This is a genomic window from Aeromonas sp. 602200 (genome assembly GCF_049173895.1).
Lineage (GTDB): Bacteria > Pseudomonadota > Gammaproteobacteria > Enterobacterales > Aeromonadaceae > Aeromonas > Aeromonas veronii_A.
This window is the reverse complement of the sequence record NZ_JAAKSL010000015.1, coordinates 1-57,671: the sequence shown is the minus strand read 5'-3', so window position 1 is coordinate 57,671 and position 57,671 is coordinate 1. Positions and strand designations below refer to the sequence as shown.

Sequence of the window (57,671 nt, the reverse complement as noted above, 5' to 3'; positions counted from 1 at the left end):
CAACTTGGGCACGTAGAAGTAGGGGCCCGAGCCTTTGGCCAGCAGCGCCTGATAGTTGTGCAGGAAGTAGAGAGCAAAATCGAACAGGCCACCGGGGATCGGCTCGCCATCGAAGGTGACATGTTTTTCCGGCAGGTGCAGACCGCGTACCCGGCAGATGAGCACCGCCGGATTGTGGGTCAGGGTGTAGGCCTTTCCTTCCGGACTGGTGTAAGAGATGGTGCCGTTGACCGCATCTCGCAGGTTGATTTGGCCCTCGATCACCTTATTCCAGGCGGGAGCCAGTGAATCCTCGAAATCCGCCATGAACACCTTGACGTTGGCGTTGAGGGCGTTGATCACCATCTTGCGCTCGACCGGGCCGGTGATCTCCACACGGCGGTCTTGCAGGTCGGCGGGAATGCCGCGAATGGTCCAGTCACCTTCACGGATGTGGGCGGTTTCCGGCAGGAAGTCCGGCAGCTCGCCGCCATCGATACGGGCCTGGCGTGCCACACGTTGTTTCAGCAATTCCCCTCTTTGGGGAGCAAAACGTTCCACCAGTTCGGAGACCAGAGCCACCGCGTCCGGCGTCAGAATTTGCGCGTATTCGGGCAGCATCTCGCCCTGGATGCGAAGGCGGGCGCTGCAGTGGGTCTGAGCCGGTGCCGACATAAGGTTCACTCCTTTGAGAATTACATTTTGAACTTACTAACTACGACTAAAGTCGAATCCCTGTTCCTGAAACGTTCCCGCAACAACGGGATAACACGATTGATAAGGTGCGAAATATTGTTGAGTACGTCAACAGTTTTTTTTAAACACTTGTTTTTTGGATATGGTTAAGTTGATGTTTTTTATTACTTTATTTGGTTGGTATAAAAGCTCTACGCAGATGGTTATGCTCCTGCTTTTTCCCATCGGACAACGGCTAATTTGGGCCGTTACCCTGCTCCTCATTTTGTAACTTATTACGTAATAAAATTACAAATGCAAAAACAAATCCCGACCTAACTCCAGGCTTTGCCAAAACAGCCGTATAAAGCGCGTTTGAATGTGGCAATGAATGTTTTGCTAATGCTAGACCTGATTGGTGAACGTGCGTTTTAAACTTGGTGTGGTGATGCAGGCTCTCTTGGCACCAGCGGTTGCAGCGATGGAAAGTGAAGCGCAATAACGTAGGTTTGTATCAGTTGTCGGGGGGAATGCCGGAGAGGGAAGGGGGAGATACATCAGTCAATAATACTGCCATCCTTGATAGAATTAGCAGTTTGTCGTTTTTTGCAGATTTCTCGCCAAGGGTGTGAAACTGAGTGTGTTGAACAGGCGATGCCCCAGTGATTGAGTGGCCATCTGGCCGGGCTCAATAGTCATCATCCGGTTCGGCCAGATCGATCACATCCAGCTGGATGACCTGTTCATTTTCGCTTTCGGTGTGGCAAGGGGTGTCGTGAGGAACGGAAGAAAGCGTAATGGCGGGTGCGAAATCGGTGTTCTGGTTCATGCCTGGTCCTGTGTTGCACGCAAGCCGGACAGTGATCCCTTCACTCGTGTTTCCACCTCCCTGTGTTGTCTACCGGCGGAAAGTTGCGCATCTTAATGAGTTCGGCAAAAAGATTCAAGTGGTTCTGAGTGTTTTTTGTTCTTGGTAGGCTGGCGTTGTCAGGAGGATAAATCGGAGGCAAAAAAATAGCCCAGTCGTTTGACTGGGCTATTCTCGGGGAAAATGGTCGGTGTGAGAGGATTCGAACCTCCGACCCTCTACACCCCATGCAGATGCGCTACCTGGCTGCGCTACACACCGACGGAGTCAGACTCGGCTGACGGGGAGGAAGTCTAATAGCATGGCCAAACGGGTGCAACTCCTTTTTTATCATAGAGATGCCGATTGCTTCTTTATTGCTCAGTCGGGATGCGGCTTGGGTCTGACGTGCAGATTTGGCATAATCGCCGCCCTGTCACCGCGAGCTCTCATGCCTGCTATCTATGGAATTATCTGACAGATGTGGATAGCTGGAATGCAAACTTGAACAATATAAAGAGGGGATGGACGTGAAACCATCAGAGGTCCCAGAGACATCGAGTCAAACCGAGCAGGACGAACAGTGGATGCGCCATGCCATGGCATTGGCCGCCCGGGCCGAAGGGATTGGCGAGATCCCGGTCGGTGCCGTTCTGGTGCTGGATGGTCAGGTGGTGGGCGAGGGGTGGAACCGCTCCATCAGCGAACACGATGCCTGTGCCCATGCCGAGGTGATGGCAATTCGGGCGGCGGGCCAGCAGCTGGCGAACTACCGCCTGCTCGACACCACACTTTATGTGACGCTGGAACCCTGCTGCATGTGTGCCGGTGCGCTGATCCATAGCCGGGTCAAGCGGGTGGTTTACGGCGCACGTGATCTCAAGACCGGTGCTGCGGGGTCTGTGTTCGAGATCTTGCAGGACCCGCGCCACAACCACAGTGTCGAGTTGACCGGCGGTGTGCTGGCCGATGCCTGCTCGGCCCAGTTGTCGGCCTTCTTCAAGCGTCGCCGCGCCGAGAAAAAGGCGGCCAAACTGGCGCTGCAACAATCAAACGATGCCCTTTCCTGAATCATTTGGGGGCAGCACAGGCTGCCCTTGCTGATTATTCTCACAAATATCTCTTTATAAACAATATATTGTGTTCACTTTCCCTCGAAAGGACCCCCGCCCATTTTTCCACTAGCAACCTCGGTTAAAGCGCTCTCGATGTAACAAAACTGTCATGCAACCGCCATATAATGCCGCCAAGCCTAGCTTACATTGAGGTCTTGCATGTCATCGGAATCGTTAAACCTGGTCATGGCGGGCAGTAGAAAACGCCGGATCAAGGATAAATTGGCCAAATATGGCGTCACCACAGGCGGAGCCCTGGTACTGGTGGCGCTGCTGCTTATCTTCTTTTATCTGCTCTATGTGGTGAAACCCATCTTCAATGGCGCCTCCATGGAGCCAACTGCCTCATTTACTCTGCCTGCAGCAGGGAAGACCGCCTGGTTCGGCGTGGAAGAGCAGAACGAGATCGGCTATCGCTTCAGCGATAAAGGACTGGTCAACTTCTTCGCGGTGCAGGGAGATGACAAGATCAAGGTCGGGCAATCCCTTGGTCATGCTGAGGTCACCGGTGATGTCACTGCGGTGGCGCCACCGTCCCCTGGTCAGAAGCTGATCGCCTACGGCTTTGCCGATGGCAAGGCGCAGGTCGTCCAGCCTGCGTTCAAGGTCTCCTATCCCAACGATGTGCGGGTGATCGAACCCAGTCTGCAATATCCCTTTGGCGAGGAGCCGGTAGTGGTCGATCCGCAGGGCAAAGCGCTCAGTGCCATGGTGTTTGAGGCCACCAAGGACAAGATGGCGACCGCCGCCGTGACCGAAGATGGTCGTGGCGTACTGATGGTGATGAGCGGTGAGGAGAACTTCCTCTCCGGCGAGATTGAGTGGAGCAGTGAGAACTACACCATTCCGTCCCTGCCGCGCCATGTGGATCAGATGCTTTTGACCCCCAATCTGCGGATCCTCTTTGTGCGGGAAGGCAATCGTCTCTCTGTCTATGACATTCATGACCTGAGCAATATATCCGTGCGCAACGTGCTGGAGATCAATGCGCCAGATGCCAACGTGACCCGGGTCGAGCTGCTCTCCGGTGCCTCCTCCCTGCTGGTGGGCAACGACAACGGCATCATCTCCCAGTGGTTTGAAGTGGCAAAAGATGGCAAACGCCAGTTCACTCAGATCCGTGACTTCAAGGGCGATGGCGCGGTGGATCTTCTGACCCCCGAGCACTATCGCAAAGCCTTCATCAGTGCCGACAAGGACGGCATCATCAGCTTCTTCCACGCCACTGGCGAGACCAAGCTGCTGACCGAGACGGTGGAAGGGGGTGAACTCTCTGCTCTGGCCATCTCCCCCCGTCACAACCTGTTGCTGATGCAGCAAGGGGAGACCTTCAAGCTTTTCTCGGTGGAGAACGATCACCCCGAGGTGACCTGGTCGGCCCTGTGGCAAAAGGTATGGTATGAAGGGTATCCGGAGCCCCAGTATGTGTGGCAATCCACCTCCGCCAGCAACGACTTTGAAGCCAAGCTGAGCCTGGTGCCACTGGTATTCGGTACGCTGAAAGCCTCTTTCTACGCCATGGTGTTTGCTGTGCCGCTCGGCGTGGCCGGTGCCATCTATACCGCCTACTTCATGTCGGCGGGGCTGCGCAAATACGTCAAGCCGACGGTGGAGATCATGGCGGCGCTGCCGACCGTTATCCTGGGCTTCCTGGCGGGTCTGTGGCTGGCGCCCATCATAGAGGGGGCGCTGCCCGGGGTGATCCTGCTGTTGATCCTGCTGCCGATGGGGATGCTGCTGACTGCGCTTATCTGGAACTATCTGCCGGAGCGAGGCAAGTCCTGGCTGCCGGAGGGGTGGCACGCCATCCTGCTTATTCCAGTGCTGCTGCTGATTGGCTGGGGGGCCTTCGCCCTGAGCCCGCTCATCGAGAATGCCTTTATGCACGGTGATTCGCGCATCTGGCTGACCCACGAAATGGGTATCAAGTTTGACCAGCGCAATTCGCTGGTGGTCGGTATCGCCATGGGCTTTGCGGTCATCCCCACCATCTTCTCCATCGCCGAAGATGCGGTCTTCTCGGTGCCCAAGCATCTGACCCAGGGCTCGCTGGCGTTGGGGGCTACCCCGTGGCAGACCCTGAGCCGGGTGGTGATCCTCACTGCCAGCCCGGGCATCTTCTCGGCGGTGATGATGGGCCTTGGCCGTGCCGTGGGCGAAACCATGATCGTACTGATGGCTACCGGCAACACCCCCATCATGGACTTCTCCATGTTCCAGGGGCTGCGTACTCTGGCCGCCAACATTGCGGTGGAGATGCCGGAGTCGGAAGTGGGCAGCTCCCACTATCGGGTACTGTTCCTCGCGGCCTTCGTCCTGTTTGTGTTCACCTTTATGTTCAACACCCTGGCCGAGTTTGTCCGTCAGCGGTTGCGTGAAAAATACAGCTCGATGTAAGGGGCGGCTCTGTAATGGACAAGGAATCGACAATGGGTAAGTGGTTTAAATCAGGGGCCCCCTGGATCTGGATGACCGGCGGAGCCGTCAGCCTGAGTCTGGTGGCGGTACTGGGTCTGCTGCTGCTGATCGGATGGCGTGGTCTGGTCTACTTCTGGCCGCACCCCATCTATGAGTGGCAGCTGGAGGACGCCAGCGGCAACAAGAGCGTGCTGATCGGCGAGATCAACGATCGCGAGCTGGTGCCGGTGGAGCGACTGCGCGCCGCAGGTCTGCCGCTGGAGGGGGAAGAGCGCGAGCTGCTGACCCGCTATCTGGTCAAGACCGGCAACCGTGAGTTCGTCGACCTCGATTTTCGCTGGGTACTGGAGACGGACATCAAGTCCCAGAGCCAGCCAGCCGAGCTGGCCATGGTTGAGCGTGCCACCAACGGTAACTTCTACGGTTATATCGTCGGGGTAAAAGAGGATGGCCGCGAGCTGACTTCGGATCTGCATCCTGCCCTGCAGCGGGTGCTGGCGAGAGCCAATGCCCTCTCCGAACAGGCCAACGATCTGCAAAAAGGGGACATCGGCAGCATCAACTATCAGCTGGAGCGGCTGCGCCTGAAAGAGCGCAAGGCCGAGCTGGAAGAGAAGCTGACCGATCAGCTGAAAGCTCAGCTGGAGCGTGAACGTCAGGCCCTTAACGATCGTTATCAGGTGCTGGAAAAAGAGCTCTTCTCACTGCGCAGTCAGGCTGACCGGGACAGCATCACCGTCAAGGATATGCGTGGCGAGCTGGTGACCATGCCCATGTCCAGGGTACTGGATGTGGTATGGCCCAACGACATGAGCCTGCTGGCCAAGGTGGGTCACTGGTTCCACCAGATCGGCAAGTTTGTATCCGACGATCCCCGTGAGGCGAACACCGAGGGCGGCGTCTTCCCGGCCATCTTCGGCACCGTCTTCATGGTGTTCCTGATGGCGATCATCGTGACCCCGCTCGGCGTGGTGGCGGCGGTCTACCTGCACGAGTACGCAGGCAAGAACAGCCTGACCAAGATCATCCGCATCGCGGTGATCAATCTGGCGGGCGTGCCCTCCATCGTCTACGGCGTGTTTGGTCTGGGCTTCTTCGTCTACACGCTCGGTGGCTCGCTGGATCAGCTGTTCTACCCGGAAGCGCTGCCGAGCCCGACCTTTGGTTCACCTGGCGTGATCTGGTCGGCGCTGACCCTGGCCATCCTGACCCTGCCGGTGGTGATCGTCTCCACCGAAGAGGGGCTGGCGCGGATCCCGAGCACCATCCGTCAGGGCTCGTTGGCACTGGGCGCCACCCAGGCCGAGACCCTGTGGCGCATCGTGCTGCCGATGGCGAGCCCGGCCATCATGACCGGCCTTATTCTGGCGATTGCCCGTGCAGCCGGTGAAGTGGCGCCACTGATGCTGGTGGGGGTGGTGAAACTGGCTCCGACCCTGCCGATGGATGGCAACTTCCCGTATCTGCATGTGGAGCGCAAGTTCATGCACCTGGGCTTCCACATCTATGACGTCGGCTTCCAGAGCCCCAACGTCGAGGCGGCCCGCCCGCTGGTCTATGCCACCTCCTTCCTGCTGGTGACGGTGATCGTGGGTCTCAACCTGACCGCTATCGGTATTCGTAACCACTTGCGCGAGAAATTCCGGTCGCTGGAACATTGATAGGCCAGCCACCACAGAGACGGGCAGGGGACAGAGTTCCCTGCCAGCCAAGCGTTCCGGCCGCGGGCGATGAGATTGCCCGCCGCCACCGACAGATTTTGAGGTAACAGATGATCAACGTAACGACTACGTCTACCCAGCACACCGCGCTGGACCTGCTTAACCTGAGCCCGGAGCAGACCGCGCTGGAGGTGAAGGATCTCAACCTGTACTACGGCAGCAAGCAGGCGTTGTTCAACGTCAACATGAAGATCCCCAAAGGGCAGGTGACCGCCTTCATCGGCCCGTCAGGCTGTGGCAAATCGACCCTGCTGCGCTGCATCAACCGGATGAACGATCTGGTGGAGATCTGCCGCATCGACGGGGAGATCCTGCTGCACGGCCACAACATCTATGACAAGAGCGTGGATGTATCCGCCCTGCGCCGTCAGGTGGGCATGGTGTTCCAGCGCCCGAACCCGTTCCCCAAGTCTATTTACGAGAACGTGGTCTATGGTCTGCGCCTGCAGGGGATCAACGATCGCCGCACCCTGGATGAGGCCGCCGAGCGCTCCCTGCGCGGTGCGGCCCTGTGGGACGAGGTGAAGGATCGTCTGCACGACAACGCCTTCGGTCTCTCCGGGGGTCAGCAGCAGCGTCTGGTGATCGCCCGCGCCATCGCCATCGAGCCGGAAGTGTTGCTGCTCGATGAACCGACCTCGGCGCTCGACCCCATCTCCACCCTCACCATCGAGGAGTTGATCAACGAGCTCAAGAGCCAGTTCACCGTGGTGATTGTGACCCACAACATGCAACAGGCCGCGCGGGTGTCGGATCAGACCGCCTTCATGTATATGGGCGAGCTTATCGAGTACTCGGATACCAACACCATCTTCACTACACCGGCCAAGAAGAAGACCGAGGATTACATCACAGGTCGCTATGGCTAAGGCGTGGTTGAACAAGGGTTATGGATATGAACATGATGAGCATCAATAAACAGATTACCGGTCAGTTCAACGGCTAAGGCATACTCGGAGCATCAAGGATTATTTGTATGGACAATATGAACCTCAATAAACACATCTCCGGTCAATTCAATGCCGAGCTAGAGAGCGTGCGCAATCAGGTGCTGGTGATGGGCGGTCTGGTAGAGCAGCAGCTCACCGACGCCATTGCGGCGATCCACGATCAGGATCTCGATGCGGCGCGCAAGATCGTGGCCAACGACCACAAGGTCAACGCGATGGAAGTGGCGATCGATGAGGAGTGCACCCGCATCATCGCCAAGCGTCAGCCGACAGCCTCCGACCTGCGACTGGTGATGGCCATCATCAAGACCATCACCGATCTGGAGCGCATTGGCGACGTGGCCGACAAGATCGCCCGCATGCTGACCGACAACGCCAACAAGCCGCAGCCGCCGCTGGTGTCGCTGGAGAACATGGGCCGTCGTACCATCAAGATGCTGCACGATGTGCTCGACGCTTTCGCCCGCATGGATCTGGATGCGGCGCTGGCGGTCTACAAGGAAGATGACAAGGTAGACCGCGAGTACGAGTCCATCATCCGCGAGCTGATGACCTATATGATGGAAGATCCCCGCACCATCCCCCAGGTGCTCAACGTCCTGTGGGCGGCGCGTGCCATCGAGCGGGTCGGCGATCGCTGCCAGCACATCTGCGAGTACATCGTCTACTACGTGAAAGGCAAGGATGTACGCCACACCAAGGCGGACGATCTGGGCACCCTGCTGGGCAAGGGCTAACCGGAAGTGAATAAAAAGGCGCGTGAAGCGCCTTTTTTGTTGCATAACTGGTCGGAGTAAGATAAAGCCCCCAACTGGCTGTTTTCTGATAGAATACTCCCCCTGTGTGAGTCCCGGATGGGCTCACGGTCCGGTCTCCCGGGCCCAGTTTGCCGTCTTGTGCTAAGGCGGGTGTAGCAATAGGTTAATCATGAGTTTTGCCGATAGTTTGTTCTTTTTAATGCTGCTGGTTGGCGGCAGTGTGTTCTTCTCCCTCTCCGAGATCTCTCTCGCCGCGTCTCGCAAAATCAAATTGCAGGTGATGGCGGATGAAGGTAATCGCCAGGCCGAAAAGGTGCTGGCCCTGCAGGCCCAGCCGGGCAACTTTTTCACCGTGGTGCAGATTGGCCTCAATACCGTCGCCATTCTGGGCGGTATCCTGGGTGAGTCTGCCCTCAACCCCGCCATCAAGGGGATTGTCTCCCAGTTCTACCAGGGACCCTGGCTTGGCGAGATCAGCTCTGGTGCGTCCTTCGTGTTCGTCACCGGTATGTTTATCCTGATCGCCGATCTGATGCCCAAGCGTCTGGCCATGATCATGCCCGAGCAGATTGCCGTGGTGGTGGTGCGCCCCATGCTCTTCTTCGTCACCCTGCTGATGCCGCTGGTATGGATTTTCAATGGTCTGGCCAATACCCTGTTTCGCCTGATGCGCATTTCTACAGAGCGCAACGACGAGATCACCTCCGATGATATCTATGCGGTAATGGATGCCGGTGCCGAGGCTGGAGTTATCCAGCGCGAGGAGCATCAACTCATCGAGAACGTGTTCGAACTGCAGTCACTCTGCGTCACCTCCGCCATGACGGCTCGCGAGAGCCTCATCTACTTCACCCTGCAAGAGGATGAAGAGGACATCAAGGCGAAGATCGCCGAACACCCCCACAACAAGTTTCTGGTCTGTGACCACAACCTCGACAGCATCAAGGGCTTTGTCGATGCCAAGGAGCTGCTGATCCGCGTCATCAGCGGCCAGAGCATCGATCTCAACAGCGGCTCGCTGGTACAAAACGTCATCATCATTCCCGATACCCTGAACCTCTATGAGGCGATGGAGTACTTCAAAAATCATCGTGGCGACTTTGCCGTGGTGATGAACGAGTACGCGCTGGTGGTGGGGATCGTCACCATGAACGACCTGATGAGCACCGTCATGGGCGAGTGGGCGACCCACGTGGTGGAAGAGCAGATCGTCCAGCGGGACGAGAACTCCTGGCTGGTGGACGGGGTGACCCCGATCTCAGACGTGATGCGCGCCTTCGATATAGAAGAGTTTCCGGACGATCAGAACTACGAGACCATCGCCGGCTTTATCATGTATATGCTGCGCAAGATCCCCAAGCGCACTGACTCGGTCAAATATGCCGGTTACAAGTTCGAAGTGGTGGATATCGACAGTTACAAGATCGATCAGCTGCTGGTTACCCGGGTCGAGCCGGTGGTGGCCGAGAAGCCAGCTCAGGAATCGTAAAAGGAGCGACATAAAAGTCATGAAGATGCAGTCTCATTCCCGTGCGCTGGCCTGTGTCGCGCTCGCCCTGGCACTGGGTGCCTGTAGCCAGAGCGCGCCGCGCAAAGCCACAGTGGCAGCCAAGCCGGTTGCCCCCAAGCCCGCGGTGGTCGTGCCGCAGCCGGATCCCGATGCGGTGGTGCAAAGCGGCATGGCCGAGCCGAGCCCGGTCTTTGATGAGCAGTACCATGGCCCGGATCAGGGGTCGCTGGAGTCGGTGACCGCCCTGTTTGCCCGTGGCTACATCGAGTCGGCTATGCGCGAGACCATGCTGGCGGCGGTGCACAACGACTATCCGCTGCTCGGCATGCGGGATGTGCGGTTGACCGATCCGGTCTCCAAATTCCTCACCTCCGAGCATGCGGCCACCACGGCCCATGACTACCTATATGCAGGCGTACAGCGTCGCCTCGGTCGTCCGCTCAGCCCTGCCCAGTGGGAGCAGATCTGGCGCGGTTTGCCGCAGCAGGGTCGGGTCTCCGACTGGGTCAAACAGATTAAGCGAGTGCTGGCCGGGCGTTAAGTCGCCAGCGGATCAAGATAGTGATGAGGCCACCTTAGGGTGGCCTCTTGCATTTCTGCGTTTGCCTCGCCGTTTGCACGCTGATTTCTGCTGATACTGATTGCCGCCCGTGGCACTTTGTTTTATCTTGTTTTGGCCGTCTAAACATCCATATGTTTTTATGGCTACATAATAAAAGGGCTTCCCAGGATGAAGCAGGACGATCTGCAGCGATTCATGCGAAACCACAGATCAACAAAACAAACAGATAAATACGCAAATAAACAACGCATATAACAAAGAGACACGACAGATGGAAACCAGGGAATTGTGGGTGCTGGATGGAGGCATGGGGCGCGAGTTGGCACGGCGGGGGGCACCGTTTCGTCAACCCGAGTGGTCGGCACTGGCCTTGATGGAAGCGCCAGAGACGGTGCGTGACGTGCATCAGGCCTATGTGGCGAGCGGTGCCAGGGTCATTACTACCAATAGCTATGCGCTGGTGCCGTTTCATATCGGCGATGAGCGTTTCTTTGCCGAAGGGGAGGGGCTGGCAGCGCTGGCTGGGCAACTGGCCCGCGAGGTGGCTGACGAGCAGAAGGGCGCCGTGCAGGTAGCGGGTTCTCTGCCGCCGCTCTTTGGCTCCTACCGTGCCGACCTGTTCAAGGCGGACCGAGTGAGCGAGCTGGCCACGCCGCTTATCCGGGCGCTATCCCCTCATGTGGATATCTGGCTGGCCGAGACCATGAGCCTGATTGCCGAGCCACTGACCCTGAAAGCGCTGCTGCCTGATGACGGCAAGCCGTTCTGGGTCTCCTTCACGCTGGAAGATGAGACGCCGGGCAACGAGCCGCGACTGCGCTCCGGCGAACGGGTGGCCGATGCGGTGACCATGCTGGTGGCGGCTGGAGTCGATGCCATCTTGTTCAACTGCTGTCAGCCCGAGGTGATCGAGGGGGCGCTCAAGGTGGCAAGTGCTGCGTTGCAGGCAGAGGGTCGCAGCGACATCCGCCTCGGAGCCTATGCCAACGCTTTCCCGCCGCAGCCCAAAGAGGCCACCGCCAACGACGGACTGGACGAGATCCGCGCCGATCTGGGGCCGCTGGATTATCTCGGCTGGGCCGAGCGCTGGCGCGGGGCCGGGGCGAACTTGATCGGCGGTTGCTGCGGTATCGGCCCCGAGCATATTCAGGCGCTGAGCAGCCGGTTGCGCTAAGGAGCACCCATGAAAGAGAACAAGATTGGGCTCTGGTCCCTCACCGCGCTGGTATTCAGCTCCATGGTGGGGGCGGGGATTTTCAGCCTGCCCCAGAACATGGCCGAGGTGGCGGGGGCACGCGCCGTGCTGATCGGCTGGGGCGTGACGGGTGTGGGCATCCTGGCGCTCGCCATGAGTTTTCTCTATCTGTCGCGGTTAAGGCCGGATCTCGACGGCGGCATCTACAGTTACGCCCGCGCCGGTTTTGGCGAGCTGGTGGGATTCTTCTCCGCTTGGGGATACTGGCTCTGTGCCACCATCGGCGTGGTGGGTTATTTGGTGATCGCCTTTGCGGCGCTGGGCAGCTTCGTCGATACGTCGGAGCAGATCTGGCTTGGTGACGGCAATACCCTGGCGGCGTTTGTCGGCGAGTCCTGCATCCTCTGGGCTGTGCACCTGCTGGTGGCCCGCGGCGTGCAGCAGGCGGCGTTGTTCAATCTGGTGGCTACCCTGGCCAAGAGCCTGCCGCTGCTGCTGTTTATTCTGTTTGCCTGCTACTGGTTCGATCCGGTCACCTTCGTGGCGGATCAGCAGGGCAGCACCCTGGCGGTGCCGGTCTCCGAGCAGGTGCGCAACACCATGCTCATCACCCTCTGGGTCTTCACCGGTATCGAGGGGGCAGCGGTGCTGTCGGCCCGCGCTCGAAACCGGCAGGATGTGGGCACTGCCACCGTGCTTGGGGTGGTGCTGGCGCTGCTGCTCTATGTGCTTATCTCGGTGCTGGCGCTGGGGATATTGAGTCGGCCCGAGCTGGCGGCGCTACCCAACCCCTCCATGGCAGGGCTGATGGCCCAGATGACCGGCTCCTGGGGCAAGCTGCTCATCAGCGTTGGCTTGATTGTCTCGGTGCTTGCCTCCTACGTGAGCTGGACCCTCTTCTCGGCCGAGGTACCGTTCAGCGCAGCCCGACACGGCGCATTTCCCGCCATCTTCCGGCGCCAGAACCGCAATGGGACGCCTATCGCCTCGCTCTGGCTCACCAGCTTGACGGTGCAGACTTGCCTGCTGCTGGTGTGGCTGCTCGGCAAGGGCTACACCAGCCTGCTGCTTATCTCCACCTCGATGATTTTGGTGCCCTACCTGCTGATTGGCCTGTTTCTGCTCAAGCTTTTGTTCAGCAGGAAGGGGGAGAGCGGGCAGGGCCGGAGGTTGATGCAGGCGGTGGCGCTGGTGTCGAGTGGTTATGGCTTCTGGCTGCTCTATGCCGCCGGGGTGGAGTATCTGCTGCTGTCGTTGTTGCTCTACGGGCCGGGCTTGCTGCTGTTTCTCTACAGCCGCCGTCAGCTGGGCGCAGATCTTTGCCTGAGTGGTCGCGAGCGGCTGTTGGCCGGAGTGACCTTGCTGAGCCTGATCCCCGCCGTCTGGTCGTTCGCCCATCTCTGATATCGAAGATATGACTGACCATAAAAGAGAGCGCCGCCGTGGCGCTCTCTTGTTATCAGGGACTGGTTATCAGGGGCTTGCTATCCGGGAGTTGCTATTCGGGGCGAAGGCTCAGCGGCTGGCAGGCCCAGCCGGTTTGCCAAACAGCACCGCGAGTTTTTGTCGCCAGGGTAGGCCACGGGCGTCGCGCAGCATGTCGCGCCATTCGTGGAAGGTGAGGGTGAGGGGGTTGAAGCTGTGGATCGGTTTGGTGATGCCAAAGCGGCACGGTTCGGCCGGAACTTCCTCGACAAAGGTGCCAAACAGCCGATCCCAGATGATCAGCACCCCGGCGAAGTTGCGGTCTATGTACTTGGCGTTGCTGGCGTGGTGCACCCTGTGGTGGGAGGGGGTGTTGAAGAGCCACTCAAGCCAGCCGAGTTTGCCTACCACCTGGGTGTGGACGAAGAACTGGAAGCCCAGGCTCAGCAGCACGGTGGCGACCACTGCCTCGGGCGGGAAGCCGATGACAATCATCGGGATCCAGAACAGCCACATGCCGGAGATCGGATACATCAGGCTCTGGCGAAAGGCGGTGGAGAGGTTGAGTCGCTCCGAGCTGTGGTGCACCACGTGGGAGGCCCACAGCCAGCGAACATGGTGGCTGGTGAAGTGGAACAGCCAATAACAGAGATCCTGCAACAGGAACAGCAGCAATACGCTCCAGAAGGTGAGCTCGATATCGAACAGTCGCCAGCCCCAGAGGGTGTCATACAGATAAGCAATGGCGATGGCCGCCAGGGCATCGCCCCCTTGGTGCATCAGGGCCAGGGCGGCGTTGGCGAACAGATCCCGCCACTGGTAGGTGGCAGTGGGAAAGGCCGCGCCATGTTTGCGCAGGTAGAGCATCTCCCAGCCGATAAAGGCCAGAAAAATCGGGGAGAGGTAGAGCAGAAGCAGTTGCACATCCATATGTGGCCATCCATTCAGAGCAATTGCTCTCCAGCATAAAGGATGGTTTTAATATTTCATTAACATTTTTCAGCCAACGAAGAGATGGCATGAAATATGGCGCGGCAGCAGAGGAAGGTGCGCTGGATGGCTATGCTTGATGCAGGCTTTTTCAGGAGGTGCTGGCTTATGCGCGTCTGGTGTTGCTTGTTGTTGGGGTTGTGCATGATGGCGCACGCCAAGACCCGGGTCGAGATCCTGGCGGATGCCGCCTATCCCCCCTACTCCTGGCAGGAAGGGGAGGAGGTCAGGGGGATCTATGCCGACATCATCCGTGAGGTAACCTCTGCCATGCCTGACTATGAGGTGGTGCTAAAGCCCATGCCGTGGCGGCGAGGTCTGAGCATGGTGGAGCAGGGGACCGCCTTCGCCATTTTTCCACCCTACTACATGCCCGATACCCGCCCTTATATGTGGCCCTACTCCCAGCCTATGCTGGATGAAGAGCTGGTGGTGATGTGCGGCGCCAGTGTGGCGGCCAATACCCCGCAGGCCAGATTTCCGCTCGACTATCACGGTTTACGCTTTGGCATGAACGCCGGTTTTGCCGTCGGCGGCGATGCCTTTTGGCAGGCGGTAAAAGAGAAGCAGATCGACGTGGAGGAGGTGAAAAGCAATCGGGAGAATTTGCTCAAGATTGTCCGCGGCCGGGTCGATTGCACCATCAATGATCGCCTCTCCCTGCTCTATGAGTTGCTCAACATGATAAAGGCCGATCAGCTGGCGGTGGCCGATATGTCCCTGCTCAAACAGGGTCCGGTGCTCAGCAAGGAGCAGGGGTTCCTCGGCTATAGCCGCAAGGGGGAGTATCCCTACAAACAGGCCTTTATCGAACAGTTTGACAAGGAGCTCTATCAGCTCAAGAAACGTGACGGGGTGAAAGTGATCGTGGAGCGCTATCTGGGAAAGTCCCCGCGCTGAGCCGATGAGAGGGGCACTCGGGTTCAGCTGGGTTAAGCCTGCTCAGCGTGACACACAAGAAGAGGGACCTTGCGGCCCCTCTTCGTTTATCCAGCAGAGCGTGTTGGCTACAGCACCTGACTCAGGAACTGGCGCAGACGAGGGGAGGGGGGATTGTCGAAGAAATCGGCCGGTTTTTCATCCACCAGCAGTTCGCCACTCTCCATAAAGAGCACCCGATCCGCTACCTCGCGGGCAAAGCCCATCTCGTGGGTCACCACCACCATGGTCATCCCTTCGCGGGCCAGCCCCTTCATCACATCCAGCACTTCCCCCACCATTTCGGGGTCGAGCGCACTGGTGGGCTCGTCAAACAGCATGATGCGTGGCTGCATGGCGAGTGCCCGGGCGATGGCCACCCGCTGTTGCTGACCGCCGGAGAGTTGGGAGGGATAGCTGGCCGCTTTCACCGACAGCCCCACTTTCAGCAGCAGCGCCTTGGCTCTGTCTTCGGCCTCACGGCGCGACAGGCCACGCACCTTCTGCGGAGCGAGGCAGATATTATCCAGCACCGTCAGGTGGGGAAAGAGGTTGAAGGACTGGAACACCATGCCCACCTCTTCCCGCAGCTTGTTGACATCGCCCGGCTCGGTCAGGCTGATGCCATCGACCACGATATTGCCGTCGTTGATGGTCTCCAGCTGGTTGAGGGTGCGCAGGAAGGTCGATTTGCCCGAGCCACTGGGGCCGACGATCACCACCACTTCCCCTTCGGCGACCTGGGTGCTGACATTTTTCAGGGCATGCACTTCGCTGCCGTAAAACTTCTCGACACCGGTCGCTTTGATGATGGGATCAGTTGCTGCGTGCATATTTCACCTCGAGACGGCGTACCAGGAAAGAGAGGGTGCCGGTGAGCACCAGATAGAGTAGGGCCACGGTAAACCACACCTCGAACGGACTGAAGGTGGAGCTCACCACCTCGCGCCCCGCCTTGGTCAGGTCGGTGATGGAGATGACCGAGACCAGCGAGGAGTCCTTGATCAGGTTGATGAACTGGCCTGCCAGCGGTGGCAGCACCCGCTTGAACGCCTGCGGCAGGATGACGTAGCGCATGGTCTGGGCCGAGGTCATACCCAGGCTGCGGCCTGCCTCCATCTGCCCCTTGTGGATGGAACTGATACCGGCGCGGACGATCTCCGCCACATAGGCACCGGTAAAGACCGCCAGCGCGGCGACCCCGGCGGTGAAGCGGTCGAGGTTCAGCACGGTGCCGATAAAGAAGTAGACGATAAAGATCTGCACCAGCAGCGGCGTGCCGCGGATCAGCTCAACGTAGGTGACCGCCAGATTGCGCAGGGCGGGATTGGGGGAGAGGCGCGCCAGCCCGGCCAAGGTGCCAAGCAAAATGGCGAAGATGCCCGCCACCAGCGAGAGCTGGACGGTGACCCAGACGCCCCAGGCGATGGGGCCGGCGGTCCAGCTCAGTTGGGTGTCGAGGGTATCGCCACGAAAAACGGTATCCCCTTCGGCGACTTGTACGCCGGTGCTGGCAATGGCTTGCCGCACATTGGGGTCGAGATCGTCTTGCAGGAACAGCTTGCCCTTCTCGGCCTCGCTGGTACCTGCAATCACGGTGCCGTCAAATTCGGCCAGATTCTTCTGCTCCGCTTGATAGGCGATGTATTGGGGAATGCGTTCCCAGCGCCAGGTGTAATCCACTGACTGGACAGCCTTGTAGATGCCGAATACGGCAACCAGCAGCATCAGGAGGAAAACCCCATGCCAGAGCAGCTGATTGGGCTGTTTTTCCATCTGTCTTGTCGGTTTGGGTGTGTGCACAGTCACAACCTCTTCTCGTTATTGTGTGGGGTGTTGCGAGAGGGAGCGGCAAGGCGCCCCCTTTTGAGGTTATTTGAGCTGACTCAGCCAGGCGTTGGATTCGAACCACTTCTTGTAGAGGCGGTCGTAGCTGCCGTCGCCCTTGATCTGGCGCAGGTAGTTGTTGAACCAGTTGAGGGTGTCCTGATCCCCTTTGCGGATGGCCCAGGCCAGCGGCTCGAAGGTGAATGGCTTGTCGAGGTGCACCACGGCGCCCTGATTCTGGGAGGCGAAAATAGCGTTGTAGGGCAGGTCATAGACGAACGCATCGACCTTGCCGTTGATCACTTCCAGCTTGGCGTCATCCTGAGTTTCAAACTGCAGCAGGGTGGCTTTGGGGATCAGGCGCTTGACTGCCTGCTCGCCGGTGGTGCCGAGCTTGACCGCGATCTTGTATTTCGGGTCGTTGAGGTCGGTGAAGGATTTGATTTCGCCCGCCTTCTCTTTGCGCAGGACGATGGTCTGGCCGACCACGATGTAAGGATCGGCAAAGTTGACCCGCAGGTTGCGCTGGGGAGTGACGGTCATGCCGCCCATGATGACGTCGAACTTGTTGGTCAGCAGCGCCGGAATGATGCCATCCCAGGCGGTGTTGACGAACTCGACCTTCACGCCCATCTCTTTGGCGACCATCTTGGCGAGATCCACGTCAAAGCCGATGTACTGGCCCTGCTTGTTGGTCATCTCGAAGGGTTGATAGCCGGCGTCGAAGCCGACTCGCAGCACGCCGCGTTCGAGCACGGCATCCAGGGTGGACGTGGGGGCAGGTGTCGGGGCCGCCGTGGCGATCCCGCAAAACAGCAGGGTAGAAAGAATCAGTTTTTTGATCATAAGTGACGTCTCTGTCGGTGGTGTGTTCGGCCTTGAACCTGATCCCGTGCGACTCCGTGGCACAAGAGACTGCTGCATCCGGCAACAGGCAAGACAGGATGAATGTCTTGAGCGGGACAAAAGCCCCATATGAGATGCTATGAATAGTGGTTGAGTGAAAAATGTACCAAAAACAAATTGTGTCAGAAGACTCAACAGGTTAGAGACATTTATTGCTCATGGCTTCATTCATAAAATCACACGAAAACAACATATCTATCTAATGGGGTGGGTTCAAGCCCAAATTATGCCCAAGACATTTTGTTACAAAGCCAAGGCGCCGCTTGCGGCTCTTATTGCACCGACAAGCTCCATAAGAGACTTTTTTCAGGGCGGAGACAAATACGTATTGATGGGATATCACGCTCATTGCGCTGTTTGTCAGCAAACGAACGGGCTTTATTATGAAAACCATCAAGTCCCACTGGGTCTTGGCAAACGCTTCTCATATACTCAGTTACCCTCTCTGCATGGCTTTGGTATGGACGCCTCACTACTGCTTAAGCTGGATATTTTTACCTTGATGATCATGGCCTTGTGTGGCTATTGTCTCGGTTTCCTCACTCTTACCATCATTCGTGTTACCCACAACGATATTCCCGGTGTCGGGGTCTGGTGGTGGTCCAGTCTGTTTGCCATGCTGGGTCAGGCGGGATTTGCCAGTTTACTGCTGACCCCCACCCCCTATGGCTCCTGGGTTGGCAATGTCTTTCTGATTTTTCATGTGTCGCTGCTGCTGGTTGCCCAGCGCTGTTTCTTCCGTCAATCGCCAGGCTGGCCTGCCTGCTGGGGATTCATCCTGCTGTTTGCCGCCATCATGACCTGGTCGGTCGCCATCGATGGCCGGATTGCTGTGCGGGTGATGATCTGCAGCGCCACCTTCCTCATGCTCAGTACGCTCATCATCTGGCAGCTCTGGCGGCACGGTCGACCCGATTATCAGGTGGCAGTCTGGGTACTGATTGGCCTCAATCTGGTACTGATTGCCATGACATTGATGCGGATGTTTACCGTGTGGGGCGAGGTGATCGAAAGCCCGTTCCAGCGTCAGCTGTTCAACGTGTTGCCCTATGTCTCCATGCTGGTGGGCAGCTCCATGCTTACCTTCGGGGTGCTGCTGCTCTGCAACCAGCACCGGGCGCTGGAGCTGCGCTATCAGGCCAGTCATGACCCGCTGACCGGCTTGTTCAATCGCCGTGGTTTTATGGAGCGTCTGGCCCGGGGACGCCCTGCACAACAGGGGGCGTTGGTGGTGCTCGATCTGGATGACTTCAAGCAGATCAACGATCGGCATGGTCATGAGGTGGGTGATCGGGTGCTGGAGCGGGTCGGGTTGGCACTGCGCGAGCTGGAGGGGGTATTGGCGGGCCGCTTTGGGGGTGAGGAGTTTGTGCTGCTGTTTCGCCATGTCGCCGCAGACGAGGCCATCGCCCGTTGCCAGTCACTGCTGGTTCAGCTTGCGGCCAGCGAGGTGGAGGGGATTCATATCACCGTCAGCATGGGTATTGCTTACTGGCAGGGGGAGTGGCACTTTGACAGCCTGTTCAGCCGTGCGGATGACGCTCTCTATCGGGCCAAGCGGGAAGGAAAGAACCGGGTCTGTCAGGCGGCCTGATGCAGGAATAGGTTCAGGAATAAAATCAGGGCGCGGTGATCCGCGCCCTGTCTGCTTGCCGGATATAGCTCGTTAGCTGCCACCCGCTAATCTGCATTCGCTTGAGGGGGTCTCGGTGCCTGCGCCTTGAGGAAGGGGAGCAGCAGCAGGGCCGAGACACCTGCCGCCACCGAGATCACCACGAAGAAGCCGTTCCAGTGCCAGATCTCCATCACCTTGGCCAGCGGATAGCCTGACAGCGCCGCCCCCATGTAGGCAAACAGGCCGACAAAGCCGGTGGCGGCCCCCGCCGAGTTTTTGTGGGAGCACTCCGCCGCTGCCATGCCGATCAGCATCTGGGGGCCAAACACGAAGAAGCCGATGGTAAAGAAGCAGGCCGCCTGCATCACATAGCTGAAGAAGGGCATCAGCCAGAGCGATCCCACCGCCAGCAGGATCCCCACCGCAAAGATCAGGTTCATCGGGCCACGGTTGCCGTTGAACAGCTTGTCCGATCCCCAACCCGCCACCAAAGCGCCGATAAAGCCCCCCACTTCGAACATGGAGATGGCCGAGTTGGCGCTCATCAGATTGAAGCCGCGCTGCTCGGTCATGTAGAGGTTGCCCCAGTCATTGATGGCGGTGCGCACCACATAGACCAACACGTAGCAGCAGGCGAGCAGCCAGATATAGGGGTTGCCCAGCACATATTTGCGCAGGATCTGGCGATGGGAGAGCCCCGCATCCTGGGTCTGCTGGGCCAGCTCCATGGCGTCCTTGCGCCACTCGCCCACTGTCGGCAGTCCCATGGCATTCGGGGTATCCCGCAGTCGCCAGCAGAGGAACAACCCCGCAAGGATGGCGATAAGGCCGGGCACTATCATGCCGTAGCGCCAGCCATGTTGCAGGGCGATGGTGCTGACGATGAGGGGGATAAGTGCCCCGCCGACGTTATGGGCGGTGTTCCAGGCCGACCACCAGACCCCGCGCTCGGTACGCGAATACCAGCTTGTGAGCAGCTTGGAGCAGGGGGGCCAGCCCCAGCCCTGGAAGAAGGCGTTGGCGACCCAGAGGGCGGCAAACATCCAGAGTGCCGACGAGAGGCCGAACAGGATATTGATAACGCCGGTGGCCATCAGTCCGACACCCATAAAGTAGCGCGGGTTGGCGCGGTCACTGATGATGCCGGAGAAGAACTTGGAGCAGCCGTAGGTGATGTAGAACAGGGTCCAGAGCATGCCGATGTCGGACTTGTCCAGCATGCCGCTCGTCAGCATGTCCGGCATGGCGAAGTTGAAACTCTTGCGAGTGAAGTAGAAGACCGCGTAGCCCAGATACATGGTCAGCAGCAGGTGCAGCCGCCAGTGGCGATAGGTGGCGTCGATCTCGCCCTGATCCCGGATAAGGGGCCGGGGCGGCGCGCTTCTCATAAAACTCAGCACGGGCAGGCCCTCTGGTGGTGATTAGCCATGACTCTCTTCCCGTCTGCGACTGGGCAGATTGACCGTCAGCTGGGTGCCGTGGATGCAGGAGAGTTGCAGACTGCCCCCTAGGGCCTGTACCCGCTCGCGAATGCCGAGCAGGCCATAGCCCTGCTGCGGGCGGCTTTCCGGCAGACCGCGGCCATCATCTTCCAGCACCAGTTGCAACTGCTCGCCGCTGGCCCGGGCGCGAATGGTGACCGAGTGGGCGTTGGCATGTTTGACCACGTTGTTGAGCCCCTCCTGACAGACCCGAAACAGGGTGACCCGCTGGGCATCGGAGAGATCGCCATCTGCCAGTTGCCATTCCAGACGGGTGACGATGCCGTGACGCTCCAGCTCCAGCTCCCGCAGCAGTGCCCGTACCGCCTGTTCAAGAGTCATGTCGTCGAGCTGGCGCGGGCGCAGCCGCCCGAGCAGACCGCGCACCGCGTCATAGATCCCGAGCGATAGCGTGTCGATCAGGGCACTGCTCTGGCCCACCCCGGCATTATCGGGGGCGAGGCGGCGCACGATCCCTGCCTGGGTTCGAATTGCTGTGATGGTCTGGCCGATGTCGTCGTGCAGCTCGCGCGCCACCTCCTTGCGGATGCTCTCCTCGGTCTCCAGCAGCCGCTCGGTGAGCTGGCGATTGTGGGCGAGCTGGCGGGTCAGCGCCTGATTGAGTTCCCGCTGGCGCTGGATCCCGGCACCCAGCAGCAGGCCGGTGAGGCTCTGGGCCAGCAGGGAGAGCAGCAGATCCAGCGGGTGATCATGCCAGGCCTGACTGGCCAGCAGGGCGATGGTGTTCATCAGGGTGGCGAGCAGCGCCCCTTGCCAGCCGTAGCGCCACGCCATGGCGATGATGGGGATGGCCAGACAAAACGGGGTGAAGCGTACCAGCGAGTTGGGCAATCCCAGTTGCAGCCAGAGGCTCAATACGAACAGCAGCAGATACCAGACCAGATGGCGAAAGCGCCACTCCACCGGTTGATCCACCAGCGCAGGCCCCAGCGGCACCCAGGTGGCGCGGGTGAGGTAGTGCCAGATCAGCATACAGGTGGAGGTCAGCGTCAGCCCGCCGGTCAGGCTGAGCAGCAGGGCCGAGAGGCCATCTTCCCCGGCCAGATGCCAGAGCAGGGCTTGCAGCAGCGCCGCCGCCGTGACGGTGGCGAGCAGCAGCAACAGTTGCTGCCAGTCGTTGCGCACCTGCTGGCGACGGGCAATCAGCAGCGGTAGCATGGTCAGCAGACTGCCCGCGACCAGCCAAGGCCAGTGGGGCAGCCCCACTTCCAGATTGAGCCAGTAGAGCAGCAGCCCTTCGCACAGCAACAGCGGCGGCCAGTAGTGGCCGGGACTTTGCAGCAGCAACCCGAGGCGCAGGCCGAAGGGGAACAGCAGCACCGCCAGCGCTGGGCCACCCGCCAGATGCAGGCTGATGCTCCAGAGGCAAAACCAGCCGGCGGCAAAGATGAAGCAGGCCGCCAGCGCGATGGCGACATAGCTGGCAAGACGGGAGATCACCAGCTATCCAGCATGCGGTGGGCCAGCTCGACGTTGTTGCTGACCTTGAGCTTGTCCATCAGGTTGGCGCGATGGACGTGAACCGTCTTGGGGGAGAGTCCAAGCTGCTCGGCGATGGCTTTCACCTCCAGCCCCTGTGCCAGCAACTGGGCAATCTCCCGCTCCCGATTGGTGAGGGGATCCCGGCTGCTGCTGGCCAGTTTCTGGGCGATGTCCGGCGTCAGATAACACCCCCCCTGTGCGGCGGTGCGCACGGCGGCGATCAGCTCGTCCGGACTGCAGCGCTTGGAGAGAAATCCCTTGGCACCGGTCTGCAGTGCCTGCTCGATGAGGGCGGGGCTGTCGTGTACCGAGAGCATCACCACCGCGAGACCGGAGGGGAGCTGCTTGAGCAGATCCAGCCCCGATTGGTCGGGCATCGAGATGTCGCAGACGCAGACCCGCGCCCCGCTGCCGGGCAGGCCGGCAAGGGCATCGCTGGCGGAGCCGAATTCGGCGACCACCTGCAGGTCGGGCTCCAGATTGAGCAGTTGGGCAAAACCGGATCGGACGATCTGGTGATCGTCGATGAGGGCAATTTTTATCATGATGTCAGCCTGAAATTCGGTGCGTCATGACCATGACGCGGCCAACAAGATACCTGCCCCCCGAGTCAGGCTCAAGCAGCAGCAGGAAAAGGGGCTAAAAACCGGGGGGCAAGGTGCGCAAAGCTTGATCGGGATCAGCTGGCAAGAGCGAGCAAGCGGGCTGATCAACAGGGAGATGACCAGCCCGGGGGACTCAGCGGTGCAGTTCGCCGGCGCGCTCCGGCTGATAGACCACTTCCAGAATTTCTACCTCGATGGTGCGACCGGCCGGGCCCGGCCAGGCGATGCTGTCGCCCACTTTCAGGCCGAGCAGGGCGCTGCCTACCGGCGCCAGTACAGAGATGTTGCTCTCGTCGCCCTTGGCATCGCGCGGGTAGACCAGGGTGAGGCAGAACTCGTTGCCGCTGCTCTGCATCTTGAAGCGTACCTTGCTGTTCATGGTGACCACGTCCGGCGGCATGTCGGCCGGTTCGCGGATCTCGGCGCGGTCCAGCTCCTCTTGCAGGGCCAGATGCTGCGGATGGTTGCCGAGCAGTTGTTCGATACGGTCCAGATCAAGGCTGGAGATAACCAGATGAGGTTGTTTCATAAGATATTCCTTATCAATAGCGGATAGGCCCATACCGGCGGGTGCAGGTTGGCCATCACGCAAAGTGTTACAAAAATGGATTCAACAGGTTCAATCGATTGAAAATGCCATGCCCCCAAGCGACTCGCGGCCGAAGGAGCGAGGCGGGGGCTCAGCAGGGTGTGAGCAAATGCGAGGAAATAGCGAGTATTTTCATGGGGCTACCATAACCATTCTGGCCGGCCTTGGCAACCGTGATTGAGTGACTACTCAGGAGAGTGATAGTTGTACTGACGGATGATCCGCGTGAGCGAGCCATCACGGCGCATCTCGTCAATCACGGCTTGCCAGCGACGCCCTTCGGTGAAGGGAAAATCCTTGCTGGCCGCGATAAATAACTGGGTACGCATCAAGGATTCGCCTTTTACTATCTCATCGATGGAAAATCCGCCCGTCTGCTGGTTGTAGAGGATGACGTTCCAGGCTGCGACCCAGGCATCGATGCGTCCTCGTTGCAGTTTGAGGGCATTGAGGTCTTCGGTGGCGACGGTTTGGCTGGCGAGATTCAGCCTCTGCTTGAGCAGATACTGGCCGAAGGAGTGACGCAAGGTGCCCACCTTGAGTGAAGGAAGCGCGTTTATCATGAGCGGGGTGGGATGCTTGTGGCGATTGCTGACAATGAGGAACTCTTCATCAAGGATGGGGGAAACCCAGTAGTAGAGATGCTCCCGTTGAGAGCTGCGTACTGGCGGTATCAGCAGTACATCCTTGCGATGGGCGGTTTGGGTGAGGGCTCGGGCCAGCGGCATCAGCTCGATGGTGAGCGGCTCTTTGAGGCGCCGGGCGGCCTCCTCCATGATCTCGATGGCGACACCGCTTGGTTTGCCGTGAGAGGAGCGAATGACGTAAGGGGGCAGCTCGGCCGCCACCAGCACAATAGCTTGGGCACCGGTGTTCACCAGCAACAACAGCAGGGCAAAAAAGGGCAGGCAGAGAGCGCGCATCAAGGTCGTGAGCCAGAGTCGAATATGCAGAGTGTAACATTCCTGCCTGCGTTGTCGTTGTGCCCGCTGAGAGGTTGGGATCTCAGTCGAAGAAATCCCGCAGATCGCGCACTTCGTAATCAGCGAGTTGCTGCCAGGGGAGCTGCGCAGGCAGCTTGCGCAGGGTCACCTCCATCCGGTAGCTGCGATAGCCATCGAGGCTGGCCGACTCGACCACCAGCGGGATCTGCCACTGACTCGACCAGAGAATGCGGGTTCGTTGCTGCCCTTCGCGCTTTTCATACCAGCGGGCCTGCTCGGGGGCGGCCTCATCCAGCGGGGTCATCCCCTCGATCAGCCCCGGGTTGACGAGATGGCGGATCCGCAGCCAGTCGGGCTTGAAGGCCACCTGGCCATACTCTTCCACCGGCACTTCAACCAGCTGGTTGTGCCAGCTGTCGGCATAGCGCAGCTGAAGTTCACCCTCATCACTGCGGCTGACCCAGCGGGCCGCCATCTGGTGGGTAAAGTGCTTGTGGCCGGGCGTGGCGTCGTGAGTGGCGTGATAGGCACGGGCAAGGGGGAGGGGAATGAGCCGCTGGCTCCACACCTGATTGCCCACGCGCAGCCACTTCTCTTGCCAGATACTCTCTCTGGCGATGCCATCGCTGCCGGTGTTCCGGTCGTGATAGCTGATCCGGGCGGCGAGATCCGGGGGCGTGTCGTCAGCATGCAGGGGGAAGGCGAGGGTGCTGCCAAGCAGCCATAACGAAAGCAAAAGTCGCATCATCATCTGTCGCTCGAAAGAGCCGGGGCCCGGGCCGCTGAGTCGATTGCTCAGATGCAACCGGGCCCCTGCTGCTTACAGGCCGAGCGCCTCCCGCAGTTTGCCAAACACCTTGGTGTTATCCAGCGTGCCTTTGAAGCGGTTGCTGCCGGCGCCATCGGCAAACAGCATCACATCGCCGCCGCCGTGGGTTTCCGATGTCAGTTTGACGCCGGTCTCCTGCAGATAGTCATTGGCCATCACCTGATCGCTGGTGAGGACCGGGCGTACATCGGGGCGGTTGGGGCCGTTACCGAACACCAGGGTGGTGAAGGGCTTGCCATCCACGTCGTTCTGGGTCGAGCCATCGCCATTTTTCACCAGATCCAGCACCGGATTGCCCTTGGCGGAGTAGCCGTTAATGGTCATGGTGTGGTCATGGTCGGCGGTGACCACGATCAGGGTATCTTTCAGATCCACCTTGCCGAGCGCCGTCTTGACCGCCTCATCCAGAGCCACTGCGTCGGTGAGCGAGCGCTTGGCGTTGGTGCCGTGCAGGGCATGATCGATACGGCCACCCTCTACCATCAGGAAGTAACCCTGACTGTTCTTGCTCAGCAGGTCGATCGCCTTGGCTGTCATTTCGGAGAGGGACGGCTGGGTATTGGCAGCCCCCTTGGCGACCCGATCCAGCTCGTAGTCGAGGTGGGATTTGCTGCTGAACAGACCGAGCACCTTGCCGCTGGTGACCTTGGCCAGTTCACTTTGGGTGGTGACATAGCTGTATCCCTGCGCCTTCATCTCCGCGGTCAGGTCGCGGTTGTCATTGCGACCGCCCTTGTTGCTGGCGCTGTAGGGGGTCCAGTGGTTGGCACCACCGCCCATCAGCACATCGACCCCATCCTTGAGGGCACTGTTATAGCCAGCGCCCCCAGGAACGGCCTGTGCGGCGATGTCATAAGCTGCATCCCGATGGCAGATGTGGGCGTAGGTAGCCGCCGGGGTCGCGTGGGTCAGCTCGGTAGTTGTGACGGCCCCGACCGATTTGCCTGCCGCCTTGGCCAGCTCCAGGATGGTGGGCACCGGCTTGCCGTTATCGCTGCTGCAATTGTTGACGGTTTTGTTGCCATTGACGTCTTTGCCGGGGGCAACGGCTTTGGTGTCGCTGCTCATGGCGATCACCTCGTTGTTCATCTTGACCCCGGTGGTGTAGGCCGCCATGGAGGGGGCCGAGTCGGTGGTCTGGGCATCGTTGGAGAAGGTCTTGATGCGGGCACTGCGCGGCAGTTTCATCATCTCCAGATTGCCCTCTTCCCCCACCTTGAACAGGCGGGTGGCGGTGAGCACGGTGGGGCCCATGCCATCACCGATAAAGAGAATGACGTTTTTGGCATCACCGGCTTGTGCCTGGGAGGTTGCGCCCAGCGCACTGAACAGGGCGGCGCAGACCAGCGTGTGCTTGATGGATGTGTTCATCTGTTTGCTCATGAAAGTGCTCCTTACAGCTTGGCCGCAGCCTTGATCTTGCCGAACACGGCGGTGTTATCGAGTGAGCCATGGAAGCTGTCAGCCCCCTTGCCGATGGCGCCGAGGAAGACATCGGTGCCGCCGTGGGTCTCGTTGCCGATTTCGCCCACCTTGACCACCACTTCCTGGTGGTAGTCATTGGCGGAGACGGTGGCATCGTCGAGCGGGGCGACGCTGCTGCGCGGGCCATCTACCCGGTTGTAGCCGTTGCCAAAACCTATGATGGTGTAGGGCATGCCCTCGCTATCCTTGCTTGGCTCGCCAGTCTCGTAGTTCTTCACCAACCCGAGTACGCCGGGGTTGTCGGCGGTGGTCTTGCCGGTGCGCTTGGCATAGCCGTTGAGCACGAGCGTGTGGTCGTGATCGGCGGTGACCACGATCAGGGTGTTTTTCAGCTCGGGGTCGCTCTTTTTCACCTCGTCGATGGCGGCTTTTATGGCGTTGTCGAAGGCGATGGTGTCCTGCAGCGCCCGCTTGGCGTTGGTGTCGTGCAGGGCGTGGTCGATGCGGCCCCCTTCCACCATCAGGAAGTAACCCTTCTCTTTGCCCTTGAGCTGCTTGATGGCGGCCAGGGTCATCTGGGCCAGTGACGGCTCGCTGGCGGGACGGTCCAGGTCATATTTCATGTGGCTGGAACCAAACAGACCCAGCAGCGGCTTGCCCGCATCGGCCTTGTTCAGCTCATCCAGATTGCTGGCAAACTGGTAGCCCTTGGCCTGCATTTCGCTGATGAGGTTGCGGCCATCCTCCCGCTTGCCCTTGTCGGCTTTGGGCAGGAAGAAGCTGCTGCCGCCACCGAGCACCACATCCAGTCCCTCCTTGAGGGCGCTGTTGTAGCCTTTGCCGCCCGGTACCAGCTGGACGGCGATATCGGCCTCCAGATCCCGGTTGCAGATATGGGCATAGGTAGCCGCCGGGGTGGCGTGGGTCACCCGGGTACTGGTTACCACGCCGGTACCGCGGCCATCGGCTTTGGCCAGCTCCAGCAGGGTGGGCACCGGCTTGCCGGCGCTCTTGCTGCAGTCGCTCTCATAGGTGGCGTCGCCGTCCATGCTGATGACGCCGTTGTTGCTCTTGACCCCGGTCATGTAGGCCGCCATGGAGGGGGCCGAGTCAGTGACCTGGGCATCGTGGGAGAAGGTCTTGATAAAGGCCGTCTCTGGCAGGGTATCGATGGTGAGATCACCCTCTTCGCCGACACCGTAGATGCGGGCTGCCGTCAGGGTGTTGAGGCCCATGCCGTCACCGAGGAAGAAGATGACGTTGGTGGGTTGGGCTGCGGGCTTGGTCGCCACCGTGTCATTGTCTGATTTGCAGCCGGCAGCCAGGGCGGCGCCGATCATCACTGCAAGTCCTGCCATTTTTCTCATTGGGGTTCGCTCCTTGTAAAACCTGAGCGCAGCCTAGAGGGGGCAGATGACACTTTTACTGACTATCGGTGACGGTTGTGTGAAAAAGTGATGAAAATGTTACACTATATCAATGTGTTATCTATCAATTGAGCCAGTTGGTCCGGTCGCTTCCGGCAAGGTTGCTCCGCCTCGGCGGTTTGCTGATTTGAGGAGGTGATGGTTAGAATGACCTGTCAAAAGAGGCCCGCAGCAGGTAAAATGCGCCCCCTTCGTTCGATGCCCGCGGCAGAGCGCTTGTTGTTCCATGCGCGCGCCCGCAGCCCCCACAGAGAGTAACGGATATGTCCATCAACTGGTTCCCCGGTCACATGCACAAGGCCCGCAAAGAGATTGCCGAGGTCATGCCCCAGGTCGATGTGATCATCGAGATGCTCGATGCCCGCATCCCCTTCTCCAGCGAAAACCCGCTGGTGCCCGAGCTGCGTGGTGATACCCCGGTGATCAAGGTGCTGAACAAGGCGGACCTGGCCGATCCGGCGATCACCGATCTGTGGGTGGCGCACATGGAAAAAGAGAAGGGGATCAAGGCGCTGCCGCTGACGCAACAAGAGCCGGAGAAGATCAAGCAACTGCTGACCCTCTGCCACGAAATGCTGCCGGAGCGCAATTTTGAGCTGCGCGGCGTGCGGGCGATGATCATGGGGATCCCCAACGTGGGCAAGTCCACTCTGATCAATACTCTGGCGGGACGCATCATCGCCCGTACCGGCAACGAGGCGGGGGTGACCAAGTCCCAGCAGCGGATCAAGCTGGATAACAACGTTATCCTGACCGATACCCCGGGTTTTCTCTGGCCCAAGCTCAATCCGCCCTCCTGCGGTTATCGTCTGGCCATCACCGCGGCCATCAAGGACACGGTGTTCGACTATGCCGATATCGCCATGTTCGCCGCCGATTACTTCATCAAGGCCTATCCGGAGCGGATCAAGGCGCGTTACCAGATTGACGAGTTGCCCGAGACCGAGATCGAGCTGCTGGAGATGATCGCCCGCCAGCGGGCGTTTATGCGCAAAGGGGGGCTGGCCGACTTGCACAAGGCGTCCGAGATCCTGATCAACGAGTTCCGCTCCGGCTTGCTTGGCCGCATCTCGCTGGAGACGCCGGAGATGGTGAGCGTCGAGATTGTCGAAGCCGCCGCAGAAGCCGAGCAAAAAGCCAAAGAGAAGGCCGAGCGGGAAGAGGAGCGTCAGGCCCGCGCCCGTCGCAAGTACGCCCGCAAGCGTCAGAGATAATTATCCTCAGGCGTCCCGAGCTTGCCTGACAACGAGCGAGCTTGTGTGACCGAGAGGACAAAACACGAAGAGGCGACCCAAGGGTCGCCTCTTCTGTTTTATCTGGTGAAATGCCGCCCACTCTGATGGGGTGTCCGCGCTATAAGCCATGCCATCAACCAAAACGGTGGAGCGCCGCCTCAAACAGCGACATATGAAGCGGGATCAGCTGTTGCCAGTCGCGGCGATAGCCGCCACCGGGTACAGCGGCGACAGGCAACCCATGCTTGATTGCACAGTCAAATACCATGGCATCGCGCAGGCGCACCCCTTCATCGCTCAGGGAGAGATAGCCAAGCTCGTCGGCATGATGCACATCGACGCCCGCCTGATAGAGGATGAGATCCGGCGAATAGAGGCGCAGTGCCAGTGAGAGTGCCTGTTGCAGTGTGGTGAGATAGGCATCGTCCGTCATGCCGCTTGGCAGCGGAAAGTCGAGGTGAGAGGTGGCTTTGTGATGGGGAAAGTTGTGCTCACCATGGAGGGAGAGGGTGATGATATCGCGCCGTCCAGCACACAGGGCCGCACTGCCATCTCCCTGATGCACATCGAGATCGACGATCAGCACCTGTTCACAGCGCCCCTCGTCGAGGCAAGCCTGGGCCGCAATCACCAGATCGTTGAACAGACAAAAACCGCTGCCGTGATCCCGGTGGGCGTGGTGGTAGCCACCGGAGATCTGCAAGCCGCAGCCCTGCTCAAGTGCATAGCGGCTGGCGGCAATAGTGGCACCCACCGAGCGCAAGGTGCGCTCCATCAGCATGGGTGACCAGGGAAAACCGATCTTGCGGATGGCGCGCTCTTCAAGTTGGCCACTCAGGGCCGCCGCGACATAATCAGCATCGTGAATGCGACAGATTTGCTCCCGGGTGGCCGACGGCGCTTCGCCAAGGGGGTAACCCTGCACCTGCAAGCGCTCAAACAGCCCCTGATACTTGGCCAGCGGGAAGCGATGGCGTTCGGGCAGGATCAGGGAGGAGTAGAGGGGGTGATAGAAAATATGCAGTGACATCAGGGCATTGTTCCATCGATGCAGAGATGAACCTGGATATGAAAAAGGGGAGCCAGGCTCCCCTTGTCATTCCCGACGGGTCAGGATGATGTTTCCGGATTACTGCTGCTGGATAACCCAGATCTGGAAGGCTTTGCGGGTTTCCGCATCGGCCTTGTTGTACCAGTTTTGCAGCTGGGTCAGGGCTTCCGGATTGCTTTGCGCCTTGCTGGGCGCGGCTTGGGCCGGTGCGCTGGCGGCAGCCATCACGGCAGCAGAGGAGACGGCAACGGTTTTGGGCTGGTTGAAAGCTTTGCCCATGTTGATCAGCTCTTGCTGATAGTCACGGGTCAGCTGGAAGCCCTCTACTTTCGGCATTACGAACTGTTCACTGCTCACTTGCTGGCCACTGACCTTGTCTTTTAGCACCACTTTCTGATCTTTCAGGAACTGTTTGGCTTCTGCTTCATTGCGGGGCTTTTTATAGTCCAGCACCAGCTGCTGATTGTCGGCTGCAGTGAAGTTCAGCACCAGCGGCTCGGCGGTCACCAGCTTGATTTCGTTACGGCTGGAGTAGTTGCCTTCAAAGGCGACGACCAACTGGTGCTTGCCGGCAGAGAGGGGGAAGGTGCTGGTTTTGTCGAGCAGCTGGGGGTTGATGGATTGGCCATCAATCAACTGCACGATGTAAGGGGTGGATACTTCCAGTTTGGCATCAGCCAAGGCGCTACCGGCCCACAACAGACCAGCCAGCGCCGGTACCAGAACAGTCAGTTTCATTTCATCTCCTTGAACAGTCAGGCGATTGCCCACTGAAAACAGGGGCTCATTTTTACAGGTTTGGTCTACTGCGGCAATGGCTCTTTCTGGAGGTGTATGTTCGTGCAGTTGTCAGTTCATTTATCAATAACGGCATGCTTATTTATTCGATCCGCCGTGTAAACGGGGGGAGGGCATCAAGTAACCCCTTGCCATAACGTTTGGTCAGTAGACGTCGATCAAGAATGGTGACCCGCCCCCGATCGGCCTCTTTGCGGATGAGGCGGCCACAGGCCTGGATCAGTTTGCGCGATGCTTCTGGCACCGTCAGTTGCAGAAAGGGGTTGCCGCCTCGCTGCTCCACCCACTCGGCGGTAGCCTCCTCGACCGGTGAGTTGGGCACCGCAAAGGGGAGTTTGGTGATCACCAGATTGGTGAGATAGTGACCCGGCAGATCCAGTCCCTCCGAGAAGCTGCCGGTACCAAACAGGATGCTGGCCTGACCGCCATCGCATTTCTGCTTGTGCAGGGTGAGCAGTGCATTGCGGGAGGCTTCCCCCTGCACCAGCAGTGACAGTCCCTTGGCTCGCAAGCCAACGGCCACCTCATTCATCTGGCGGTAGGAGGAGAAGAGCACCAGACTCGCCTCCTTGCCCGCCAGAATACGTGGCAGCACGCTGATGAGTTCATTGGTAAAGGCTGGTGAGTTGGGTTCGTGCTCCATCTTGGGCAGATAGAGCTCGGCTTTCTGGTAGTCAAAGGGGGAGCGCAGGCGCAGATAGCGGGTACCGTCGTGCTCCTTGAGCCCCACCTGATGGCGAAAATAACTAAAGGAAGAGAGGGCGGTGAGGGTCGCTGAGACCAGTACGGCACCTAGACATTTCGACCAGAGCCACTCCTCCAGCAGATAGCCTACCTCAATCGGTGAGGCGTGCAGCCAGATATCGCCGTCATCGCTCTTGGCCATCCAGCGGGCGAGCGGGGTTTTACCGGTCGGCACATGGCGCCCCAGCATCTCCCACAGGGCGCAGAAACTCTCCAGCCGTTGCAGATGAAAACCGCTCTCGGCCAGCAGGGGTTCGGCCTCCTTGCGGCGGATCTCGCCATCTTTCAGCGCTTCACCTATGGCCCCCTGCATCCGATCCAGCGCCCGCAGCGCCTTCTTGCTCGACTCCTTGAGATTCTCCGCCAGCATGGGTAGGGGATCCGGCAATACCCCTTCGACGAAGCGGTAGTGGGGTTCCGTGCCAAACAGCCGATCGTTGGCGCTGAGCCACTGCTCGACCGCCTTCAGATCGGGCTGGATGGTGGCCAGCGCATCCTGCAGTTTGAGTTGGGGGTCGAGCAGGCTCTCCTTATTAAGAGTCCGCGCCAGCTTGCCTGCACTTTGTACCAGCTTCTCCAGCCAGCGACGCGAGCCTTTGACGCTGGCCGACGCTGCGCCGTGATCCCGGGCGATGGTGGGCAGGTGATGGGCCTCATCCAGCACATAGATGCACTCATCAGGGGGCGGCAGAATGATGCCGCCGCCCATGGTGAGATCGGAGAGCAGTAGCGCATGGTTGACGACCAGCACATCGGCGCTCTCCATGTCGTTGCGGGCGCGATGAAAGGGGCAGTGCTGGTGATGGCTCAGCGCCTTGTTGCAGATGTGGCGGTCTGCGGCGATGCGATCCCAGCACGTGTCGGGAATGGGCTCCGGCCAGTTGTCCCGATCCCCGTCCCACTTGCCATTGGTGTAGGCCTGCCACAGCGCCTGGTAGCGATCCTTGTCGCTGTCCGATGGTTTGGATTTGCTCAGACTGCCAAAGTCGAGCTCGAAGTTGGCCATCTCGGCGCCACTGGCTGCCTGCTCCAGCAGATGCTCGCAACAGTAGCGTTGACGCCCCTTGACCAGCATAAAGCGAAACGGCAGCTCGCTGTGGCGGTGGTAAAAAGGAAGGTCTTTGTGGATCAGCTGCTCTTGCAGGGCCACTGTGGCGGTGGAGATCACTAGCTTCTTCTGGGTGAGTCGCGCCACCGGAATGGCGCCCTGCGCATAGGAGAGGGATTTGCCGATACCGGTGCCCGCTTCGGCAACCAGAATACGGCGTTGTTTGTCGTACTCGCCGGTCAGGGTTTTGGCTATCTCGGCCACCAGAAAGTTCTGCTCTTTGCGCGGCACAAAACCGGGTAATCCATCCGAAATCTGGCGATAGGTTTGCCGAATGGTTGCTTTGAGGCGAGTAGAGAGCATGAAGAGAAGGCCAGTTAGGGGTTAATAGAAGGACAAGGATACCCGCAACCCCTCGGTGAGGTCGAGGCAACAGCCATTATCACGGCAGTTTTACGCTGTTCAGACCACTTTGGTTGTTTATCAGGTATTTAGCGTTATTTGCATGCAAAATAGACTATTTGAGTGCAAATAATCAGCAGGATTCATTGTAAACGTTTTCCTTTTGCCTTGCCGTCAGGTGAGACTTGGCTCACATTTTTGCCTCCATGACTATGGTTTGCGTAAAAAGTTCCAAGTTTTTTCATTGCGGTTCAAAAAATCCGGTGCTAGTCTCGGCGGCATAGTGATGCAAAGAACATCGCTAACACAGGGAATAACAACAACTTAGTGTTTAATTACAGTAGGCATTGGAAACTATGAAAAAGACAATTCTGGCTATTGCTATTCCGGCTCTGTTTGCATCCGCCGCTAACGCCGCAGTGATCTATGACAAAGACGGTACCACTTTCGACGTATACGGCCGTGTACAGGCTAACTACTACGGTGAGCACGATGATACCGATGGCGAGCTGATTGGTTCTTCCCGTCTGGGCTGGTCCGGTAAAGTTGCTCTGAACAACACTTGGTCCGGTATCGCCAAGACCGAGTGGCAAGTTGCTGCTGAAAACTCCGACAAGGGCAGTGACGGTAAGTCTAGCAAGTTCGATGCTCGTCATATCTATGCAGGCTTTGACGGCACCCAGTACGGTAAAATCATCTTCGGTCAGACCGACACTGCTTTCTACGACGTACTCGAGCCGACCGATATTTTCAACGAGTGGGGCGATGCGGGTAACTTCTATGACGGTCGTCAGGAAGGCCAGGTTATCTACTCCAACACCTTCGCTGGTTTCAAAGGTAAAGTTTCCTACCAAACCAATGACGACGTAGCGGTCAAGATCACTGACGTTGGTCAGAAGGTCAAAGAAGATGCCATCTTTGGTTCCGACGTTAAGCGTAAGAAAGCTTATGCCGTTGCCGCCGGTTACGATTTTGACTTCGGCCTGGGCTTCAACGCCGGTTATGCCTACTCCGACCTGCAAAACAAAGTTAATGGTCAGACTGGTAAGAAAGACGAGTGGGCTATTGGCGCGCACTACGCTATCAATGGCTTCTATTTTGCCGGTGTTTACACTGAAGGCGAAGTGAAGAACAAGAGCCTGGGTCTGAAAGATGACGGCCGTGGTTACGAGCTGGCTGCTTCTTACAACGTAGATGCTTGGACCTTCCTGGCTGGTTACAACTTCAAAGAAGGCAAGGCCAACGCTCAAGCTGCCGGTTCTACTTACAAGGATCTGGTTGACGAGACCCTGCTGGGTGTTCAGTACGCTTTCACTCCGAAGCTGAAAGCTTACACCGAGTACAAGATCCAGGGTATCGAGAAGCATGACGACGAGTGGACTGTTGCTCTGCAGTACAACTTCTAATAAGTTGAACAAGAGTAATATCCAGGCTTGAGTCTTTGACCAGGCTACAAATGGCCGAGATAATTTCTCGGCCATTTTCTTTTTTGGCGACAGCGGATTGGCGCCATGATAAATCGCCGGATTGCTGTGTTAAGTGATCTTTGGCAAACGGTTAATCTCTCCTGCTTCCTGCTTCCTGCTTCCTGCTTCCTGCTTCCTGTTTATCTCTTTGATGGGGAGTGCACCGTTCTCCTTTGCGTCGTACAGCCTTGCTCGCAGCAGTTTGGTTTGACCGTTAGAGTCTGGCAGCCCTTGCAAGGGGCGGTGCTATTTGCGCGGATTGCGTGGATATTGAGGGGGCATACTTGCTGGATGTGAGGCAGCGCCAGGGGAGGGTATTGAGGCCAGTCAGCTGTGGGGGCTCGACGTAGGGCCGAGCGTGACTGACGTCAGTGTTTAAATCGGTAACAAATAAAATGGGAAGATGCCCAGGCATCTTCCCATTCTGGCGATATGAGGTAGCTGCTTTTGCAGGATCAGCCGTGTTGGCGGCGGTCGTTGGCCTGGGCCAGTAGCATGCGGCTTTCACGCAGGAACTGGTCGGCATGCTCGCCGAAGAAACCGGAGACTTGCGAGAAGGCCTCGATGAAGCCGTCCCTGTCCCCCCGCTCCAGCAGCCCCAGCGCTTCGCCGAAGTTTTGGTAGTAGCGACGGATCATCGCCAGATTCTGCGGTGACGACAAAATGATGTCGGCATAGAGGTGGGGATCCTGAGCGAACAGCCGCCCCACCATGGCGAGCTCCAGTCGGTAGATGGGAGAGCTCAAACTCAGCAGGCGATCCAGATTGGCTTGCTCCCGGGAGAGGTGCCAGCCATAGGCAAAGGTGGCGAAGTGACGCAGTGCCTGAATGAGGGTCATCGCCTCATCGTGGGCCTTGGCTTCCACCTGCTGCAAGCGGGCGCCCCAGATGGTCATCTGATCCAGCAACCATTGGCTGGCTGCGGGGTCACGACCCTGACAGCAGACGATCACCTGCTTGGCGAGGCTTGCCACATCCGGCCCGAACATGGGGTGCAGTCCCAGTACCGGCCCTTGGTGCACCGTCAGCATATGTTCGAGCGGCGCCGCTTTCACGCTGGTGACATCGACCAGCAGGCAGTGGGCGGGCAGGTTGCCGAGGCGGTCGATGATCTGGCAGGTGATATCGATGGGCACCGCCACCATCACCAGACCGGCTCCGGCGAGGATCTCGTCAGCGCGCGGCCAGTCGGCTTGTTCCAGCGTCTCGACCCGATAGCCTGAGAGGCTGAACATATGGCCGAACAAGCGGCCAAGCTGGCCCTGACCACCGATGATGACCACTTTGCCAAGGTCCGGCTTTATGCATTTGAAGCCGGTATCTTTCTCGCTGGCGTAAGATTCACGCATCACCCGGCGCAGCACGTCTTCGATGAGATCGCCGGGCACTCCCAACTGCTCAGCCTCGGCGCGGCGGCGGGCCAGCATGCTCGCTTCCCGATCCGGTGCATAGATGGGCAGGCCGTAGCGGCTCTTTACCTCACCCACTTCTCCCACCAGGGCCAGACGGGCGGCCAGCAGATCGATCAGCTGCTTGTCCACCGCATCTATCTTGTCCCTGAGTACATTCAACTCTTCAGCCATATCCAGTCCCTGCTGGCGCCGCAGCGGCGCCCTGAAAATCAAGATGCAACAAGGTATCACGGCATGAGCTGTTTGATGCCACCACTAGTGATACCTCGATTGTTCAATAGGTTACGACAAGATACCACGGCTTACCGTGCAGTTCTGCCCTTGAGGGGGTCAGCCAGCTGGTTGTGGCAGCGGGCCAGCAGGGTAGCGGTGGTGTCCCAGTCGATGCAGGCATCTGTGATGGAGACCCCGTAGTGCATCTGCTCCTTGGGCTGCTCGCTGGACTGGTTTCCCTCGAACAGGTTGGATTCGAGCATCACCCCGATGATGGAGCGGTTGCCCTCCTGGATCTGGTGGATGACGTTGTCGGCCACCTTGGGCTGCAAACGGTGATCCTTGCTGGAGTTGCCGTGGCTGCAATCCACCACAAGGCTCGGCAGCAGGCCCGCTTTCTCCAGCGCCTCTTCCGCCAGCGACACGTTGACCGAGTCGTAGTTGGGATGTTTGCCGCCGCGCAGGATCACGTGGCCATCCGGGTTGCCCTGGGTCTGCAGCAGCGCAACCTGGCCCTGCTGGTTGATCCCCATAAAGGCGTGAGGGGAGGAGGCCGCCTGCAACGCATTAATGGCAGTCCCCAAGTTGCCGTCGGTGCCGTTCTTGAAGCCGACCGGCATGGAGAGGCCGGACGCCATCTCCCTGTGGGTCTGGGATTCGGTGGTGCGGGCGCCGATGGCTGACCAGGAGAAGAGCTCGGCCAGGTATTGCGGGCTGATGGGGTCGAGCGCTTCTGTGGCCAGCGGCAACTCCAGCTCCGCCAGCCAGCAGAGCAGCTCGCGGGCACGGTGCAGCCCCAGCTCCACATCGAAGGTGCCATCCAGATTGGGGTCGTTGATAAAGCCTTTCCAGCCGACCGTGGTGCGCGGCTTCTCAAAGTAGACCCGCATGACAATGTAGAGAGAGTCCTGATAGGCATCATGCAGCGCTTTGAGTCTGGTTGCGTACTCTTTGGCGGCGTCCATATCGTGGATGGAGCAGGGACCACAGATCACCAGCAAGCGGTGATCGCGACGGTGGATGATGTCGGCGATGGTATTGCGGGCCCCTTGCACGAATGCCAGCGCCTTGTCGGAGATGGGTAACTTCTCCTTGAGCTGGGCAGGCGTGATCATCACTTGTTCGGACTGGATATGGATGTTGTTCAGGGGGTCTCGTTGCATAGCCTCTTCGCCTCGTCAGAGTCAGCACACTGGTTTTGATACTACCAGCTGTAATTTTAAGTTTACGAAAGTACCACTTTCGTTACGAATGGCCATCACAATACCAAGTAAATGCCAACTTTCAAGTGTGAATATGGAATTTAATAGCCTTTTGGCAATATGAAAGTACTGCTCATCGCCAAAGGTTTGGATTAACGGCCAAATTTGTCCATGAAAAGCCACTGCTGTAATTATATATTTACAGCCTAAAAAGGGGAGGTCGAATGGCGGGGGGCAAGTGGCTATAAAAAACGGGAGCCTGCAAGGGCTCCCGTTTTTTGTCGCGATAACAGTGCTGGTCGGAGAGTTATGCCGGTACGGCCTGCTCTACAGCCTGCTTGCGCGCCGTTTTTGCCAGTGCATCCAGCATGGGCTTGGTGACCAGTACGATCCCCTGTTCGGATCGGTGGAAGCGGCGGGCATCTTCATCGGCGTTCTCACCGATCACCATCCCTTCCGGCAGCTTGCACCCCTTGTCGATCACTACCCGACGCAGCCGGCAGCCGGCACCGATCTCCACACCCGGGAAGATCACGGCTTGATCCAGAGTGCAGAAGGAGTCGACCCGTACATTGGTGAAGAGCACCGAGCTCAGGATGAAGGAGCCGCTGACGATGGTGCCGCCCGAAAACATCGAGTTGATGGTCATGCCGTGCTGACCGTTTCTGTCCTGCACGAACTTGGCGGGAGGGGTCATGTTCTGGCTGGTCCAGATGGGCCACTCCTGATCGTAGATATCCAGCTCCGGCGTGACGGAGGCGAGATCCATGTTGGCTTCCCAGAAGGAGTCCACGGTGCCCACGTCGCGCCAGTAGGGACGGCGATCCGGACAGCAACCGACACAGGACATGCCAAACGGGTGAGCGAATGCAGTACCCTCTTTCACCACGCGGGGGATCACGTCCATGCCGAAATCGTGATGGGACTGTGCGTTTGCAATGTCCTCTTCCAGCAGTTGGTAGAGATATTCGGCATCAAAAATATAGACGCCCATGGAGGCCAGCGCGGTGTCGGCCTTGCCCGGCATGGCTGGCGGGTTGGCGGGCTTTTCGACGAAGGCGTTGATCTTGCGATCATCATCCACCGCCATTACTCCGAAGGCGCTTGCTTCACTGCGTGGCACCTCGATGCAGGCTACGGTCACCTTGGCACCCATATTGACGTGGTCGAGCAGCATGGCGGCGTAATCCATCTTGTAGATGTGATCGCCCGCCAGCACCACCACATATTTGGGGGCGTGATCGCGGATGATATCCAGATTCTGGTAGACCGCATCGGCGGTCCCCCGATACCAGTTCACCTCATCTACCCGCTGCTGGGCAGGAAGCAGATCGATAAATTCGTTCATCTGGTAGCGCAGGAAAGACCAGCCGGACTGGAGATGGCGCAACAGGCTGTGGGATTTGTACTGGGTCACGACACCGACCCGACGAATGCCGGAGTTGATGCAGTTGGAGAGCACGAAATCGATAATGCGGAATTTGCCGCCGAAATGGACGGCAGGCTTGGCACGGTTGTCGGTTAACTGTTTGAGGCGACTACCCCGCCCTCCTGCGAGTACCAGAGCCATGGTCTCGTTCAGCAACTGTCTGGCTTTTGCTGTATTGGCAGGTTGTAACAACATCTCATATCCCTTTGTAGATAAATCACTACAATGTTGCCTCCTTTGAACCCTCAAGAAAGTGCTTTCAGTCACATTTCAGGGTTTTTGACGTAATAAAATGACCTTTTTGTTATTAAAAATGACGGATTGATCCGTCATTGCTTTCAATATGGTCAGTTGTCAATTGAGGCGACTTGGCCAGTAACAGGATCGACTGGGATTGGCGGGGGAGGGTGGAAAAAGCCCCTGCCAATGGTTGGCAAGGGCATAGTTGGTAGAGGCTCGATTAGCCGACACTGGTTAGCAAGGGTCAGGCTGCGTTGGCCACTGGCTCCTCGCTCTTTTTCTGGTAGGCCTGCGGGGTGAGCCCAAGCAGCTCCTGCACGGTCGAGGCGACGGTGATGGAGGAGACTGTGCCCACCAGGATCCCGGCAAACAGGGTGAAGGAGAAGCCGTAGAGGGCGTCACCGCCAAACAGCAACAACGCGCCCACGGTAAACAGGGTGGTGCCCGAGGTGATCATGGTGCGACTGAAGGTCGCCTTGATGGCCACATCGGAGCACTCGTGGATGCCCATCTGGGTACGCGAGCTTAGCAGATCCCGCAACCTGTCCGAAATGACGATGCTGTCGTTGAGGGAGTAGCCGATCACCGCCATCAAACCGGCGATGATGTTCAGATCGAATTCGATCTGAAAGAGTGACAGCAGCCCCAGCGCCACGATGGCGTCATGGACCACCGAGAGCAGGATGCCGATGGCCTGACGCCACTCGAAGCGAAACGCCAGATAGGCCGACATCGCCAGCGAAGCGACCAGCACCGCCAGCATCCCCTGCTGGAACAGTTCGGCACCCACCTGAGGGCCGACGATGGTGGTGCGCAGCAACTCGACCGGCATCCCCAGCTGTTGGGTCAGCATGGTTGCGAGATCCGCCGCGGGCCAGGGCAGTTCGTGGGGGGGCAGCTTGATCAGCCACTCGCCGGGAATACCGGCCGAGCTCAGCTCAACGGCTCCCGCCAGCGGGGAGACCAGCATGGTATTGAGCTCATGGGCCTCTTTCAGGGTCTGGATATGAAACTCCAGCAGGATCCCGCCGGTAAAATCGAGCCCCAGTGTCAGGCCGTTCACCAGCAAGATGGCGACGCTGGCCACGGTCAGCAGGATGGAAGCCCACAGGCCGATATAACGCCAACGGGTCAGCCCCATGGCAACGATCATTCTCAACATAATTCTCTCCTTGGCCAGCCAGCATCAGGCTGTTGGCCCATCACGACGTGTCGCGACACGCCGGGAAATAGTGTTCTGCTTTGGCCGCCCCAGCCATATCCATGGCCGATGGCGCAGCCAAAGCCGCTCATCAGAGGGACTGCTGTCCCGTTACACCTTCAGCGTGCGCTCGCTGCTGCGTCCCCACAGGGGGTTGATGATGGCGCGTGTCCCCCAGATCCCGGTGATCATGCTGGAGAGCAGACCCAGGATGAGGGTGATGGAGAAGCCCTGCAGCGGCCCGGAGCCGATGGAGTAGAGCACCACGGCGCAGATGAGCGTAGTGATGTTGGCATCGAAAATGGTGTGGAAGGCCGAGCGATAGCCAAAGTCGATGGCGTTGGCCAGTGAGCCCCCTTCTCGCAGACGGTCCCTGATCCGCTCGAAGATCAGCACATGGGTATCCACCGCCATGCCCACCGTCAGCACCAGACCGGCGATCCCCGGCAGGGTCAACACGGCGCCCGGCAGCACTGCCAGCATGCCGACCTGCATCAACAGGTTGGCGACCAGCGCCGTGATGGCAACCCAGCCGAATTTGCGGTACCAGGCCATCATGAACAGCATCATGCCTGCCATGCCGAAGGCCAGCGCGGTGAAGCCTGCCTCGATATTCTGCATCCCCAGCGTCGGACCAATGGAGCGCTCCTCCAGGATCTTGAGCGGGGCGGTGAGGGCGCCGGCACGCAGCAGCATGGCCAGCTCTTGCGCTTCCGGCAGACTGCCAATGCCGGTGATACGGAACTGGTTGCCAAGGGCGGTCTGGATGGTGGCGACGTTGATCACCTCGCTCTGGGCGCGCAGTTTGCCCTGGGCGTTGGTTTTGTACTCGGTGAAGACGGTCGCCATCGGCTTGCCCACATGCTGGCGGCTGAACTGGTTCATCTTGCTGCCACCCAGGGTGTCGAGCACGATATTGACCTGGGGTTGACCCATCTCGCCCATATTGGCGCGGGCATCGACGATGTGCTCGCCGGTGAGTACCGGCTTGCGCGCCATGCCGACGGCCTGGCCGTTGCGATCGGCGATATAGAAGTGGCTGTCGGCTTTGGCCTCGTAGAAGGCCAGCGAGGCGGTGGCCCCGATCACCTCTTTCGCCTGCTTGGGGTTGTGCACCCCGGGCAGTTCGATACGGATGCCATCTTGGCCCTGACGCACCACCGAGGCCTCGACGATGCCGAGCTCGTTGATCCTTTTTTTCAGGATCGACAGGTTTTGGGTCACGGCGTTGTTGACCAGCAGGGTACGCTCAGCCTCGCTCAGCACCAGTTTCAGATCATTGCCGGAGCGGGTCAGCTTCCACTGATCCTGACGGGTACCGGCACTCTCCTTGATGATGGCGAGCCAGCTCTCCTGTTCGGCCACCTCCGGCAGGGTGACGGCTACGGCGCCCTGTGCGCTGCGCGTGACGCTGGCGCCGCGCAGATTGGCTTCACGGAAGCGGGTGCGCAGGGTATCCACCAGATTCTTGGTCTGATTGTCGATGACAAAGTCCACGTCCACCCCGATAAGCAGCTGGGAGCCGCCACGCAGGTCCAGTCCCAGCTTGATGGGGTCGGCGCCGAGGCGGGTGATCCAGGCCGGCGCGTTGGAGTGAAACTCCAGGGTCAGGGCGGCACTGTCGACCCCTTGCTGCTCCAGCAACTGCTTGGCTCGCTGCTGCTCGCCCTGGCTGTCAAAGACCAGCTCGACCCGCTCAGGTTGCTCGATCACCTTGACCGGTGTCAGGTGCTTGTCGCTCAGCAACATCTGTTGCTGGGTGGTCAGGCGCTGCTGTCCGTGCAGGCCAAGGGAGGGCTGCTCACCGAAAAAGGTGGGCAGGGAGTAAAAGGTAAAGGTCAACAGCATCAACAGCAGCAGTGCGTACTGCCACTTGCTCATGCGGTTGAGAACGGTGCGATTGCTCTTTCTCATGGCAAACAAGCCTCTGTCAGGAGAATGGTGTCCGGGCCGATAGCATCAAGGCTCGGCAAGGCGCAAAAAATGGGATGCATCAGATGCGGATCAGGCAGTTGCCGGATCCGTCAGGAAGAGGAGATGAGCAAACAGTGGATGTGTCAGCCCCTCCGGGGTCAGGCGTTCAGATAGCTCTGGGTGAAGCGGTATTGCAGATGTTGGCGCTGTAGATGGCGCCGATGGATCGCACCGAAGCGATCGCGAAAACTCTGTTTGTGATAGAGCTCGGGGGCCAGCATCAGCCAGCCGAGCAGTAACAGCAGGATGGCCTGGGCCGACCAGCTCTGGATCAGCTCGTAGACCACACTCTTGGGCTGGTTGTCACTGCGCAGGGATTGTTCGAGACGCAGCAGGTGATTCTGATGGCTGCCGACAAACTTGATGATGCCATCATCGCTGTCGCTAAGCTGATTGAACACCTGAGTCTGCTGCTGTTCACTCTGGGGAGATGCGGGTAGCAGCGGGCCTTCCATTCGGGCGATGGAACAAAGCAGGGTGAAGGCAATAACCAGAGTTACCAGCACCAGTTTTACTTTGTCGATAAGGCGCAAAAAGTTAATTCCCGATAAATAGGAAGGGCAAACTACCATAAGCGCCCGGTTTGAACAAGGTTGCCCCGGGCACATGGCACCATTCGGTGCTGGCTGTCAGCTGCCGCTCATCTGCTTGAAGTCGCGGGCATAACCCTTGAGCAGGGAGTAGAGATGAGCCCGCTGGGAGATATCCAGCGACTGGCTCATGGCGCTCAGCCAGTTGACGGTACGCTGGCGCGACTGTTCGGTATAGCCGGTAAAGCGGCCATCCATCAGCCCATCCCCCTCGGCCAGCAGGTCAGTCAGCTCGCGGGTAAAGTCGGGACTCTGGCGCTGCTTCATCAGCCTGTCCAGCTCCTGGGTCCAGGACTCCTGAAACTCGAGCCAGGGGGGCATCAGCTCGTATTGCCATTCGGCCCACTGGGCCACCAGTGGTGCCTGTGCCGGTTTCACCTCGCCAATCCAGAACTCGAGCCGCTTGTTCATCTTGTCGCGAAACTCCGCCAGCATCTGCTCTTTGGGCTCAGTGGCAAAGTCCTTTTGCCGCTCCTGTTGCCGCTTGACCCGATCGGTCATAAAGCGGGCTACCTGCTCGTCGGTCAGGGTGCGCGCCAGCCTGACCGCGCGGGGGATAGTGTTTTCCAGCGTGCGGGTCAGACTCTGCTGCACCGCATCGAGATTGGTCGAGATCTGCTCCGGCGTCATGGGGCTGGCCACAGCCTTGGCCAGTGCATCGAGATCCTTGGCGTAGCGCGGCAGCTCGTGCTGGCGGTGCCAGGCCATCAGCCCCTTCACTTCGCGGCTGAGCAGATCCTTCTGCGAATAGGAGAGGGCAAAGTAGTCATCCAGCTGCCAGATGATGGCGGTATCGAGCCAGTAGTAGATCACCCGGGTGGAGCAGCCGGTCAGCAGCAGGCCGATCAGCAGCAGACCCCAGGTTTTCGGCTTGTGCCAGCGCACCTTGTTTATCATCTGTTACTCCAGTCGTTGCCGGTTGATGGCGATCAGGGTGTCATAGTCGAGTGAGGGCTGTTGCTCTGCCATCAGCAGGGCCCAGAGCAGGCCGATATAGTCGACCCAGGGTAAAAATGCCTCGCTCTGAAAATCGGGCCACTGGTGGCGCGGCACGGCCTGCAGATAGTGCGCTTCCAGCTCGTCGCGCCGCTCGGCGGGCCACTCATGGGTGCGCTGGATGCTGGCGAGCTCAAAGCCGGGGTGACCTGCCGCGCCATACTCCCAGTCGATGACCCAGGGTTTGCTTCCCAACAAGTTAGCCGGATTGAGATCATGGTGGCAAGGGCGCCAGCAATCATTTGGCTCACTGCTGGCGAGCAAGCCCCGCTCCAGGGCGGGCAGCCAGGAGGGAATGTGGGCCAGTCGGGCGCGATAGCCCGCCGCGTGGGCTCGCACCGCCATCACCACCGCAGGTAGCGGCAGGCGATGGAGCTTGCGCAGCACCTCAGCTAGCAGACGGGGCTGATCGACTGCCGGTGGCGCCGCGTGCACCCAGTTTGGCTCATCGCACCATTCGAGCAGCATCAGACCGCTGGCGGGATCGCCATAGTGGCAAGGCAGCGCTAGTCCTTCGGCTATCGCCCCCTGATAAAGCTGCCACTCGGTGGGACGGTCGATACCAAGGCGCACCGGGTCGGAGTGGCCCTGACGCAAAAAGTAACTGCGCCCCGAGGGGAGGCGCAGTCGATAGTTGCAGTTGGTCAGGCCTAACCCGAGTGGTTCCAGCTGCCCCTCCCGCCAGGGGGCGGGCAGGCTGGCCAGTAGCGGATCACAGTTGCCTGTCACCGGGAGCCTGTTACCAGCCAAAGGTGGATTTCTTCGCCTGTTTGCGGACCTCTTTCTGATCGGCCCACAGCAGTTCGCCGTTTTGCAGATCCATCAGGTTCATGGTCATCTGGTAGTAGACATCCTTCACCTTGCCATTGTCCTTGACGATGCTGGCGAGGTTGCCATAGACCATGTAGCGGGCACCGGTCTGTTTGCCAAGCCGCACCATGGAGGCAGGATCCACCATGCCGCTGCTCTGCTGGTATTCGAGCTGCTGCTTGACGGCGGCCACCTTGCTCATGTCGACGAAGCGGAACTTGCCGGCCCGCAGCAGCTTGGTGCGGATGGTATCGGTGATGGCTTCGGTATCAATGTGCTCGGAGGTCTTGTTGCGGATAGAGTCCATAAACATCACCGGACGACCGCCTGCGGTGATCTCGCTGGTGGCAGGGGAGGCGAGCATGGAGTCCGCCATCTTGTCGGCGATGGCCTGCAGATCGCTTGAGCCGTAATCGACGGTGACGGTTTCGGTTTCAGTGGGATCGCCATAGCTGACGGTGGTGCTGGAGCAGCCGCCCAGCAGCAGCGCGCCGGTCAGGATCAGCAGGGCATGATTCATTTTCATCAGTAGGATTCCTCAATCACTTCGCGTACGTAAATCCGGTAACCCTGCGCCGCCGGGCTGGGCGCCAGGGCCGAGAGGGTGCGGGTCTGATAGCCATGCAGCTTGATGGGGGTCCAGCCGCGGCCATCGCTGGCGACCTCCTGACCGGCCTCATCATACCAATAGAAGATATATTGCAGCTTGTTATCGCCGCGCTGGGTGCTGGCGGCGGCCACATTGACCTGCAGCAGGCCATTTTGCTGGCGGCGGCTCAGCTCGGTCAGGGTGACGTTGACGTTTTGATGCTGCTCCAGCGTGGGTGCACCGCCCGCCGGGCCATAGAGCGCCACGCCGGAGGTGTTGGTGGCGCAGCCGGTCAGCAGCAGCGCGAGCCCGAGGGCCAACCCGTATGCTTTCATCTTGCTCTCCTTAATTGGAGTGAGTGGGGTAGCACTGGGGCTGCCCGGTTAATCGTCTTGCTCATCTCTCTTTGCCGCTTGCTCATCTCTCTTTGCCGCTTGCTCAGAGCGGCATCACCCGGGTGGTCAGGCCGGCGCCGAGGCGCTGTACCCAGACCAGGGTGGTGCGTCCCTTGTGGATGGTGAGCGGCAATTGCCGCTGCGCCGCCCCCGCGCTTAGGGTGAGGTTGATGTCACCTGCTGGCACCATTCCCTGCCAGCTCGATGCCTGAGCTGGCAGCGTCAGCCAGCTGCGGGTATCGGCCCGCTCGGAGAGGGTGTTGAAGATCCCCACCAGAATATTGCCCACATCCCCTCCCTCTTTGGCGGCGGTGCGGCGCATCTGCTCCTTGGCCACCAGTCGCAGCGCCTGGCGGGTCAGCATGCCGGGCAGCCGCTCTTGCAGATCTTTGGCGGCCAGCGCTTCCAGCCTGACCAGCTCGCTGGTCTGCCAGGCCCGCTTGCCGACTTCCACCGTCAGCGGGCCGGTGTCGCTGGCCCGATTATCGTAATAGGGGATGGCGACGGTAAAGGTGCGAAAATCGCCGCGGGAGGTGGAAATGGGGAGCGTCAGGAACAGTTCTCGCCGTGCCGGGATCAAACCATCTTCAAACAGCACCACCAGTTGGCCTTGATCTTTTGCAAGCGGCGGCGCTTTGCGGCCTATCTTTTTCTCGGTCTCGCGGATCTCGTCCGGTGAGCCACGCAGCCGCGCCAGACGCAACAAGGCATCTTGCAGGCTGCGGTTGTCTGGCGCTATCTGGTAGCCGCGCTGATAGTCGACCCAGGCATCGTTGAGATCCCCGGCCGCCTCATAGAGCACGGCAGAAAAGTAGAAGGTGTAGGCGTTCTGAAAACCGTTCTTGACCTTGCCGATCAACCGGTCGAGATCCGGTGCGCCGCGCGACATCAGCTGGCGTATCTCGCCTTCTGCTTCGGCCTCTTCGCTCTCATCCTTCGCTTTGCGTACCTCATCGGCTCGCCGTTTCAGGGCCTGCTCCTGCACCTGATTGGCCCGGCGTACCTCCACCAAGGCGCCATCGGCATCTCCCCGTTGCAGGTAGTTGAGGGCCAGATAGTGGTGCAGCATGGTGCGTTCGTAATCGGGGGTGAGATAGGCCATCGACTGGTCGTTGGTAAGCAGGCTGCCCACCTGATCGAGCCCGTGACTGAGCCGGTATTCGGCCTGATTGTCTTCCCACTGAAGGCGGCTGTCGGCGGCGGTGAACGCCTGCTTGCTGTCCGCATCTTGCCCCGCCAGCCAGGCGATGCGCCCCTGTTCAAGGCGATCGAGGACAAAGGTGTCATCGCCGAGGGTGGAGTCGCGCACTTCGGGCAGCGCCTCGGCGGTATGGCCCAGCAGCAGCTGGTTGCGCAAGGGCACCATCTGGTCGGAGTAGGAGACAAACATATCCTGCCAGTGGGAGGCGCAGCCTCCCAGCAGGAAACTGGCCAGCATCAGGCCGGCCAGTCGAATGCTCGGGAGTATCACAGGCTGAGCAGGGGGCCCAACGGCTCGCCGCCGACCAGATGCAGGTGGATGTGGTAGACCTCCTGCCCACCGTGGCGGTTGCAGTTCATGATGAGGCGGTAGCCATCTTCGGCGATGCCCGCATCGCTTGCCAGCTTGCGGGCCACGGTGAACATCCGGCCAAGGGCCAGTTCATGTTCGGCTTCCACGTCATTGACGGTGGGGATCAGCACATTCGGGATGATCAGGATATGGGTCTTGGCCTTGGGCTGGATATCCCGGAATGCGGTGACCAGATCGTCTTGATAAAGGATGTCGGCAGGGATCTCTTTACGGATGATTTTGCTGAAAATGGTTTCTTGCGCCATGGCTAACTCCCTTATATGAAAAAGAAAATTGAACTTGCATCCCAAGCGGCTCCCGAAAGAAGGCGAGCAGCGCGTCAAGTGTGACACAAGCCGAGATTTGACACAGCTGATGTCCCATTCCCTTCAGTTATTGTTAAGAATACCGATAGCCAGAGGGACGTCATCTGCAGCGCCTGTTCAGGGGTCTGCAGGGTATCAAAAGGACGGGGTACTCAGGCAAGGGACTTTTGCATATACAGCGGGACAATAATGAAACAAACAATGTCGGATCTCTCCATCTTGCAGCGAGTCTACCTTGGCTTCGCGATCCTGGTGGCCGTGATGGTGGCCAGTTCACTACTCACATTTCGTAGTCAGAATACCCTGGGGGGAGCGCTGGAACAGGTGACCCGGCAGTCTATGCCGCTGGTGATTGCCAGCAGCCAGACCCAGATCACCCTGCTTAGTGCCAACAAGTGGCTGGGGGATGTGCTCACCGAGCAGGACCCCAAACTGCTGCCTGCCGAAGTGGCCGAACTGAAACAGGCCAAGGCCGCGGTGGGCAAGAGCCTCGATGCCTTGCGCCAGCAGGTCGCCCACCACCCCGAACTGCAAGGGGAGATGGGCACTCTGAGCCAGCAGGTCGACAGCTACCTGCAACTGACCGATACCCTGCCGGGCGAACACGAGGCGCTGCTCACCCGATTGCACAAGGTCAATCTGGCCAAGGGGCAGTTTCAGGTCAGCTTGCCCCAGTTCAAGAAGAGTCTGGGGGACATGATGATCACCATCGACGACAGCTTCATCAAGATGCTCTCCGAGACCCTGACCACCAAGCTTTCCGCTATCGAACTCTCCACCATGGATGCCCTCAACCAGAGCATTCCGGCCCCCATTGAAGCTGCGCTCAAGCGCAACAGGATGCAGATCGAGGGGTTCAACAGCACCATCAAGGATCTGCAGGGTGAGCTCAAGGATTTCGACAACAACATGGGTCACTACGTCCACGGTTTCGTGCGCGATACGACCGGTAATGAAGGTGTCCTGGCCCAGTATCTGGCGCTGATGCAACAGCAGGAGCAGATGCGGGAGAAGAGCAAGCAGGCGAGTGCGCTCATCGTGGCAATTCAGGATCGGCTTGAGCGGATCACCGATCAGAGCCAGCAACTGATGAACCAGAGCATTCAGCATGCTAAAGCCGCACAGAGCCAGAGCACCCTGACTCAGGGAGCCAGCATCGTAGTCGCCATCATGATTGCCATGCTGGTGGCTTATACCCTGGGCAAGGCCATTCGCCGTCCGCTCAGGGAGTTGCTGCGGGTGCTGACCGAAGTAACCCAGGGCGACATGACCCAGCGCATCGGTTTTCAGAGCAAGAATGAATTTGGTCAGCTGGGCAGCCAGATCAACCTGCTGATCGCCCAGATGGGGGAGGTACTGGCGCAGCTTTCACAAGCATCGGCCCAGCTTAACGATGCCGCCCACGGCAACCGTCGCACCACCGAATCGGTGCGGGCGGATCTGGAGAAACAGCGGCAGGAGACCGCCTCGGTCGCCGCCGCCATGACCCAGATGGAGGCATCGGTGCGGGAAGTGGCGCAGGCCGCCAACCAGACTCTGGAGCGAGTGATGGATGTGGAGAAGGCCTCCGAGATGGGACGCAAGGTGATGGCGGGCAATATCACCACCACCCATCAGCTGGCGGGCAAGCTGCAACAGACCGGCAAGGTGATTGGTGATGTGAGCGCCATGAGCAGCCAGATAGGCAACATCCTCGATGTCATTCGCGGCATTGCCGAGCAGACCAACCTGTTGGCTCTCAACGCGGCCATTGAGGCGGCGCGGGCCGGCGAGCAGGGGCGCGGATTTGCGGTGGTGGCGGATGAGGTGCGCAGTCTGGCGGGCCGCACCGCCCAGTCCACCAGCGAGATCCAGACCATGATCGAGAACCTGCAGCAGGGGGTCGCCAAGGCGGTAACCGTGATGCAGGAGTGCTCCCGCGAGATGGACAGTTGCGTCGAACAGAGCTCCCACGCCAACAACGCCATGGAGGAGGTGCAGGGGATTGTGGTGCTGATCAGCGACATGTCGAGCCAGATCGCCTCTGCCGCTGAGCAGCAGCAGGCCACCAGCGCCGACATTGCCACCAACCTCAACCGCATCTCCGATATCTCGGATCTCAACTATCAGGGGATTGAGCGGGTAGCCGAGACCAGCCAGCAGCTGGACTCCCTTGCCGAGCAGCAGGAGAGCCTGGTCAAGCGCTTCCGCCTCAGCGCCTGATGGTCGAGAGTTGAAACAACAAGGCCCCGCAGATGCGGGGCCTTGTTATTGCGGTAGTCAACGCAGGAATTACGCGTAGGCGATGGCGCCCTTGCCGACCCCTTCATAAGCGACAATCTTGACGAACTTGTCGCCCACCATCTTCTTCACTTCGCGGGCGATGTAGCAGGCCAGCAGCTCGACCGTGGTGTCGGTGTCGATCATCTCTACCTCGGCGGTGGGGATGGCCAGCTGGAACAGCCCCTGGGGCGCCATATATTTGAAGCCGGTGTGATGCTCGCCAAGCTGGGCATTGGCGCGGGGGCTCAAGGTGAGCTCGGTCAGTGCCACCTTGTCCTCTTCGGTGCCGAGGTAGATATCGCCCCAGCGTTCGGCCCAGTTGAACTCAAGCTCCTGGTCGCGCTCACCATCGACGTGGATCTCGATGGGGGAGCGGTGGCCGTGGGCGATGCGCTGGCAGTTGCCATCGTGCTTTTTCAGGCCGTGGCTGTAGTGGTAGAAGGCACCGGTGATCGCCTCCTGACGCAGGGTCAGGGAGAGATCCTTGATATTGCCCGGCAGCCGTTTGGCCAGTACCGCCAGCAGGTAGCGGGTCACCGACTCTTTATCAACTTGCGGTGCCGGGATAAAGGCGAAGCCCTGGGATGGGCAGCGCAGATGGATGGAGCGCCCCTGGCGCAGCAGATCCACTGTGCTTTTGTCGCCATCCAGTGTCTCGACGTGGATCAGCGGGCACTCTGTCGGCACCAGCAGCTTGTGGTCCACCTCTTCATCGATGATCGACTTGATCAGCTTCTTTACCCGGCCAAAGTCCAGCAGCATGCTCATTTCGTTCAGCTCACCGCTCATTTCGATATCTACCAGCCAGCTCTCGCCCACCATGCCGCGGCGTTCGCAGAGGTAGCTGGAGTCGATCACGGTCAAATCTCTTACAAATAACTTCATCAGTCAGGCCTTGCTACAGAGAAAGGGCAGTTTTGCGCTATTATGACCCGCGATTATCGGCAAAGGAACTGGAACCCCCCATGAACAAACTGCTTATCAAGAATGCCACCTTGGTCAACGAAGGCCGCATCTATGCCTCCGATGTGTTGATCGAGGGGGAACGGATTGCCCGCATCGCCCCGGATATCGAGGCGCCCGATGCGCTGGTTATCGATGCCGCAGGTCGTCATCTCATCCCCGGAATGATCGATGATCAGGTCCACTTCCGGGAGCCGGGATTGACCCACAAGGGGACTATTGCCAGCGAATCCCGTGCCGCCGTCGCCGGTGGCACCACCAGTTTCATGGAAATGCCCAACGTCAATCCCCAGACCACCACCCTCGACGCCCTCGAAGCCAAATACCAGATCGCTGCCAACTCCTCCGTCGCCAACTACAGCTTCTATCTCGGCGCCACCAACGACAACCTTGAAGAGATCAAGCGTCTCGACCCCAAGCAGTCCTGCGGGGTCAAGGTGTTTATGGGCTCTTCGACCGGCAACATGCTGGTGGACAATCAGGAGACCCTGGCGGCCATCTTCCGCGAAAGCCCGGTGATGATCGTCACCCACTGCGAAGACACTCCGACCATCGCCAAGGCCGAAGAGGCGGCGCGGGCCAAGTGGGGCGAGAATGTGCCGATGGGCGAGCATGGCCGCATTCGCAGCGACGAAGCGTGCTACAAATCCTCCAGCATGGCGGTGGCGCTGGCGAAAAAATACGGTGCCAAGCTGCATGTGCTGCATCTGACCTCGGCCAAGGAGCTGTCGCTCTTTACCGCCAGCCACGACCTGAGCGAGCTGAAGGACAAGAACATCACCGCCGAGGTGTGCGTTCACCACCTCTTCTTCAATGAAGCCGATTACGAGACACAGGGCAGCCTGATCAAGTGCAACCCTGCGGTGAAGAGTGCCGCCGACCAGCAGGCACTGCTGGATGCGGTACGTAACGACGTGCTCGACATCATCGCCACCGACCACGCGCCCCACACCTGGGAAGAGAAGCAGAACAGCTACTTCAAGGCACCGTCCGGTGTGCCGCTGGTGCAGCACTCTTTGCAGGCGTTGCTGGAGCTCTACCACAACGGCGTGTTTACCCTGGAGACTATCGTCAAGAAGACCTCCCACGCGGTGGCCGAGCGCTTCCAGGTGCAGGATCGCGGTTATATCCGCGAGGGGTATTTCGCCGATCTGGTGCTGCTGGATCTGGGCAAGCCCTATGTGGTCAACGATGACAACATCCTCTACCACTGTGGTTGGTCGCCCTTCAACGGCTACCGCTTCCATAGCACGGTGGAGATGACGCTGGTGAATGGCCAGATCGCTTGGCAAAACGGGCAGGTGACTGACCAGATCCTGGGCAAGCGGCTGACCTTTAACCGCTGATTGTTCGCAAAGCAGGCGAACGCACCGTGGCCGAGGAATTGGCGGCGTTTCCCTGTTGACAGGGCAGGGTCATCTCCATAAACTCTGCCCCCGTCAGCCGAGCTGACTCCGTCGGTGTGTAGCGCAGCCAGGTAGCGCATCTGCATGGGGTGTAGAGGGTCGGAGGTTCGAATCCTCTCACACCGACCAAATTCCCCGGTAAAGGCCTTGTCAAACGACAAGGCCTTTTCTTTTGCCTGCGATTCGCCGCACAGGCGTGAAGCCAGTGGTGATGCACGCTGGTCGCTGCTGGCGTGAGCAGATTGTGCTGCCACCGCGCTTTATGGTGTAGTAACAACTCTGTTGCTCATTTGCCTGGCGAGGCCTCTCGTGTCTGCATCCGTATCTAAACCCTGTTGTCTGCTGATGCTCACCCTGCTGCTGGTGGGCTGCGCCACCCCTTACGAGAGTGAAAAGTCATTCTGGAACGGCCAGACCGGTTTCTCCCAGACCCGGCTTGGCCCGGACAAGTGGCAACTGGAGTTTGTCGGCAACGATCTGGTGGACAGGGAGACCGCCCGCAAATATGTGCTCAAGCGGGCAGGGGAGCTGGCACTGGCAGAGGGTTACTCTTGGCTCAAGGTCGATGAGCTGACCATTAACCGTGATGCCGTCAGGGTGACCCCATCACGGCCGATCTTCGGCTTTGACGAGGATGAACCGGATCTCTTTATGGCCCAGATGCAGGTGCAGCATACCATCTCGGCGCTGCTCACTTTTCGCCTGTTGCCACGGGCACTCGATGAGCGAACTCTGAATGCAAATTATCTCGCCGAAATCAAAATAAACAGTGATTAATATTGGTGGTTTGCAAGATCCATATCACATACACCTAATGGCGGGATAAAATTCTGGATAAAGCCTCTAGATTTACCCCCTGCTTTTAGGCATTCTCCCAGCATACCAGCCGCCAGGAATCAACGGCTCGGATCACAAAAACGGACTGTAGTGGCTCCCACGCCACTGTTTACGGCTTGCACCAATCAAAACCGGGACTCCCCCATGAAAATGAATAAACTGACGGTCGCCATCCTCATCTCCATGATGTTTGGCATCCTCACCGGCCAGGGCTATCGGATGTTTGCCGCAGATCAGGCTGCGGATTTCGCCAATAACATCACGATCCTGACCGATATCTTCCTGCGCCTGATCAAGATGATCATCGCTCCCCTGGTCTTCACTACCCTGGTGGTCGGTATCGCCAAGATGGGCGACACCCGCACCGTGGGGCGTATCGGTGCCAAGACCCTCGGCTGGTTCATGCTGGCCTCCCTGATGTCCCTGAGCCTGGGTCTGGTGATGGTGACCCTGATGCAGCCGGGTGTGGGTCTCTCGCTCTCCCTGCCCAATGACACCGCCAGCTCGGGCATTGCTGCCGGTGCCATTACCCTGAAAGATTTTGTGACCCACGCCATCCCCAAGAGCGTGGTCGAGGCGATGGCCACCAACGAGATCCTGCAGATCGTGGTCTTCTCCCTCTTCTTCGGTCTGGCTGCCGCCGCGCTCGGCGATCTGGCCAAGCCGGTGGTGGTGCTGATGGCCAGCGCTGCCGAGATCATGCTGAAAGTGACCGGTTATGTGATGAACTTTGCACCGTTCGCGGTATTTGGCGCCATCGCCGCCATGGTGGCCAAAGAGGGGCTGGGTATTCTGGTTACCTACGGCAGCTTTATGGCCCAGTTCTATATCGCGCTGGCCTGTCTCTGGCTGCTGCTGATCGCCATGGGTAGCGTCTTCCTGCGTGGTCGCGTCATCAAGCTGCTGGCGATGATCCGCGAGCCGATCCTGCTTGCCTTCTCGACTGCCAGCTCCGAAGCGGCCTATCCGAAGACCCTGGATCGTCTGGAGAAGTTCGGTTGTGACAAGCGCATCGCCAGCTTCGTGCTGCCGATGGGTTACTCCTTCAACCTCGACGGCTCCATGATGTACTGCACCTTCGCGGTGATGTTCATTGCCCAGGCGTATGGCATCGAGCTCTCCATGGCCCAGCAGATCACCATGCTGCTGCTGCTGATGGTCACCTCCAAGGGGATGGCCGGGGTACCGCGCGCCTCTCTGGTGGTGATTGCCGCCACCCTGAACCAGTTCCATATTCCGGAAGCTGGCATTCTGCTGCTGCTGGGGATCGACCATTTCCTCGATATGGGCCGCTCTGCCACCAACGTGCTGGGCAACGCCATCGCCGCCAGCGTGGTTGCCAAGACCGAAGACAGCTTGGGTGACACCGTCGCGCTGGGTGAGAGTGAGCCAGCCAAGGCCTGATCACAACGCTATGAAAAATAAACAACAACGGCCCGCCAATGCGGGCCGTTGTTGTTTATGGCTCGTCTACACTGCTAGATAGTTTCCATCTGGAGTGTATGGTTATGAACATTGCTCGTCGACTGCAACTGATAGCGCTGTTGGTGATGCTGACGCTCATTTTTCTCAGTTGGTTCAGTATCAATCGCCTTGGGGCAGGCAACCGTGATTTGAGCTATGTGACGGACAATACTGTGCCCAGTATTTCGCTGATTAAGGAAGTGCAGGCCGATTTCTATGAATTGCACTCGCTGGTACAAACACATGTGCTCAATACCGACTCAAGCAAGATGCAGCAGATTGAAACGGGTATCACCGAGATACGGGGACAAATCAATTCGCTGCTCGACAAATATAAGGCAGAGATGCTCTCCAATGACGAAGATCGGCGCCTGACTGACGATGATCAGCGCATTGTCGCGCAATATTATCAGGAGATAGACAAGGTTCTGCAGCTCTCCCGCCAAAACAAGAACGATGAAGCCAGAGACATGCTGGCGGGAGAGGCATACGGACTGTTCAAGCAATTTGCCAAGGCAATCGAGCTTCACGTCAACTTCAATATGGATTTGGGACTGGCGCTCAAGAAGCAGGGCCAGGAGAACTACGACAACAGCCTGCAAACCCTGTTGCTTATCGCCGGTGGTGCCACCGTACTGACGATGGGGCTGTTTGTCTGGTTGTTCAATCAGGTGGCCAGTCCCCTTCGCACCGCCATGGATACCCTGACCCGGATCCAGCGCGACCTCAACTTTACCCTCAGAGCGGATGTGAAACAGCAGGATGAGATTGGTCTGACCCTCAATGCGGTCAACCGGTTGCTCGATACGCTGCAACAGACATTTACCGAATTTTCCGTCGGCAGCTTGCAGATCAAGAGCACTGCCGAATCCCTCTCTCAAGCGGCGCAGCACCTCGCCAGCTCGGCCAGTCAGGCCAATGATGCTACCAGTCTGATCGCCGCCGGTGTGGAAGAGATGACTGTCAGCATCACAGATATCTCCCAGCGTACCCAGGAGACGAGCCGTATCACCAATGAGTCAGGGCAGCTGGCTAGCGAAGGAAGCAGAACCATAGATCGTACCGTTCATGCCATCAACGAGATAGCCGACTCCATTCGGCAGGCCTCGGCCGAGGTCATTGCGCTGGGTGAGGGCATTTCGCGCATTGGCGGTGTGGTCAACGTGATCCGTGATGTGGCGGGGCAGACCAACTTGCTGGCCTTGAACGCGGCCATTGAAGCGGCGAGGGCCGGGGAATCCGGCCGTGGCTTTGCGGTGGTGGCGGATGAGGTGCGCAAACTGGCTGAGCGCACAGCCCAATCCACTCAGGAGATATCTGCCACTGTAGAGGCGATCCAGCAGGAGTCGAACAATACGGTCTCCCGCATGCATCTTGTGGAGGAGAAGGTGAGCCAGGGGGTCACCATGGCGACCGAGAGTGGCGCCATTATTGCCGAAATCCGCAGTGCGTCGCACCGGGTGATGGAGCAGGTGGGCGAGATCACCAATGCCATCCGCGAGCAGAGTTCGGCCGCCGAGTCGATCGCTCATCAGGTAGAGCAGATTGCTCAGGTCGTGCAGCAAACCAGCAGCACAGCGGAGGAGACCTCAGCCGCAGCCGAGGAGCTCAATGTCACCACCGAGAGCATCCACCAGCAGATATCCCGCTACCGCATTCAGTAACGCCGACGGTTGTTATCCATCTGCTATCCCCGCCAGCTGGCGGGGATTTTTTTATATGGCTTGCTTAGAAGCCTGAGCCCGGTTGCTGCAAAAATGCCGCCTCTTCCGGTGTGCTGGTGCGACCGAGTATGTCGTTGCGGTGGGGGAAGCGGCCAAAGCGTTCGATGATCACCTGATGGCGGCGGGCAAAGTCGGCAAATCCGGCAAAGGTCGCCTGCGCCGGTGTGCCAGCCTGCTCGGCAGCGAGTGCCTCGAACAGCGCCACACTTCTGGCCTGTTGTTCGCGGGATTCGGCATGTTCCAGCGGCAGATAGAAGAAGACCCGCTCCAGTGGCGAGAGGGATTTGTCCGCCCCGATGGATAGCCCTTTCAGGCAGAGATCCCGTGCCAGCGGATCCTGGGCAAAGGCCGCAGGCGTGCCGCGATGGATATTGCGGGGCAGCTGGTCAAGCAGCAGGAGCAGCGCCAGCCGACCGCTGGGAGCATCGGCCCAGTGGGCGAGGCTGCCCTTGGCTGCCGCCTCTGCCAGCTCGCCAAAGCGGCTGGCCAGCAGGGCATCCGTTTCGCTGCTTTTTCCCCACCAGAGGGGGGCTTGCCGTGTGGCCCGCAGGACGCCATCGGTTTCGTCGCCAAACCAGAAATCGAGCAGAGGTTGCCAAGGTTGCATGGGAACTCCTTGAGGTGATTCAGAGGGAACCAGGAACAAATGGCTCAGGGGTGCTGCCGAAACGGCGGCTTCTCGTTACACTGTGCCATCTTTTGCCCGCAAGACGTAACCCCCCGATGGCGAGCGCCGAATTCTTGGCTCGGCCGATGATGGCCTGCCATCGCCATGAGGTGGTCTTGTTGACCCTGGTGGTTATCGGGATGTACACCTCTCTCGCGGTGTTGTTCTCACTGATATAAGGAATCTTTGATATGGCCGGAACCAGTTTGTTGGCCCTGCTCGACGATATCGCCAGCGTGCTTGATGACGTGGCGCTGATGACCAAGGTCGTGGTGAACAAGCGCGAGACATTTTTCGGGAAGACGTTTCTCACTGATATAAGGGATCTTTGATATGGCCGGAACCAGTTTGTTGGCCCTGCTCGACGATATTGCCAGCGTGCTCGATGACGTGGCGCTGATGACCAAGGTCGTGGTGAACAAGCGCGAGACATTTTTCGGGAAGACGTTTCTCACTGATAT

50 protein-coding genes and 2 tRNA genes (1 of these 52 running past the window's edge) are annotated in these 57,671 nt (G+C 59.1%); 20 read left to right on the top strand and 32 right to left on the bottom strand.

The window, feature by feature from the left end; translation table 11 throughout:
- From aceB to G5221_RS16495, 3 genes are all read right to left on the bottom strand, one after another.
- On the bottom strand, window positions 1-654 hold the 5' end (the start) of the coding sequence (gene aceB / locus G5221_RS16505; RefSeq protein WP_421263591.1) for a malate synthase A. The gene continues 954 nt to the left of window position 1, outside the view; the window shows 654 of its 1,608 coding nt (coding positions 1-654); its start codon is at window positions 652-654; its stop codon lies off the left edge, out of view.
- 688 nt (window positions 655-1,342) lie between these two features.
- On the bottom strand, window positions 1,343-1,483 hold the full coding sequence (locus tag G5221_RS16500; RefSeq protein ID WP_421263590.1) for a hypothetical protein: 141 nt from the start codon (window positions 1,481-1,483) through the stop codon (window positions 1,343-1,345).
- A 223-nt stretch (window positions 1,484-1,706) separates the two neighbouring features.
- A tRNA-Pro gene (locus G5221_RS16495) sits at window positions 1,707-1,783 on the bottom strand.
- Window positions 1,784-2,088: 305 nt separating this feature from the next.
- Between G5221_RS16495 and tadA the strand changes: the two genes are divergently transcribed.
- From tadA to G5221_RS16450, 9 genes are all read left to right on the top strand, one after another.
- Window positions 2,089-2,571 carry a tRNA adenosine(34) deaminase TadA gene (tadA, locus tag G5221_RS16490; RefSeq protein ID WP_421263612.1) on the top strand — a complete coding sequence of 161 codons (483 nt, stop codon included), beginning with the start codon at window positions 2,089-2,091 and terminating at the stop codon, window positions 2,569-2,571.
- 204 nt (window positions 2,572-2,775) lie between these two features.
- Window positions 2,776-5,013, top strand: coding sequence for a phosphate ABC transporter permease (locus tag G5221_RS16485; protein WP_421263589.1), 2,238 nt, complete (start codon window positions 2,776-2,778; stop codon window positions 5,011-5,013).
- Window positions 5,014-5,045: 32 nt separating this feature from the next.
- On the top strand, window positions 5,046-6,695 hold the full coding sequence (gene pstA / locus G5221_RS16480; protein ID WP_042012620.1) for a phosphate ABC transporter permease PstA: 1,650 nt from the start codon (window positions 5,046-5,048) through the stop codon (window positions 6,693-6,695).
- 110 nt (window positions 6,696-6,805) lie between these two features.
- On the top strand, window positions 6,806-7,624 hold the full coding sequence (gene pstB / locus G5221_RS16475) for a phosphate ABC transporter ATP-binding protein PstB (protein ID WP_216954080.1): 819 nt from the start codon (window positions 6,806-6,808) through the stop codon (window positions 7,622-7,624).
- 107 nt (window positions 7,625-7,731) lie between these two features.
- Window positions 7,732-8,442 (top strand): phosphate signaling complex protein PhoU, encoded by a 711-nt coding sequence (phoU, locus tag G5221_RS16470; protein ID WP_005334097.1) that lies wholly within the window; start codon window positions 7,732-7,734, stop codon window positions 8,440-8,442.
- A 190-nt stretch (window positions 8,443-8,632) separates the two neighbouring features.
- On the top strand, window positions 8,633-9,952 hold the full coding sequence (locus G5221_RS16465; RefSeq protein WP_216954078.1) for a hemolysin family protein: 1,320 nt from the start codon (window positions 8,633-8,635) through the stop codon (window positions 9,950-9,952).
- Window positions 9,953-9,971: 19 nt separating this feature from the next.
- Window positions 9,972-10,514, top strand: a complete 543-nt coding sequence (locus G5221_RS16460; protein ID WP_069555291.1) for a hypothetical protein — start codon at window positions 9,972-9,974, stop codon at window positions 10,512-10,514.
- 292 nt (window positions 10,515-10,806) lie between these two features.
- Window positions 10,807-11,709, top strand: a complete 903-nt coding sequence (locus G5221_RS16455) for a homocysteine S-methyltransferase family protein (protein ID WP_371177632.1) — start codon at window positions 10,807-10,809, stop codon at window positions 11,707-11,709.
- 9 nt (window positions 11,710-11,718) lie between these two features.
- Window positions 11,719-13,134 (top strand): basic amino acid/polyamine antiporter, encoded by a 1,416-nt coding sequence (locus G5221_RS16450; protein WP_421263588.1) that lies wholly within the window; start codon window positions 11,719-11,721, stop codon window positions 13,132-13,134.
- Between the two features lie 111 nt (window positions 13,135-13,245).
- Here G5221_RS16450 and G5221_RS16445 read toward each other — a convergent pair whose 3' ends face one another.
- Window positions 13,246-14,085, bottom strand: a complete 840-nt coding sequence (locus tag G5221_RS16445) for a sterol desaturase family protein (RefSeq protein ID WP_421263587.1) — start codon at window positions 14,083-14,085, stop codon at window positions 13,246-13,248.
- A gap of 168 nt (window positions 14,086-14,253) precedes the next feature.
- Between G5221_RS16445 and G5221_RS16440 the strand changes: the two genes are divergently transcribed.
- Window positions 14,254-15,045 (top strand): substrate-binding periplasmic protein, encoded by a 792-nt coding sequence (locus G5221_RS16440; protein WP_338711393.1) that lies wholly within the window; start codon window positions 14,254-14,256, stop codon window positions 15,043-15,045.
- Between the two features lie 107 nt (window positions 15,046-15,152).
- On the opposite strand, the gene G5221_RS16435 is transcribed toward G5221_RS16440, so the two are convergent.
- From G5221_RS16435 to G5221_RS16425, 3 genes are all read right to left on the bottom strand, one after another.
- Window positions 15,153-15,896 (bottom strand): amino acid ABC transporter ATP-binding protein, encoded by a 744-nt coding sequence (locus G5221_RS16435; RefSeq protein WP_149153195.1) that lies wholly within the window; start codon window positions 15,894-15,896, stop codon window positions 15,153-15,155.
- Window positions 15,880-16,839, bottom strand: a complete 960-nt coding sequence (locus G5221_RS16430; RefSeq protein WP_421263586.1) for an amino acid ABC transporter permease — start codon at window positions 16,837-16,839, stop codon at window positions 15,880-15,882. The genes G5221_RS16435 and G5221_RS16430 overlap by 17 nt, the downstream gene beginning before the upstream one ends.
- A 96-nt stretch (window positions 16,840-16,935) precedes the next feature.
- Window positions 16,936-17,736, bottom strand: a complete 801-nt coding sequence (locus tag G5221_RS16425; protein ID WP_166740534.1) for a transporter substrate-binding domain-containing protein — start codon at window positions 17,734-17,736, stop codon at window positions 16,936-16,938.
- A 520-nt stretch (window positions 17,737-18,256) separates the two neighbouring features.
- Here G5221_RS16425 and G5221_RS16420 point away from each other — a divergent pair.
- On the top strand, window positions 18,257-19,390 hold the full coding sequence (locus G5221_RS16420) for a GGDEF domain-containing protein (RefSeq protein ID WP_421263585.1): 1,134 nt from the start codon (window positions 18,257-18,259) through the stop codon (window positions 19,388-19,390).
- 86 nt (window positions 19,391-19,476) lie between these two features.
- Here the strand turns inward: G5221_RS16420 and G5221_RS16415 are convergent, their stop codons facing one another.
- The 8 genes from G5221_RS16415 to G5221_RS16380 form a co-directional block, all read right to left on the bottom strand.
- Entirely contained in the window at window positions 19,477-20,811 is a 1,335-nt protein-coding gene (locus G5221_RS16415; RefSeq protein WP_421263584.1) for an MFS transporter, read from the bottom strand.
- 21 nt (window positions 20,812-20,832) lie between these two features.
- Window positions 20,833-22,353, bottom strand: coding sequence for a signal transduction histidine-protein kinase/phosphatase UhpB (gene uhpB, locus G5221_RS16410; RefSeq protein WP_421263583.1), 1,521 nt, complete (start codon window positions 22,351-22,353; stop codon window positions 20,833-20,835).
- Window positions 22,350-22,940, bottom strand: coding sequence for a transcriptional regulator UhpA (gene uhpA / locus G5221_RS16405; RefSeq protein WP_005334071.1), 591 nt, complete (start codon window positions 22,938-22,940; stop codon window positions 22,350-22,352). The genes uhpB and uhpA overlap by 4 nt, the downstream gene beginning before the upstream one ends.
- A gap of 193 nt (window positions 22,941-23,133) precedes the next feature.
- On the bottom strand, window positions 23,134-23,529 hold the full coding sequence (gene rnk, locus G5221_RS16400; protein ID WP_005334070.1) for a nucleoside diphosphate kinase regulator: 396 nt from the start codon (window positions 23,527-23,529) through the stop codon (window positions 23,134-23,136).
- 245 nt (window positions 23,530-23,774) lie between these two features.
- Window positions 23,775-24,512, bottom strand: coding sequence for a substrate-binding periplasmic protein (locus tag G5221_RS16395; protein WP_421263582.1), 738 nt, complete (start codon window positions 24,510-24,512; stop codon window positions 23,775-23,777).
- Window positions 24,513-24,594: 82 nt separating this feature from the next.
- Window positions 24,595-25,281, bottom strand: a complete 687-nt coding sequence (locus tag G5221_RS16390; protein WP_421263611.1) for a hypothetical protein — start codon at window positions 25,279-25,281, stop codon at window positions 24,595-24,597.
- A 72-nt stretch (window positions 25,282-25,353) separates the two neighbouring features.
- On the bottom strand, window positions 25,354-26,745 hold the full coding sequence (locus tag G5221_RS16385) for an alkaline phosphatase (RefSeq protein ID WP_042655860.1): 1,392 nt from the start codon (window positions 26,743-26,745) through the stop codon (window positions 25,354-25,356).
- An 11-nt stretch (window positions 26,746-26,756) separates the two neighbouring features.
- The gene (locus tag G5221_RS16380; RefSeq protein WP_421263581.1) at window positions 26,757-28,154 is read right to left on the bottom strand and encodes an alkaline phosphatase; all 1,398 of its coding nucleotides are present in this window, start codon (window positions 28,152-28,154) and stop codon (window positions 26,757-26,759) included.
- 323 nt (window positions 28,155-28,477) lie between these two features.
- Here G5221_RS16380 and ylqF point away from each other — a divergent pair, with 323 nt between their 5' ends.
- Complete coding sequence (gene ylqF, locus G5221_RS16375) at window positions 28,478-29,428, top strand: ribosome biogenesis GTPase YlqF (RefSeq protein WP_421208174.1); 951 nt, start codon at window positions 28,478-28,480, stop codon at window positions 29,426-29,428.
- Between the two features lie 154 nt (window positions 29,429-29,582).
- Here ylqF and G5221_RS16370 read toward each other — a convergent pair whose 3' ends face one another.
- From G5221_RS16370 to dinG, 3 genes are all read right to left on the bottom strand, one after another.
- Entirely contained in the window at window positions 29,583-30,479 is an 897-nt protein-coding gene (locus tag G5221_RS16370) for a histone deacetylase (protein WP_421258581.1), read from the bottom strand.
- A 99-nt stretch (window positions 30,480-30,578) separates the two neighbouring features.
- Window positions 30,579-31,238 carry a DUF2057 family protein gene (locus G5221_RS16365; RefSeq protein WP_421254841.1) on the bottom strand — a complete coding sequence of 220 codons (660 nt, stop codon included), beginning with the start codon at window positions 31,236-31,238 and terminating at the stop codon, window positions 30,579-30,581.
- Window positions 31,239-31,380: 142 nt separating this feature from the next.
- The gene (gene dinG, locus G5221_RS16360) at window positions 31,381-33,453 is read right to left on the bottom strand and encodes an ATP-dependent DNA helicase DinG (RefSeq protein WP_421263580.1); all 2,073 of its coding nucleotides are present in this window, start codon (window positions 33,451-33,453) and stop codon (window positions 31,381-31,383) included.
- Between the two features lie 395 nt (window positions 33,454-33,848).
- Here dinG and G5221_RS16355 point away from each other — a divergent pair, with 395 nt between their 5' ends.
- Window positions 33,849-34,898 (top strand): porin, encoded by a 1,050-nt coding sequence (locus G5221_RS16355; RefSeq protein WP_421263579.1) that lies wholly within the window; start codon window positions 33,849-33,851, stop codon window positions 34,896-34,898.
- 515 nt (window positions 34,899-35,413) lie between these two features.
- Here G5221_RS16355 and tyrA read toward each other — a convergent pair.
- The 12 genes from tyrA to hinT all read right to left on the bottom strand — a co-directional run bounded on the left by tyrA (window position 35,414) and on the right by hinT (window position 47,827).
- Window positions 35,414-36,541, bottom strand: a complete 1,128-nt coding sequence (gene tyrA, locus G5221_RS16350) for a bifunctional chorismate mutase/prephenate dehydrogenase (protein ID WP_123172786.1) — start codon at window positions 36,539-36,541, stop codon at window positions 35,414-35,416.
- A 131-nt stretch (window positions 36,542-36,672) separates the two neighbouring features.
- Window positions 36,673-37,746 carry a 3-deoxy-7-phosphoheptulonate synthase gene (locus G5221_RS16345; RefSeq protein WP_058058089.1) on the bottom strand — a complete coding sequence of 358 codons (1,074 nt, stop codon included), beginning with the start codon at window positions 37,744-37,746 and terminating at the stop codon, window positions 36,673-36,675.
- Between the two features lie 346 nt (window positions 37,747-38,092).
- Window positions 38,093-39,409, bottom strand: a complete 1,317-nt coding sequence (gene glgC, locus G5221_RS16340; protein WP_216954048.1) for a glucose-1-phosphate adenylyltransferase — start codon at window positions 39,407-39,409, stop codon at window positions 38,093-38,095.
- 289 nt (window positions 39,410-39,698) lie between these two features.
- On the bottom strand, window positions 39,699-40,616 hold the full coding sequence (secF, locus tag G5221_RS16335; protein WP_421202618.1) for a protein translocase subunit SecF: 918 nt from the start codon (window positions 40,614-40,616) through the stop codon (window positions 39,699-39,701).
- A 150-nt stretch (window positions 40,617-40,766) separates the two neighbouring features.
- The gene (gene secD / locus G5221_RS16330) at window positions 40,767-42,569 is read right to left on the bottom strand and encodes a protein translocase subunit SecD (protein ID WP_421202617.1); all 1,803 of its coding nucleotides are present in this window, start codon (window positions 42,567-42,569) and stop codon (window positions 40,767-40,769) included.
- A gap of 158 nt (window positions 42,570-42,727) precedes the next feature.
- On the bottom strand, window positions 42,728-43,162 hold the full coding sequence (locus tag G5221_RS16325) for a hypothetical protein (protein ID WP_227340814.1): 435 nt from the start codon (window positions 43,160-43,162) through the stop codon (window positions 42,728-42,730).
- A gap of 96 nt (window positions 43,163-43,258) precedes the next feature.
- Window positions 43,259-44,116 carry a DUF6279 family lipoprotein gene (locus G5221_RS16320; protein ID WP_005353080.1) on the bottom strand — a complete coding sequence of 286 codons (858 nt, stop codon included), beginning with the start codon at window positions 44,114-44,116 and terminating at the stop codon, window positions 43,259-43,261.
- Window positions 44,117-44,119: 3 nt separating this feature from the next.
- Entirely contained in the window at window positions 44,120-44,944 is an 825-nt protein-coding gene (locus G5221_RS16315; RefSeq protein ID WP_421263578.1) for a phosphotransferase, read from the bottom strand.
- A 10-nt stretch (window positions 44,945-44,954) separates the two neighbouring features.
- Entirely contained in the window at window positions 44,955-45,551 is a 597-nt protein-coding gene (gene lpoB / locus G5221_RS16310) for a penicillin-binding protein activator LpoB (protein WP_421263577.1), read from the bottom strand.
- On the bottom strand, window positions 45,551-45,949 hold the full coding sequence (locus tag G5221_RS16305; protein ID WP_005334038.1) for a YcfL family protein: 399 nt from the start codon (window positions 45,947-45,949) through the stop codon (window positions 45,551-45,553). The genes lpoB and G5221_RS16305 overlap by 1 nt, the downstream gene beginning before the upstream one ends.
- Before the next feature lie 103 nt (window positions 45,950-46,052).
- On the bottom strand, window positions 46,053-47,447 hold the full coding sequence (locus G5221_RS16300) for a COG3014 family protein (protein ID WP_421263576.1): 1,395 nt from the start codon (window positions 47,445-47,447) through the stop codon (window positions 46,053-46,055).
- Window positions 47,448-47,476: 29 nt separating this feature from the next.
- On the bottom strand, window positions 47,477-47,827 hold the full coding sequence (hinT, locus tag G5221_RS16295) for a purine nucleoside phosphoramidase (RefSeq protein WP_266133813.1): 351 nt from the start codon (window positions 47,825-47,827) through the stop codon (window positions 47,477-47,479).
- Between the two features lie 249 nt (window positions 47,828-48,076).
- Between hinT and G5221_RS16290 the strand changes: the two genes are divergently transcribed.
- Window positions 48,077-50,089, top strand: coding sequence for a methyl-accepting chemotaxis protein (locus G5221_RS16290; RefSeq protein WP_421263575.1), 2,013 nt, complete (start codon window positions 48,077-48,079; stop codon window positions 50,087-50,089).
- A gap of 69 nt (window positions 50,090-50,158) precedes the next feature.
- Here the strand turns inward: G5221_RS16290 and G5221_RS16285 are convergent, their stop codons facing one another.
- Window positions 50,159-51,034, bottom strand: a complete 876-nt coding sequence (locus tag G5221_RS16285) for a 6-pyruvoyl trahydropterin synthase family protein (protein WP_421263574.1) — start codon at window positions 51,032-51,034, stop codon at window positions 50,159-50,161.
- 80 nt (window positions 51,035-51,114) lie between these two features.
- Here G5221_RS16285 and G5221_RS16280 point away from each other — a divergent pair, with 80 nt between their 5' ends.
- The 5 genes from G5221_RS16280 to G5221_RS16260 all read left to right on the top strand — a co-directional run bounded on the left by G5221_RS16280 (window position 51,115) and on the right by G5221_RS16260 (window position 56,483).
- On the top strand, window positions 51,115-52,458 hold the full coding sequence (locus tag G5221_RS16280) for a dihydroorotase (protein WP_005334027.1): 1,344 nt from the start codon (window positions 51,115-51,117) through the stop codon (window positions 52,456-52,458).
- Between the two features lie 112 nt (window positions 52,459-52,570).
- Window positions 52,571-52,647, top strand: a tRNA-Pro gene (locus G5221_RS16275).
- A gap of 216 nt (window positions 52,648-52,863) precedes the next feature.
- Window positions 52,864-53,295, top strand: coding sequence for a CC0125/CC1285 family lipoprotein (locus G5221_RS16270; RefSeq protein ID WP_421202624.1), 432 nt, complete (start codon window positions 52,864-52,866; stop codon window positions 53,293-53,295).
- Between the two features lie 204 nt (window positions 53,296-53,499).
- A complete protein-coding gene (locus tag G5221_RS16265; protein WP_421202613.1) occupies window positions 53,500-54,759 on the top strand; it encodes a dicarboxylate/amino acid:cation symporter in 1,260 nt (419 codons plus the stop codon).
- A 104-nt stretch (window positions 54,760-54,863) separates the two neighbouring features.
- Window positions 54,864-56,483: a methyl-accepting chemotaxis protein gene (locus tag G5221_RS16260; RefSeq protein WP_421263573.1), complete on the top strand. Its 1,620-nt coding sequence runs from the start codon at window positions 54,864-54,866 to the stop codon at window positions 56,481-56,483.
- A gap of 64 nt (window positions 56,484-56,547) precedes the next feature.
- Here the strand turns inward: G5221_RS16260 and G5221_RS16255 are convergent, their stop codons facing one another.
- Window positions 56,548-57,150: a DUF924 family protein gene (locus G5221_RS16255; RefSeq protein WP_421263572.1), complete on the bottom strand. Its 603-nt coding sequence runs from the start codon at window positions 57,148-57,150 to the stop codon at window positions 56,548-56,550.
- A 251-nt stretch (window positions 57,151-57,401) separates the two neighbouring features.
- On the opposite strand from G5221_RS16255, the gene G5221_RS16250 reads away from it, so the two are divergent.
- Window positions 57,402-57,542, top strand: coding sequence for a hypothetical protein (locus tag G5221_RS16250; protein WP_021231002.1), 141 nt, complete (start codon window positions 57,402-57,404; stop codon window positions 57,540-57,542).
- Window positions 57,543-57,671 lie beyond the last annotated feature (129 nt).

Bases quoted from the DNA above. Each gene is read 5' to 3' on its own strand.
- G5221_RS16430 (WP_421263586.1), bottom strand. From the start codon at position 16,839: ATGGAAAAACAGCCCAATCAGCTGCTCTGGCATGGGGTTTTCCTCCTG.
- G5221_RS16265 (WP_421202613.1), top strand. From the start codon at position 53,500: ATGAAAATGAATAAACTGACGGTCGCCATCCTCATCTCCATGATGTTT.
- G5221_RS16250 (WP_021231002.1), top strand. From the start codon at position 57,402: ATGGCCGGAACCAGTTTGTTGGCCCTGCTCGACGATATCGCCAGCGTG.
- G5221_RS16420 (WP_421263585.1), top strand. From the start codon at position 18,257: ATGGACGCCTCACTACTGCTTAAGCTGGATATTTTTACCTTGATGATC.
- G5221_RS16380 (WP_421263581.1), bottom strand. From the start codon at position 28,154: ATGAGAAAAATGGCAGGACTTGCAGTGATGATCGGCGCCGCCCTGGCT.
- glgC (WP_216954048.1), bottom strand. From the start codon at position 39,409: ATGTTGTTACAACCTGCCAATACAGCAAAAGCCAGACAGTTGCTGAAC.
- uhpA (WP_005334071.1), bottom strand. From the start codon at position 22,940: ATGATAAAAATTGCCCTCATCGACGATCACCAGATCGTCCGATCCGGT.
- phoU (WP_005334097.1), top strand. From the start codon at position 7,732: ATGGACAATATGAACCTCAATAAACACATCTCCGGTCAATTCAATGCC.
- G5221_RS16355 (WP_421263579.1), top strand. From the start codon at position 33,849: ATGAAAAAGACAATTCTGGCTATTGCTATTCCGGCTCTGTTTGCATCC.
- G5221_RS16485 (WP_421263589.1), top strand. From the start codon at position 2,776: ATGTCATCGGAATCGTTAAACCTGGTCATGGCGGGCAGTAGAAAACGC.
- G5221_RS16365 (WP_421254841.1), bottom strand. From the start codon at position 31,238: ATGAAACTGACTGTTCTGGTACCGGCGCTGGCTGGTCTGTTGTGGGCC.
- G5221_RS16425 (WP_166740534.1), bottom strand. From the start codon at position 17,736: ATGATCAAAAAACTGATTCTTTCTACCCTGCTGTTTTGCGGGATCGCC.
- tadA (WP_421263612.1), top strand. From the start codon at position 2,089: ATGCGCCATGCCATGGCATTGGCCGCCCGGGCCGAAGGGATTGGCGAG.
- G5221_RS16385 (WP_042655860.1), bottom strand. From the start codon at position 26,745: ATGAGCAAACAGATGAACACATCCATCAAGCACACGCTGGTCTGCGCC.
- G5221_RS16320 (WP_005353080.1), bottom strand. From the start codon at position 44,116: ATGATAAACAAGGTGCGCTGGCACAAGCCGAAAACCTGGGGTCTGCTG.
- G5221_RS16285 (WP_421263574.1), bottom strand. From the start codon at position 51,034: ATGAAGTTATTTGTAAGAGATTTGACCGTGATCGACTCCAGCTACCTC.
- pstA (WP_042012620.1), top strand. From the start codon at position 5,046: ATGGGTAAGTGGTTTAAATCAGGGGCCCCCTGGATCTGGATGACCGGC.
- G5221_RS16300 (WP_421263576.1), bottom strand. From the start codon at position 47,447: ATGCTGGCCAGTTTCCTGCTGGGAGGCTGCGCCTCCCACTGGCAGGAT.
- G5221_RS16435 (WP_149153195.1), bottom strand. From the start codon at position 15,896: ATGCACGCAGCAACTGATCCCATCATCAAAGCGACCGGTGTCGAGAAG.
- G5221_RS16460 (WP_069555291.1), top strand. From the start codon at position 9,972: ATGAAGATGCAGTCTCATTCCCGTGCGCTGGCCTGTGTCGCGCTCGCC.
- tyrA (WP_123172786.1), bottom strand. From the start codon at position 36,541: ATGGCTGAAGAGTTGAATGTACTCAGGGACAAGATAGATGCGGTGGAC.
- G5221_RS16395 (WP_421263582.1), bottom strand. From the start codon at position 24,512: ATGCGCGCTCTCTGCCTGCCCTTTTTTGCCCTGCTGTTGTTGCTGGTG.
- G5221_RS16465 (WP_216954078.1), top strand. From the start codon at position 8,633: ATGAGTTTTGCCGATAGTTTGTTCTTTTTAATGCTGCTGGTTGGCGGC.
- pstB (WP_216954080.1), top strand. From the start codon at position 6,806: ATGATCAACGTAACGACTACGTCTACCCAGCACACCGCGCTGGACCTG.
- G5221_RS16280 (WP_005334027.1), top strand. From the start codon at position 51,115: ATGAACAAACTGCTTATCAAGAATGCCACCTTGGTCAACGAAGGCCGC.
- secD (WP_421202617.1), bottom strand. From the start codon at position 42,569: ATGAGAAAGAGCAATCGCACCGTTCTCAACCGCATGAGCAAGTGGCAG.
- lpoB (WP_421263577.1), bottom strand. From the start codon at position 45,551: ATGAAAATGAATCATGCCCTGCTGATCCTGACCGGCGCGCTGCTGCTG.
- G5221_RS16390 (WP_421263611.1), bottom strand. From the start codon at position 25,281: ATGATGCGACTTTTGCTTTCGTTATGGCTGCTTGGCAGCACCCTCGCC.
- ylqF (WP_421208174.1), top strand. From the start codon at position 28,478: ATGTCCATCAACTGGTTCCCCGGTCACATGCACAAGGCCCGCAAAGAG.
- G5221_RS16305 (WP_005334038.1), bottom strand. From the start codon at position 45,949: ATGAAAGCATACGGGTTGGCCCTCGGGCTCGCGCTGCTGCTGACCGGC.
- hinT (WP_266133813.1), bottom strand. From the start codon at position 47,827: ATGGCGCAAGAAACCATTTTCAGCAAAATCATCCGTAAAGAGATCCCT.
- G5221_RS16455 (WP_371177632.1), top strand. From the start codon at position 10,807: ATGGAAACCAGGGAATTGTGGGTGCTGGATGGAGGCATGGGGCGCGAG.
- G5221_RS16450 (WP_421263588.1), top strand. From the start codon at position 11,719: ATGAAAGAGAACAAGATTGGGCTCTGGTCCCTCACCGCGCTGGTATTC.
- rnk (WP_005334070.1), bottom strand. From the start codon at position 23,529: ATGAAACAACCTCATCTGGTTATCTCCAGCCTTGATCTGGACCGTATC.
- dinG (WP_421263580.1), bottom strand. From the start codon at position 33,453: ATGCTCTCTACTCGCCTCAAAGCAACCATTCGGCAAACCTATCGCCAG.
- G5221_RS16345 (WP_058058089.1), bottom strand. From the start codon at position 37,746: ATGCAACGAGACCCCCTGAACAACATCCATATCCAGTCCGAACAAGTG.
- G5221_RS16290 (WP_421263575.1), top strand. From the start codon at position 48,077: ATGAAACAAACAATGTCGGATCTCTCCATCTTGCAGCGAGTCTACCTT.
- G5221_RS16440 (WP_338711393.1), top strand. From the start codon at position 14,254: ATGCGCGTCTGGTGTTGCTTGTTGTTGGGGTTGTGCATGATGGCGCAC.
- G5221_RS16445 (WP_421263587.1), bottom strand. From the start codon at position 14,085: ATGGATGTGCAACTGCTTCTGCTCTACCTCTCCCCGATTTTTCTGGCC.
- G5221_RS16500 (WP_421263590.1), bottom strand. From the start codon at position 1,483: ATGAACCAGAACACCGATTTCGCACCCGCCATTACGCTTTCTTCCGTT.
- G5221_RS16370 (WP_421258581.1), bottom strand. From the start codon at position 30,479: ATGTCACTGCATATTTTCTATCACCCCCTCTACTCCTCCCTGATCCTG.
- G5221_RS16255 (WP_421263572.1), bottom strand. From the start codon at position 57,150: ATGCAACCTTGGCAACCTCTGCTCGATTTCTGGTTTGGCGACGAAACC.
- G5221_RS16260 (WP_421263573.1), top strand. From the start codon at position 54,864: ATGAACATTGCTCGTCGACTGCAACTGATAGCGCTGTTGGTGATGCTG.
- secF (WP_421202618.1), bottom strand. From the start codon at position 40,616: ATGTTGAGAATGATCGTTGCCATGGGGCTGACCCGTTGGCGTTATATC.
- G5221_RS16270 (WP_421202624.1), top strand. From the start codon at position 52,864: ATGCTCACCCTGCTGCTGGTGGGCTGCGCCACCCCTTACGAGAGTGAA.